Here is a 55,861-nt window from a genome sequence, read left to right as displayed (position 1 = left end):
CGAAGGAGATGGCCATGCCGCTCTTGCCGGCGCGGCCGGTACGGCCGATGCGGTGCACATAGTCTTCCGCGAGGAAGGGCAAGTCATAGTTGACCACGTACTCCAGGTCCGGGATGTCCAGACCACGGGCGGCCACCTCGGTGGCCACCAGCACCCTCAGCTTGCCTTCCGTGAACTCGCGCAGGGCGCGGCGACGGCTGCCCTGGGCCTTGTCCCCGTGCACCACGGCGGACTTGATGCCATCCAGGTTCAGCTCGGTCACCAGCTCGTCGCAGCTCTCGCGGGTACTGGCGAACACCAGCACCTGGGGCCAGTTCTGCTTGCCGATGAGCTCGGAGAGCAGCTCGCGCTTGCGCTTCTGCTCCACCGGATAGACGGTGTGGCTGACGGTGTCGGCGGTGGAGTTCTGCTTGTTGACGCTGACGATCTGCGGTCTGTCCAGCATCAGGTTGGCGAGCTTTCGCACCGCATCGGAGAAGGTGGCGGAGAACAGCAGGTTCTGGCGCGCCTTGTTGGTGGCCTGCAGGATCTGCTGCACATCGGCGCTGAAGCCCATGTCGAGGATGCGATCCGCCTCGTCCAGCACCAGACACTCCACCCCGGAGAGGCTGAGGTTGCAGGCGGTGAGGTGCTCCAGCAGACGGCCAGGGGTCGCCACTATGATGTGAGCCCCCGCCTTGAGTTTCTTGGCCTGCACGTCCTGCTTGCCGCCGCCATAGATGGTCAGCACGCTGATATCCAGGTACTTGGCGAAGTCGTTGATGTTGCTCGCCACCTGAGCCGCCAGTTCGCGGGTCGGGGTCAGGATCAGCACCCGGGTGTTGGAGGGCTGCACCGGTGCCGGATTGTCCAGCAGGCGTTGCAGTATGGGCAGCGCGAAGGCAGCGGTCTTGCCGGTGCCGGTCTGGGCGCTGGCCAGCACGTCGCGGCCACGGCGTATGGTCGGGATCGCCTGCTGCTGCACAGGGGTCATCTCCTGATAACCGCAATCTGAGATGGCGCGCAAAATCTCGGGGGCAAAATCGAACGATTCAAATCTCATATTGGGTTCCTGTGTTCCAGCTGGGCTGTGATTGGCTTGAGTGGATGGATGGCTCGGCATCGCGAGGCAAGTGGCCACGGACGGCTGGGCCTGACATCAAGTCAGAGTGTGAGCCGGAAATCGCGGGCGCGAAGTGTAACAGATAGGCGAGGCAAATGCCGCCTCAAATGGTCTCTATTTTTACGCCGCCCCATCCCCGTGGGAGGAACGGACTGTCATCAATGCAGAGGGGGCACCCCGGCCCCCTCTGCTTGCATGCTCTGTCAGCGCACGCGGTTGGTCGGCCGCTTGAGCAGGCGTATGCCGATGGCCGCGACGGCAATGACGAAGAGGGCGAGCGAGGTCACCAGCAGACACTTGGTCATCAGCTCGTGGTGGTTGGCCAATACCGGGGTCGCCATCACGAACTTGCCGATGAGGCTCAGCACCAGGGCCCAGAGGAAGGCGCTGGCGAAGCTCGCCACCATCACCCTCGGCAGGTGCAGGCGGGAGACCCCCATCAGCATGGGCGTCAGCACCCTGACGAAGGGGATGAAGCGGGAGACGAACATGGCCCAGAAGCCGTATCTGTCCAGCAGCCGGGAGGCCCTGGGCAGGCTCCCCTCCGGGATCATCCGCTCTACATGCCCCATGAAGGAGGTGCCGTGCAGGGCATGCCCCTGCACATAGGCCACCAGGCTGCCGAGGCCGGCGGCGAGCGGCATGTAGAGGAAAGTCACCTCGGGGCCGAGCACCCCCATCCCCACCAGGCCACCGGCCAGCAGCACCAAGCTGTCTCCCGGCAGGGGCAGGAACACGAAACTCGATTCGAGAAAGAGGATCACCACCAGACAGGTGACGAGCAAACCGATGGCTTGCATTTGAATAAGCTGATCAAAATCCTGATGCCATATGGCAAGCAGCATGTCCTGCATCCGGTGTGACTCCCATCAACGTACTGCACATCCGTCATGGAGACCCGAGGGCCCCAGCTGGCCATTCTTCCCTGATAGCGACCCCATCTATCCCTGTGGGAGGCCCGTTATACACCCGCAGAACTGAACAATAAATTAATGTCTGCGATTTATGTGGGCTTCCCGGCGCTTTCGCGGACAGGGGCCGACCCCAGCAGGCGCGATGGCGCACAGGCAGGCAAGGGGCTGATCCAGCTGGAGATTTGGCAAAGAATATAGTCAGTTGGCGCCATGACCCGCTGCCAAGGCGGCCAAAAACCATTACAGTGTAAGGACTCCTCATCGGACGAGGATGCCCACGGAGCTAGGTATGGCGTTGACCCCTCTCTTTGACAGCAAGACCCTCTCCCTGGCCGGTCTGGGACTGCTCAGCCTCGCGGCCCATGCCGACGACGAATCCCTGGTACAGCGCCGTGCCAATGCCGTGGTCTCCCTGATGAGCTACACGGTGGTGCCCGACATCACCGCCAGCAACCTGGACATAGGCGGCGGCACCGGCGAACAGTCCGCCCTGACCATCACCCAGCTCGGGGGCGGCGCCACCATGAGCGCGGACTTCCCCATCTATCTGGAAGGCACCCTGGGCTACAGCCGCTACGATCCCCAGTTCGTGTTCAGCGACGGCACCGACACCCGCACCATCCCCACCAAGTGGAACAGCCTGACCGCCACCGGCGGCATAGGCTGGGACTTCACCCTGCACAAGGACAAATGGGGGGGCAATCTGGTGCTGCGCCCCATCGGCAACTTTACCCTCGGCACCCTGGCGAGCGATCTGCGCCTCGGAGCCCTCTTCATCCAGCACAAGACCGGCAAGAACCTCGACTTCCTCGATGGGGGCCGACTCAACGTCTACGGCCTGGGGGGCGCCCTGATGCTGGACTACGAGCTGTTCTCCAAACCCCAGGACATCGACGTGGAGCTGCGCTACTCCTATCAGCACCTGCAGAGCTTCGCCGGCACCAGCCCCAGCGTCACGGGCCAAGCCGAGGCGGAGAACCTGGGGCTCTACCTGCGCCGCCGCGCCCCCATGTGGGACTGGACCCTGCTGGATCGCCCCCTGCGCTACGTGCTGGAGGCGGCCCGCACCGAGTACCTGGGGGAGCAGCGCGGCCTGCTCGGCTTCAACAGCCTCAACTCCCTCGGCCTTGGGCTCGAACTCGACAGCAGCAAATACGACATCTTCGTCACCCGCACCCGCCTCGTTGCCCGTTATATGTTCAGTAACAACACCAGTGGCTACTCGGTCGGGCTGGCGATGAGTTTTTAACGGCGCAGACGCAGGCACAGGAGACCCCATGACGAACTTGACCAAGGCACAGACTGACGACTTGCTCGCCACCTTGCAGGCCCGCTTTGAGCGCTACCCAAATCGTCACGAAGGGATCACCTGGTCACAGGTGCGCGCCAGGCTGGATGCCAGCCCGCAGCCACTGCGCTCGCTTTATGAGATGGAGCGCACTGGCGGTGAGCCCGATGTCATCGGCCAGGATCCCCAGAGCGGGCAATTTATCTTCTGTGACTGCAGTGCCGAGAGCCCAAGCGGGCGCCGGAGCCTCTGTTATGACCGGAAAGGGCTGGAATCACGGAAGGAGAACCGACCGGCGGGTTGTGCCACCGAGATGGCCGCACAGTTGGGCATAGCCCTGCTCACGGAAAGCGAGTATCGGGCGCTGCAGACCATCGGCACATTCGATATCAAGACATCGAGCTGGATAGAGACACCGGCGAAAATCAGAGCGCTCGGCGGGGCCCTGTTCTGCGATTGCCGCTACGACAGCGTCTTTCTGTATCACAACGGCGCCCAATCCTACTATGCCGCCAGAGGCTTTCGCGGCAGCGTGCGGGTCTAGGTACCAAGTGGATGTCCGACCGCAAGAGGCTGGCTGTTTACCCGCTATATTCTACCGGTCACCGCTTCTTGTAGCCGGTCAACACATAACACTTCCAAGGATCGAGAGCTTGTTATGGCCAAATTTCTGAATACCAACGCAACTAACTATTTTCTTGAAGAGCTGATCAAGGATGCCAAGGAACGGTTAATCCTGATCAGCCCCTTCCTTAAACTCAACGACAGGATCAAAGAGTTGCTCACCGACAAGAATCGGCTCAAGATCGATGTCCGCATCGTCTATGGCAAAAGCGAGCTACAGCCGGAAGAGATCAGCTGGCTTAAAGAGCTCACCTATATCCGCACCAGTTTTTGCAAAAACCTCCATGCCAAGTGCTACCTCAATGAGGAGATGTGCATCATCACCAGCCTGAACCTCTATGAATTCAGTCAAGTGAACAACAACGAGATGGGCGTATTGATCCAGCGTTCAGAGGATGGCGAACTCTATCGCGATGCCTATGACGAGGCACAACGGATCATCAGGGTCAGTGAAGAGGTGCGCATCTCGCTGGAAAGAGTCGCCAGCGACAGCGATAAGAACGAAGCTGCGGTTGTCAATGCTGGGCCAGCACCAGCTTGTCCAAAATGCGGTTCCACCATGGTATTGCGAACCAGTAAACGAGGAGATACCAAGGGCAATACCTTTTGGGGGGTGCACAAGCTATCCCAAGTGTCGCAGCATCATTCCCATCGAGACGCATCCCTGACCAGGGTCTGTAAAGGCATATCACTATGCTTATAGACCCGCTGCTAGCTCAGCGTTGATTTCTACTGCCACTATTGTTGCTCACAATCCTGTTCAAAACGCCGTAGTAGTAACCTGATTAAGTTAAGAATGCATGGGGCAACAAGCAGCTCTCACAGCCCCCAACACTCAAGTCGAACACATGTAATTGTCAAATGGGGAAAATTATTTTATGCGTATTACACACCCTAATTTCGTTGTATCAAAAAAAATCAACCCTGATACCAAATAATTTTTAAATACTATAGAGCACAGGTGGATAATTGTATGAGCCAGAACCTAAAAACATATCAGCAAATAACAAGCGAGCTGAAAGCCAAGCAACGGCAAATCCACTTACTTCTGGGTAATGGATTTAGTATGGCCTACAACCCTGAGATTTTTTCATATAATGCACTACATAATTTTATAAGTTCTCAAGATAACTTAAAGATCAAGTCTCTGTTTGACATAGTCAAAACCAAGAACTTCGAACTTGTCATGCAACAACTAGATAATTTCATTGATCTAGCCCGTGTTTTTGGTTGTGACAAAACTTAGAAAGTGACATATTACAGACCAGTCAACAGCTAAAAGAGAGCCTAATTGATGCTGTTGAAGCATTACATCCTGAGCATGTATTTAAGCTTTCTAACGATGAAATCAATAATTGTGCTAGATTTCTATCTCCATTCATATCTAGCAATGGCAATATATTCAGCACGAACTATGACATATTGTTATATTGGGTATTATTGCGAAAAGGTACGATTCACCATATAGATGGTTTCGGTAGAGATATCGAAGATAGCTCAGCTGATGAGCCTGAGTTTTCTGAACTGCGATGGGGATTGCATAGAGATAAACAAAATATCCATTACCTTCATGGTTCTCTTCTAATATTTGATCAGGGGATTCACATAACCAAAGAACAATATACACCTAAAAAATACATTCTTGAAAATATAAAAGAACGAATTCACAGTTCACAATACCCCATCTTTGTTGCATCAGGAAATGGCAACGAAAAGTTAAGTCACATCCTTCACAATCGATACCTAACTTATTGCTATGATGCATTGTGTGCTATTGAAGGCTCATTGATAACCTTTGGATTTAACTTTGGTGAATATGATGAACATATCATAAATGCAATAAATATCGCAGCGAAGCCAGGTAGAAAAATGCCTGACAGATTATTAAGTATTTACATCGGCGTCTACTCTGAGGACGATAGAAAACATATTGAGCGTATAAAAGGGAAGTTTAAGTGTAAAGTGAACTTGTTTGATGCAAAGACTGTCCCTGTTTGGCGTTAATATCCTTAGTTTTTTAGATAAATGATAAAATATATGGCGGCCCATTGGCCGCCCTTGTTGTCTCTGGCTATCAGCGAATGGTCGCCATCTTTCTGACGCAGGCCTGCTCCCTGTCATCCACCCGCTTGGCGAACCAGGCGGTGGTGAGGTTGCGGGTGATCTTGGGGCTCTTCAGCTGGATGCCGGGCAGGATGGCGCGAGGCAGACGGCTACCCGCCTTCTGCTCCGCCAGGGTGAAGACCCGGCCATAGAGATCCGTCTTGGCGAACTCGTCGCTGTCCCCCAGTCGCAGACTCTGGCGAATGGCGGTCTGGCTCATGCTGAGCCGGCTCGCGATGCTGTAGACGGCGAGCTCCGTATTGCCCGGCTTGTCGGAGCCATAGCGGATGAGATCCCCATCCAGCGCCAGCGTCTTGCCGCTCACCCGGCTGACGGCGGCCTGGAAGGCGGCGTTGCGACTCGCGTACCAGCCGGCGTTGAAGTCGGCGAAGCGATAGAGGGTATCCGGGTAGTCGGCGGGATAGCCGAAGATGTGCCTGGTGCCAAACCAGATGCCCCCACGGCGGCTGAACACCTCGTGGCGAATGGACTCCTTCACGGGATAGGGATAGCCGCGGGCATTGGCCTCGGCGAAGGCGATGCTCACCTGCATGGGGCCGCCGGTGTGCACAGGGTTGAGGTTGCCAAACAGCGTCTTGCCCATGGGCACTGTGCCTATCATGTCTTCGAAGATCTCGCTCATCTCCCGCTCGGTGCGCAACTTGTCGATGCGTTCGGCATAGGACTTGCCGGTGGGGGACTTGATACTGAGGGCCGAACGCACCACGAATTCGGGGATGAGCAGCTTGCCGGCCCGCCGGTTGATCTCCTTCCAGGCGATCTTGCCAAGGCCGGGCACCACGGGATCGGCCTGATAGGTCGCCTCCTGCTCCGCCACCGCCAGCACGCTGCAGACGTTGTGATCGCTCACCGTGAGGTTCTGGGTCGAGAGGGCCGTTACCACGTCGTTGGCCCACCCCTGTTTGTCCGGCACCTGGCGCGGCAGGAAGCGCACTATGCGGCTCTTCATGTCGGCGGGTTGGCGCGGCTGCATGGCCTTGGGTTGTTTGGCGATGGCGGCCGCTTCGTCGGCGGGGATGCCGGGTTCGCTGGCACAACCGGCCAGCAGGGCGGCAAACAAGAGGGGCAAGGCAACCAGCGGATGGGCCGAGCCCAAGTATCGGGGAGAAAGAGTCATGAAGGCTTCCGATAAGCAGGAGGGGCCGGGGTCCCCATCCCAGATGACGGGCCCCGAACGCAAACAGGGAGCCATTGTAGTGGATTGGGAGGGTGATCTGAAGGCGCTCATTCAAGGGGGCAAGATGGGGCGACAGCCTATGACCGCAGCCTTCTCAGGCCGGTTCAATCAGGCTTCTGCCGAGGTTCCTGGTCCCATAGAGAGCGTGATCGGTGAAATGTCTGAAGGCCCATTACAAGGAACCTGATGGGGCTACAACTTCTGTTCACCCCCGACTCAGGCCAGTTCAACCCGGTTTCTACCCAGGTGCTTGGCCCGGTAGAGGGCGAGATCGGTGCGCTTGACCAGGGCCTCCGCCTCCTCCCCCTCCTGGCAGATCCCGACCGCCACGCTCACCGTCACCTGGACCCCATCCGTCGTGACGAGGGACTCGGTGGCGGATCGGACCTGCTCGGCGAGGGAGCACGCCCTGACCATGGGAATGCCCGGCAGCCAGATGGCGAACTCCTCCCCCCCGAGTCTCGCGACCACACCATCCGGTGGGCAGTGTTGGCGCAGCAAGGCACCGAATTCCCGCAGCACATTGTCACCGGTGCCGTGACCATGGCGATCATTGACCTGCTTGAAATGGTCCAGATCCAGCAACAGCAGCGGGGTGCCCGCCTCCATGTGGGACTCGAGCACGGCGCCAAAGGAGCGGCGGTTGGACAGGCCCGTCAGCTCATCCGACATGGCGAGGGAGGCCAGCCGGATCTGGGTACCGTACATCTGCTTGACCATCAGCAAGACCCCCCATGCCGTCGCCAGCATCCCCAGAGAGCGCAGACTGTCCTCCACCCGGGAGAGCCACCATGGCTGGGCATAGGCCTCATCCATCACGTCGATGACCCCCGAGACGAGCCACAGGTAGAGACCGACGGAGAGATAGAGATAGGAGCGCCTGGAGAGGGGGGCGCATTGCACCACCCAGAACATGAACAACAGGGTCAGTACATTGATCATCTCGGCCAGGGCACCGATGGTGTAGAGGTGATGCTGGGCCAGGGGTTCGAAGGAGAGTCCATCCCATCCGGCCGTCAGCAGCAGCAGGCAGGGAAGCAAGATGAGAGCGATGCGGCGACCACGGGGGAGAGACGGAAAGCGGCTCGGGTGTATGGATAATGTGAGGGGAGTCTTTAACATCTATCTGGCTCCAAGGTATCGCCATCTCGCAACGACCGGGGATTGTCAGCACGGGGAAACCCCGTCGCCGTGGCAGAGTCCAGGCCGTTGAACTTTCGTATTGTGAACCAGATTTTCCATAAAAAACAATCCCCTCACCATCAGGGTCAGGGGATTGCCGAGGAAAAAACAGGGGCCGTAATGGCCTCTGGCAAGGGTCAGGCGCTCTGGCGCAGGGCCTGATGCTGGGCCGCCCCGTTGATCACCGCCTGCAGGGAGGCATTGACCACATCGCGCCCCACGGCGACGCCACAGAGGCGCACCCCGTCGATGCTGAGCAGCACATAGGCGGCGGCGCGAGACTCGGTGCCGGCAGTGAGGGCATGTTCCGAGTAATCCAGCACGTCGATATGCATCCCGGTGTGGCGCTCCCAGCCGTTGACCAGCGCCGTGATGGCTCCCTCCCCCTCCCCGCACAGCTGTACACTGCCCGCCGGAGTCTGCAGCTCGAGGCGCAGGCTCTCCTGGTTGTCGTGGCCGAGCTGGAAACGGCCGATGCGATAGCCGTGGACGGGTTCGAGGTAGTGCCGCTCGAACAGGGCACGGATCTGCTCCGGGCTGATCTCGCTGCTGCTTGCCTCGGCCTGCGCCTGAACCCGGCGGCTGAAGTCGATCTGCAGCCAGCGCGGCAGTTGCAGGCCGAGGTCGCGCTCCAGCAGATAGGTCACCCCCCCCTTGCCGGACTGGCTGTTGATGCGGATCACCGCCTCGTAGCTACGACCGAGATCGGCGGGGTCGATGGGCAGATAGGCCACATCCCAATAGGCGTCGGGTTTGGGCGCAGCCAGGGACTTGCGGATCGCGTCCTGGTGGCTGCCGGAAAACGCGGTGTAGACCAGCTCCCCCGCGTAAGGGTGGCGCGGGTGCAGCGCTATCTGGGTGCAGGCCCCCACGGTGGCGACGATGGCATCCATGTCACTGAGGTTGAGCTCGGGGTCTATGCCCTGGCTATAGAGGTTCATGGCCATGGTGACTATGTCCATGTTGCCGGTGCGCTCGCCGTTGCCGAGCAGGGTGCCCTCGATGCGATCCGCCCCCGCCAATACCGCCAGCTCGGCAGCGGCCACCCCGCAGCCTCTATCGTTGTGGGTGTGGATGGAGATGCTCACCTCGGGGCGCGCCTTGAGGTTTCGACAGAACCACTCCACCTGATCCGCGAACACATTGGGCGTGCTCACCTCCACCGTCGCCGGCAGGTTCAGGATCATCGGGCGGGCCGCCGTGCGCCACTGGTCGATCACGGCGTCGCACACCTCGACGGCAAACTCCACCTCTGTGCTGCTGAAGCTCTCGGGGGAGTACTGGAAGCTCCACTCCGTGCCCGGGTTCCTGGCCGCATGCTCCCGCACCCAGCGGGCCCCCTGCACGGCAATGGCCTTGACCCCTTCGCGGCCCGAGTTGAACACATAGTTGCGCTGGGTCGGGTTGACCGAGTTGTAGACGTGGACGATGGCCCGCTTGGCCCCCTTGAGGGACTCGAAGGTGCGGACGATGAGATCTTCCCGGGCTTGCACCAGCACCTGGATGGTCACATCCTCGGGAATGAGGTTGCGCTCGATAAGCTCGCGCACGAAGTCAAAGTCGGGCTGGGAGGCGGCCGGGAAGCCCACCTCGATATGCTTGAAGCCGATGTGCACCATCAGCGCCCACATCTGCAGCTTCTGGGCCACCGTCATGGGCTCGACCAGCGCCTGGTTGCCGTCACGCAGGTCCACGGCGCACCAGAGGGGCGCTTGTGTCATGACCCGGTTCGGCCATTGGCGATCCGCCAGATTGATCACGGGGGAGCGGCGGTATTTGCGGTGATCGAAGCTCATATTCGTCTTTCCTTGGCTGGGGCCATAAAACGGTCTCGAAGGCGTCGGCAGGTGAGCAGAGCAGGGAGGGGGAACGGGTTGGCGCGGTAACGCTGGCCCTGTCGGGTGGTGCGGCGATGACCCCACACCCGCTTTCCAGTGACCCTCCCTGATAAGGGGGAGCCGGCCGGGGAGGCTGATAAGCCGTCGGCCCTGATCCTCTCGCACTGCCCCGATGCGCTGCCCTGTGACAGCCAGCACCTGCAGGCGCAGATGACCTTGGTGATGAGAGACCAGTATAGGGAAGGCGGTGCGGTGAGAGATTGCGAAGATGGCGATGAGAGGCTGAATATGCGCAATCATTGGTATGCAAACATCTAGATCATGAGTCAATATCACCCTTGTATGACGCAATGACTCATATATCCATTGGTTCATATAAACGAAAACCCCGCCATCGCTGGCGGGGTTTTGAGGGGCACGGCCCGGAGCCGGAGTTCCCGGCCCTTGGCAGGACTAGCGGTTGTTCACCTTGTGGTGCAGCTCCTGCACCGAGTTCACGTTGGCGGTGGCATCCACGCTGATAGCCATGCAGGTGGCGAAGGCCGCGTGCAGCGTGGTGGTGTAGGCCACCTTGTGCTGCAGGGCGCCGCGGCGCAGCTGCTTGGAGTCCTCGATGGCCTGACGACCCTCGGCGGTGTTGACGATGTAGGTGTACTCGCCATTCTTGATGCGATCCAGAATGTGCGGGCGACCCTCGTGCACCTTATTCACCAGACGCGGGTTGATGCTCGCCTCCCCCAGAGTCACGGCGGTGCCGTGGGTGGCGTCGAGCTCATAACCCAGCTCCAGCAGCTTGGCGGCCAGGTTCACCACCCGCTCCTTGTCGCCGTGGCGAACGGAAAGCAGGGCGCGGCCTTCGCTCGGCACCTGGTGACCGGCACCCAGCTGGGCCTTGGCATAGGCCTCGGCGAAGCTGCTGCCCACCCCCATCACCTCGCCGGTGGAGCGCATCTCCGGCCCCAGCAGCGGATCCACACCCGGGAACTTGGCAAACGGCAGTACCACTTCCTTCACCGAGTAGTAGGGCGGGATGATTTCGCTGGTGAAGCCCTGTTCTTTCAGGCTCTGGCCGGCCATCACGCGGGCGGCAATCTTCGCCAGCGGCGCGCCGGTCGCCTTGGAGACGAAGGGCACGGTACGGGCGGCACGGGGGTTCACCTCGATGAGGTAGATCTCGTTGTCCTTGACCGCGAACTGCACGTTCATCAAGCCGACCACGCCGAGCTCCAGCGCCAACTTGCGCACCTGCTCGCGCATCTCGTCCTGGATGGACTTGGACAGGGTGTAGGGCGGCAGGGAGCAGGCGGAGTCGCCGGAGTGAATGCCGGCCTGCTCGATGTGCTCCATGATGCCGCCGATGACCACGTCGGTGCCGTCGCAGATGGCATCCACGTCCACCTCGGTGGCGTCGTCCAGGAAGCGGTCCAGCAGTACCGGCGACTCGTTGGAGACGCTCACCGCCTCCGCGAAGTAACGGCGCAGATCCTGCTCGTCATAGACGATCTCCATGGCGCGGCCACCCAGCACGTAGGAGGGGCGCACCACCAGGGGGTAGGTGATGCGGGCGGCAACCTGCACCGCCTGCTCCAGCGCGGTGACTGTGCCGTTCTCCGGCTGCTTGAGCGCGAGACGCTCAACCGCAGACTGGAAGCGCTCGCGGTCTTCGGCGCGGTCGATGGCGTCCGGGCTGGTGCCGATGACAGGCACGCCGTTCGCTTCCAATGCTCGCGCAAGCTTGAGCGGGGTCTGGCCGCCGTACTGGACGATGACGCCCTTGGGCTGCTCGACCCGCACGATTTCCAGCACGTCTTCCAGGGTCACCGGTTCGAAGTAGAGGCGGTCCGAGGTGTCGTAGTCGGTGGAGACGGTTTCCGGGTTGCAGTTGACCATGATGGTCTCGTAACCGTCCTCGCGCAGGGCCAGGGCCGCGTGCACACAGCAGTAGTCGAACTCGATGCCCTGACCGATGCGGTTCGGGCCGCCACCGATGATCATGATCTTGTCACGGTTGCTCGGGGCCGCCTCGCACTCCTCGTCGTAGCTGGAGTACATGTAGGCGGTGTTGGTGGCGAACTCGGCGGCGCAGGTATCGACCCGCTTGTAGACCGGGAAGATGGCGTGGCGGGCGCGCAGCTTGCGTACCTCGCCCTCGGCCACGCCGAGGATCTTGGCCAGGCGCGCGTCGGCGAAGCCCTTGCGCTTCAGGGTGCGCAGGAAGTCGGCGTCGAGGCCGGCCATGCCGCGCTCCTTCACCTGCTCTTCCAGCTTGATGAGCTCTTCGATCTGCACCAGGAACCAGGGGTCGATCTTGGTCAGCTTGAAGACCCCTTCCATGGAGAGACCGGCGCGGAACGCATCGGCGATGTACCAGATCCGGTCACAGCCCGCGTCCTGCAGCTCGTGGCGGATGCGGGTCAGGGAGTCGGGGGCGTTCAGGTCCACCATGGGGTCGAAGCCGGTCTTGCCGGTCTCGAGGCTGCGCAGGGCCTTGTGCAGGGACTCCTGGAAGTTGCGGCCAATCGCCATCACTTCACCCACGGACTTCATCTGGGTGGTGAGACGGTCGTTGGCACCGGCAAACTTCTCGAAGTTGAAGCGCGGCACCTTGGTGACCACGTAGTCGATGGCCGGCTCGAAGGAGGCCGGGGTGCGGCCGCCGGTGATGTCGTTCATCAGCTCGTCCAGGGTGTAACCGATGGCGAGCTTGGCGGCGATCTTGGCAATGGGGAAGCCGGTGGCCTTGGAGGCGAGCGCGGAGGAGCGGGATACCCGCGGGTTCATCTCGATGATGACCATGCGGCCATCTTTCGGGTTGATGCCGAACTGGACGTTGGAGCCGCCGGTCTCGACGCCGATCTCGCGCAGCACCGCCATGGAGGCGTTGCGCATGATCTGGTACTCCTTGTCGGTCAGCGTCTGGGCGGGCGCGACCGTGATGGAGTCACCGGTATGGATGCCCATGGGGTCGAAGTTTTCGATGGCGCAGACGATGATGCAGTTGTCGTTGCGATCCCGCACCACCTCCATCTCGTACTCTTTCCAGCCGATCAGCGACTCATCGATGAGCAGCTCCTTGGTGGGCGACAGGTCCAGGCCGCGCTCGCAGATCTCGACGAACTCTTCGGTGTTGTAGGCGATGCCGCCACCGGAGCCACCCATGGTGAAGGAGGGACGGATGATGCAGGGGAAGCCCACCATCTGCTGCACGCCCCAGGCCTCTTCCATGTTGTGGGCGATGCCGGCGCGCGGGCACTCCAGGCCTATGCTGCGCATGGCCTTGTCGAAGCGGGAACGATCCTCGGCCTTGTCGATGGCGTCCGCCGTGGCACCGATCATCTCGACGCCGAACTCCGCCAGCACGCCGTGCTTCTCCAGCGCCAGGGCGCAGTTGAGCGCGGTCTGGCCGCCCATGGTGGGCAGGATGGCGTCCGGACGCTCTTTCTTGATGATCTCGCGCACCACTTCCCAGGTGATGGGCTCGATGTAGGTCGCATCGGCCATCTCGGGGTCGGTCATGATGGTGGCCGGGTTGGAGTTCACCAGGATGACGCGGTAGCCCTCCTCGCGCAGGGCCTTGCAGGCCTGGGCGCCGGAGTAGTCGAATTCGCAGGCCTGACCGATGACGATGGGGCCGGCGCCGAGGATCAGGATGCTCTGTAGGTCGTTACGTTTTGGCATGGCTTCTCTCTTCCTTTTCCTTAGGCGCGATACTGCTTAATCAATTCAATAAAGTGGTCAAAGAGACCGGCACAGTCGTGGGGGCCGGGGCTCGCTTCCGGGTGTCCCTGGAAGCTGAAGGCCGGGCGGTCGGTGCGATGAATGCCCTGCAGGGAGCCATCGAACAGGGAGACGTGGGTCGCGCGCAGGCAATCCGGCAGGCTCTCCTCGTCCACCGCGAAACCGTGGTTCTGGGCGGTGATCATGACGGTGTTGTCGTCCAGGCTCTTCACCGGGTGGTTGGCACCGTGGTGACCGAACTTCATCTTCAGGGTCTTGGCGCCGGAGGCCAGCCCCAGCAGCTGGTGACCGAGGCAGATACCGAACACCGGGGTGTTGGTATTGAGGAAGGCCTTGATGGCGTCGATGGCGTAGTCGCACGGCTCGGGGTCACCGGGGCCGTTGGAGAGGAAGATGCCATCGGGATTGAGCGCCAGTACCTCGGCGGCCGGGGTCTTGGCCGGCACCACGGTCAGGCGGCAGCCACGGTCCACCAGCATGCGCAGGATGTTGCGCTTGACGCCGAAGTCGTAGGCCACCACGTGGTACTTGAGCTCATCGGCGGCCGGGGTGATGTGACCCTTGCCGAGCTGCCAGCTCCCTTCGGTCCAGTCGTAAGATTCGGAAACGGTCACTTCCTTGGCCAGATCCATCCCCTTGAGACCGGGGAAGGCGCGAGCCTGTTCGAGGGCATATGCCTCATCGACCTGCTTGCCCGCCAGGATGCAGCCGGCCTGGGCGCCTTTCTCACGCAGGATGCGGGTCAGTTTGCGGGTGTCGATGTCGGCGATGCCAACGATGTTTTGAGACTTGAGGTAATCGGAGAGGGATTGCTGATTGCGGAAATTGGAGGCAAGTATCGGAAGGTCCCGGATGATCAATCCCTGAGCGTGGATTTGACTGGACTCTTCATCTTCGCTGTTGGTGCCGGTGTTGCCTATATGGGGGTAAGTGAGGGTGACTATCTGACGGGAGTAAGAGGGATCGGTGAGGATTTCCTGATAGCCCGTCATCGACGTATTGAAAACCACTTCACCAACGGAACATCCCTCGGCGCCTATCGACACGCCTTTGAACACAGTTCCATCTTCCAGCACTAGCAATGCAGTGTGATTCAAGACAACCTCCAGTTATTTAGCTTTAAATTCAGCAATTTACCTGGGTGTTGCGGGTCCGGACACTGTTTGAAACAGGGCTCAAACCCGGCAGATTTCTGGCAAATTGGGCGCATTCTACTTAAAAACGATCGCATTTCAACGTCTTTTCTCACCTGAAATGCATCTAAATTCAATAAAAAAGCAATATTACCCATTATCTATGCACTAACCCGCTTTGCAACCCCCTCCCCTAAAAGAAAATCAAAATGCAGGCATGAAAGCCGGAAAGAAAGCCTTCAGAAACACACAAATCAAACTTTATCACTTAAATTACAACGCGTTATGATTCAACAAAAAAACAAACCACAATCAACAATGGATATTTTTAGACAGATAAGTTTTATAACAGAAAGGAAAACGTTTTTACGTGTTTGAATTTTTAGTCTGTTTTACCACATGTAAAAAAACGGGGTAATAGGGATCATTGAGGCCCGTCACCGTTACGCTTTGATGACATTTTCGCAATGCAGACCGGGGGAGATTCGGAGCTTTAAGGATTTTATGATAGTTCGACTAAAAAGAGGCATCTAAGCCTCGTTTATACCACTAATGTGAAAATCCCCGGCGAACCGGGGCTTGGCAGGGGGGTGACAACCGGGGTCATCAACGGGGCGGCTGGCTGGGTAGGAAACGCCCGCGATCCCCTTACTTCAGGTTGAGGACATCCTGCATGTCGTAGAGACCGGCAGCCTGGCCCTTGAGCCACTTGCCCGCCCGCACCGCACCATTGGCGAAGGTCAGACGGCTGGAGGCCTTGTGGCTGATCTCCACCCGCTCGCCGATGTCGGCGAACATGACGGTGTGCTCCCCCACCAGATCGCCGGCCCGTATGGTGGCAAAGCCGATGGTGTTGCGATCCCGCTCGCCGGTGATCCCCTCGCGGCCGTAGACGGCGCACTCTTTCAGGTCACGTCCGAGCGTCTTGGCCACCACTTCCCCCATGGAGAGCGCGGTGCCGGAGGGGGCATCCACCTTGTGTCTGTGGTGCCCCTCGATGATCTCGATGTCGGTGTAATCCCCCATCACCCTGGCGGCCTGCTCCAGCAGCTTGAACACCAGGTTGACCCCCACCGAGTAGTTGGAGGCGAAGACGATGCCTATCTGGCTGGCGGCCTGATGCAGGGCGGCCTTGCCCGCGTCGTCAAAGCCGGTGGTGCCGATCACCATCTGCTTGCCGTGCGCCTGGGCAAACGCCAGGTTCGCCAGGGTCACCTCGGGGCGGGTGAAATCGATGATGAGATCGAACTCGTCACGCACCTTGTCCAGGCTGTCGCTGATCAGCACCCCAAGCCGGCCGAGACCGTTCAACTCACCGGCATCCAGACCTATCACGGCAGAGCCCGGTCGCTCCAGCGCCGCCCCGACCACCACGCCCTCGGCGTTGGTGATGGCCTCCAGCAGCACCTTGCCCATACGACCATTACAGCCCATCACGGCCACACGGATCGGATTGTCCATCTCCACCCTCTCATCTGTTTTTATGGAAAGATGACCGTTTTACCAGCCTGCGTCTGCTTTGAAAAGCCTGCCGTGGACGCCGTTTTGCAACCGACAAATAAACGAGCATTAACCAATAAAACCGAATATTCGACAAATTTAATCGGTGTGGCGAAATCACCAGAGAAAAAGAATTGTCCATCTGGACGTCTATCTTGACCAAATGCCCCTGACTCACTACCTTGAGCCCCCCATAGCGGCAGGATGCCCACCCTGTGCCCGACCCGAGTCGGATCCACGCAGGCCGCGACAGGAGGTCATTGTTCAAGTTTCGAGGAACACATGATCCAGACCCAACCCAGTGCCAGGGCCCTGCTGCCCCTGCTGGTCTTTCTCGCTCTCTTCATCGGTACCGGCACCTGGCTGACCCTGCAGGGGGTCGAATTCGCCTTCTATCAGCTGCCTGCCCCCGTCGCCGCCCTGCCCGCCGTCATGCTGGCGCTCATGCTGGGCAAAGAGGGGTTCAACAAGAACCTCGAGACCTTCTTCAAGGGGGTGGGTGACAGCAACATCATGGCCATGTGCCTCATCTACCTGCTGGCGGGGGCCTTCGCCACCGTGGCCAAGGCCACCGGTGGGGTGGATGCCACCGTGGCCCTGGGCCTTTCACTCATCCCGGGCTGGTGCCTGCTGCCGGGCCTCTTCCTCATCTCTGCCTTTATTGCCACCGCCATGGGCACCTCCATGGGGACAATCGGTGCCGTGGCGCCGGTAGCCCTCGGCGTGGCCCAGGCCACCGGCATCAGCCCGGTGCTGATGGCGGGCACCATACTCTCCGGCGCCATGTTCGGGGACAACCTCTCCATCATCTCCGACACCACGATCGCCGCCACCCGCAGCCAGGGCTGCGAGATGAAGGACAAGTTCCGCGAGAACGTCAAGATCGCCGCACCCGCCGCCGTGCTGGTGATCCTGCTCTATCTGCTGCTCGGCTCCACCGGGGATGTGCCCGCCTCCGCCGCCAGCGCCGATCTGCTCAAGGTGATGCCATACGTGCTGATCCTGGTGCTGGCACTGATCGGGGTGAATGTGTTCGTGGTGCTGGGGCTTGGCATCATAGCCGCCGGGGGCGTGGGCCTGCTGGGGGACTATCCCCTGGGTCAATTCAGCAAGGACATCTATCAGGGTTTCACCAGCATGCAGGAGATCTTCCTGCTCTCCATGCTCATCGGTGGCCTCGGCGCCCTGATGGAGCGTCAGGGGGGGTTGGCCTGGATCAGCGCCCGCATCGCGGCCCTCATCGCCCGCTTCACCCGTGCCCACGACGGCGAGCAGAACGAGAAGGCGGCGGAGCTCGGTATCGCCGGTGTGGTGAGCCTCACCAACCTCTGCACCGCCAACAACACGGTCGCCATCATAGTGGCGAGCAAGGTGGCACGGGATCTGGCCGAGCAACACGGAGTCACCCCGCGCCGCGCCGCCTCCATGCTGGATATCTTCTCCTGCGTGGTGCAGGGGCTCATCCCCTGGGGGGCCCAGGCCCTGCTGCTGGGCTCCATATTCGCACTGTCGCCGCTGGCGGTAGTGAGCATGAGCTTCTACCCCATGGCCTTGGCCCTGGCTGCCATCGTTGCGGTGTTTATCAAGCATCAAACGAGAAGCGCCGCCGAGCAGCGCCAAGCTGCCTGAGCATCAGCTTCTACCGCTGATGAGCACTGGTGCTGTCGGCCCTCGTCGCCGTCTTTATCAAGCACCAGACCCGCAGCGCGGCGGAGAACCGCCAGGTCGCCTGAGTATCCACCCCACGAGTGAAGGGCATGGCCAGTCATGCCCTTCACCGCTCTCAACCCCGATGAGCCGCCCCGGCTCCCGCTGTTCATCCCGCCACACCCTTGTTAAGGTAACCCCAGCCTTTCGTCCCCCTTTTCATCATCCTTAGGAGCCCCCATGCCGGATACGCAAGCCGCCGCCCCCGACGCGCGCCAGACCCTACGCCAGCTCATCCGCCAGCGCAGGCAGAGCCTGAGTCAGGACGAGCAGCAGGCCGCGGCCCAGCAGCTCGTCGCCCGCTTCAAGGAGCACCCCGAGATCCTGGCGGCCAAGCGCATCGCCCTGTATCTCGCCAACGACGGCGAGCTCAACCCCCTGCCCGCCATTCACTGGCTCTGGGCCCGGCAGAAGGAGGTCTACTTGCCGGTGCTGCACCCCTTCACCCCGGGGCATCTCTTGTTCCAGCGCTACACCGCCACCAGCCCCATGCTCCGCAATCGCTTCGGCATCCCGGAGCCCGAGCTCGACATGTCACAGGTGGTCCCCCACAGCATGCTGGACATCATCTGCACCCCGCTGGTGGCCTTCGATGCTGCGGGCAACCGGCTCGGCATGGGGGGGGGCTATTACGATCGCACCCTTGCCAGCTGGCACGAACACAGGCTGGGCCCCCTGCCGCTCGGCCTCGCCCACGATTGCCAGCAGGTGGATGCGGTGCCCAAGGAGCAGTGGGACGTGCCCCTGCCGCAGATCCTCACCCCGACCCGCTGCTGGGACTTCTCCCGCCTGGATGAGGCGTGATGAGTCACTGCCCGGCCCTTTTCTGACGAGTTGTTCGACTGCCATTGGCCCCCATGACCAATAAACAGGCAAACGATTTACATCTTGAGGGTTTTTGCCCCGGAACGTGAGCGAGGTGGTCGCCCTCGGGGGCAGGCTTGGATATAATGCGCCCGCTTTTTCCATAAGGATCCATCATGACTCAAGATGAAATGAAGAAGGCGGCCGGTTGGGCTGCGCTCGAATACGTGGTCCCCGGCACCATAGTCGGGGTCGGCACCGGCTCCACCGTCAATCACTTCATCGACGCACTGGCGACCATGAAAGATGAGATCAAGGGCGCCGTCTCGAGCTCAGTCGCCTCCACCGAGCGTCTCAAGGGCTTCGGCATCCCCGTGTTCGATCTCAACGAGATCGATGCCCTCTCCGTCTACGTCGATGGCGCCGACGAGATCAACGCCAGCCGCGACATGATCAAGGGCGGTGGCGCGGCCCTGACCCGCGAGAAGATAGTCGCCGCCGTGGCCGACAAATTCATCTGCATCATCGACAACACCAAGACGGTCCCCGTGCTCGGCACCTTCCCGCTGCCGGTGGAGGTGATCCCCATGGCCCGCGAATACGTGGCCCGCGAGATCAAGAAACTCGGCGGCAACCCCGTCTGGCGTGAAGGGGTGGTGACCGACAACGGCAACCACATCCTGGACATCAAGGGCATGGCCATTCACGACGCCAAGGGGCTGGAAGTGCAGCTCAACGCCATCGTGGGCGTGGTCACCAACGGCTTGTTCGCCCACCGCGGTGCTGATGTCGTGCTGATCGGTACCCCAGAAGGCGTGATCACTAACTAAGCCACGACGGGCTGGATGTGGTCACCAACGACCTCCATCTCACCCACCGCGGCACAGACGTGGTGCTGATCTGTACCCCGGAAGGCGTGATCACCAACTAAGCATCCCCTGTTGCGGAGCCGCTTGCAGCAGCGAGCCCGGAAGACTCCCCCTCACAGAGACCAACAGAAACGGTGCCTCCTGGCGCCGTTTCTGTTTATGGCTCAACGAGTTGCAAAGTCTCAGCTACAACTATCGTTGAAAACTTCAAAGAATTTGACTTTCGTCACAAATATTCCCTCTCCCGCACGTTTTTGCTACTTTACGGTTTTCTTCACATCGCATACCTGCACCGCTTTTCGCACTCATATATAAAACAGAGGGATCGTCATGACAGCCAAGTTTTCGCTGGACAAGGATAAAATCAAGGTGTTGCTGCTGGAGGGAGTCCATCCCAACACGGTGGAGACCTTCCGGGCTGCCGGTTATAGCAACGTGGAGTATCTCAAGACCTCGCTGTCGGAAGAGGATCTGATCGAGCGCATTCGCGACGTGCATTTCGTGGGCCTGCGCTCGCGCACCCAGCTCACCGAGAAGGTACTGGACGCCGCCGGCAAACTGGTAGCCATCGGCTGCTTCTGCATCGGCACCAACCAGGTCGCCCTCGACGCCGCCCACGTGCGCGGCATCCCGGTGTTCAACGCCCCCTTCTCCAACACCCGCTCCGTGGCCGAGCTGGTGCTGGGGGAGATACTGCTGCTGCTGCGCGGCATCCCCGAGAAGAACGCCAAGTGCCATCGCGGCGTCTGGGAGAAGCTCGCCAACCGCTCCGTCGAGGCCCGCGGCAAGAAGCTCGGCATCATAGGCTACGGCCACATCGGCACCCAGCTTGGCATCATCGCCGAGATGATCGGCATGAAGGTCTACTACTACGACATCGAGAACAAACTCTCCCTCGGCAACGCCATCCAGGTGCCGAACCTGGTGGAACTGCTCAACATGTCTGACGTCATCAGCCTGCACGTGCCGGAGACCGCCTCCACCAAGGATCTCATCGGTGCCGAGCAGCTGCGCATGATGAAACCGGGCGCCGTCTTCATCAACGCTTCCCGCGGTACAGTGGTGGACATCGAAGCCCTGGCGGAAGCCATCAAGAGCGGCCACCTGTCCGGTGCCGCCATCGACGTCTTCCCCGTCGAGCCCAAGTCCAACGACGAGGAGTTCCTGACTCCGCTGCGGGGCCTGGACAACGTCATCCTGACCCCCCACATCGGCGGCTCCACCCAGGAGGCCCAGGAGAACATCGGCCTGGAAGTGGCGAACAAGCTGGTGAAATACTCCGACAACGGCTCCACCCTCTCCGCCGTCAACTTCCCGGAGGTCTCCCTGCCCAGTCACAAGGGCTCCAGCCGCCTGCTGCACATCCACCGCAACCAGCCTGGGGTGATGAACCAGATCAACCAGATCTTCGCCGACGAGGGGATCAACATCGCCGGCCAATACCTGCAGACCAGCAGCCAGATCGGTTACGTGGTGATCGACGTGGAGACGGAGCACAGCGAGAAGGCCCTGACCAAGCTCAAAGAGGTCAGCGGCACCATACGCGCGCGTATTCTGCACTGATGCCCTGAGCCTTGCGCTCGGACAACAAAAAGCCCGTCACCATGACGGGCTTTTTTATGCCGCAGAACCTAACCCTGTTAGCTCCCTTCTCCCCTCGCGGGAGAAGGGTTGGGGATGAGGGGGAGAAGAGACCTCCCTCACCCAGGTCTCTCCCAAAGGGAGAGGGAAAATACGATATAAAAAATGAGGCCTGACCTACCACCAGCCCAGCAGATTGCGGCCCACCAGGGCGCCCCACACCAGGGCGTTGAGGGCCAGCGCGATAAAGACGGCGGCGGAGCCGAGATCCTTGGCGCGCCCCGAGAGCTCGTGATGCTCGGAGCCGACGCGGTCCACCACCGCCTCGATGGCGGAGTTCAGCACCTCGACAATCACCACCAGCCAGCTGATGCAGATGAGCAGCAGGATCTGGTTGAGGGAGTCACCGAGCCAGCAGGCCAGGGGCATCAACAGCAGGATCAGCACCAGTTCCTGACGGAAGGCCGCCTCGTTAACCCAGGCCGATTTGAGCCCCTTCATGCTGTAACCTGTGGCGTTGATGATGCGGGTGATCCCGGTTGCGCCTGGCTTTGCCACGATAACTACCTCATTTGAAATGGCTTTTGGGTTCACATCCTAGCAGAGCCCGCAATGGTTTCCATCAGGGGGTTTTTGCTTTATTTTATCCCTCTGCCTTTTCGGCACTTCATTTGTCAGGGTTCGTCAGACGACGTCCCACACCACCCACTCGAGAATTGAGTCGTATGTCCATTCACACCGATGAATTGCGCACCCGCCGCCTGGAGTCACTGATCACTCCGAGCGAACTCGCGCACGCCTTCCCCATCAACGACCAGATCGCCCAGAACCTGCTGGACGCCCGCCGGGAGGTGGAAGCCATTCTCGCCGGTGAGGATCAGCGCCTGCTGGTCATCGTCGGCCCCTGCTCCATCCACGATCCCGTCGCCGCCCACGAGTATGCCCAGTGCCTCAACGCCTTGCGCGAGCAGTACAAGGGCAGCCTCTGCATCGTCATGCGCACCTACTTCGAGAAGCCGCGCACCATAGTCGGCTGGAAGGGACTCATCAACGATCCGCGCCTGGATGGCAGCTTCGACGTCAACGAGGGGCTCAAGCTCGCCCGCAAGCTGCTGGTGGACATCAACGCCATCGGCATGCCCACCGCCACCGAGTTCCTCGACATGGTGACCGGCCAGTACATCAGCGACCTCATCACCTGGGGCGCCATCGGCGCGCGCACCACGGAATCCCAGGTGCACCGCGAGATGGCCTCCGCCCTCTCCTGCCCGGTCGGCTTCAAGAACGGCACCGACGGCAACACCCGCATCGCCATCGATGCGGTGCGCGCCGCCCGCCACAGCCACATCTTCTACTCCCCGGACAAGGACGGCAAGATGACCATCTACCGCACCGCCGGCAACCCCTTCGGCCACGTGATCCTGCGCGGCGGCCACAGGCCGAACTACGACACCGCCAGCGTGGACGAGGCGTGCGAGGCGCTGGCCGACGTGGGCCTGCCCGAGCGGCTGGTGGTGGATTTCAGCCACGGCAACAGCATGAAGGATCACCGCCGCCAGCTGCTGGTCGCCCAGGATATCTGCGATCAGCTGCGCCGCGGCCGCACCGGCATCGCCGGCATCATGGCCGAGAGCTTCCTGGTGGAGGGGCGTCAGGACGTGGAGAACGGCTGCGCCGCCACCTTCGGCCAGAGCATCACCGACGCCTGTCTCTCCTGGTCCGACACCGAAACCCTGCTGGCCATGCTGGCGGACGCGGCTCAAGTCCGTTTGACCAAGCAACAGGGCTAAACCACTCAGAGACCCTGTGCAAAGGGCCAGGCATCTCGGATGCCTGGCCCTTTCTTTTTTGTAGCGCGCTCAATGCAAGGTATCCCTCGCCAAGGCGACCCCTTCTCCCTCGCGGTAGAAAGGTCGGGGATGGGGCCAGGCACCTACAGGCTCGGCCTGAACCAGACTCGCCCGTCCGCCTCGATGCGATCCGTCCTTATCTGGAACACCCGTGCCAGCAGATCCTGATCGATGATCTCCACCCCGCCCTCGGCCACCAGCGCCCCCTGTTGCAGGCAGAGGATGCGATCCGCCCAGTCGATGGCGAGGTTGATGTCGTGGATGGCGAGCACCACCAGCAGCCCCTGCCTGGAGAGTCGCTTGAGCAACCGCAGCAGGGCCAGCTGGTGATGCAGATCCAGCCCGGCCAGCGGTTCGTCCAGCAGCAGCACCCGCCCCGCCGGGTTGAGTCCTGGCCAGATCTGCAGCAGGGTGCGGGCGATCAGCACCCGCTGCTGCTCGCCGCCGGAGAGGCGGCTGAAGTCCCGAGCCAGAAGCGCATCGAGCTCGAGCTCCCGGCACAGGGCCAATACCGCCTGGTTACGAGCGTCGGGATCGTCCGCCTCGTCCAGCCCCAGGCTCAGCACCTGGAATACCGGGATATGAAACAGCTGGGGTTGACGCTGGGGCAGCATGGCCCGCCGCCTGGCGAGCTCCGGCCAGCTCATGTCCGAGATGGATTGCCCCTCGAGCAGCACCTCCCCCTGCCCAGGCAGGAGGCCGGCCAGGGCGCCGAGCAGGGTCGACTTGCCGCTGCCGTTGGGGCCGAGCAGGGCCACCAGCTGGCCGTCGGCCCAGCCCAGATCCAGGGGGACAAGCCGTGCCGGGATGGCCAGGGCCCGGGCCGCCAGCACCGGTGAGGGAGCATTAACGGGAGACATCGGCATCTTGCCTCAACAGCAGGTAGATAAAGAGCGGCGCCCCCACCGAGGCGGTGATGACGCCTATGGGGAGCTCGCCGGCGCTCAGGGCCGAGCGGGCGATGAGATCGGCGCCGAGCAGCAGGGCGCCCCCCCCGAGGGCCGAGGCGGGCAAGAGGAAGCGCTGATCGCTGCCCCCACACAGGCGCAGCAGATGGGGCACCACCAGGCCGACGAAGCCGATGACGCCACACAGGGCCACCGCGAGGCCGGTGAGCAGGCAGACCGCCAGCACCAGTTGCACCCGCACCCTGTCCACGTCCAGTCCCATCAGGCGAGCCTGGGTCTCCCCCAGCAGCAGCTGTTGCAGGGCCCGCCCCTGCAGGCAGAGCCAGCCCAGGGTCAGCGGCAGCACCAGCCACCACCAGGCGAGTTGCTGACTGCCATAGGAAAGGCTGCCCATCATCCAGAACATGAATTCCCGCAGGGAGGCGTCGTCCGCGAAATACATCAGCCAGGTCATGGCGGCATTGGTGAGGATACCGATGGCGACCCCGAACAGCAGCAAGCGGGTGTGGCCGAGACGGGCCCGGTGCGCCAGCCGGATCAGCATCATGGTCACCACCAGGGCACCGCCGAAGGCGGCGAGGGAGAGCCCCCAGCCCGGCAGATAGACCCCGAGGGATCTGGCCACCGCCATGGCCACCATGGCCGCGAGCCCTGCGCCGCTCGAGACACCGAGCAGGCCGGGCTCCGCCACCGGGTTGTGCAGCATCACCTGCAACACGGCGCCGCCACAGGCGAGCGCCGCCCCCGCCAGCAGGGCCAGCAGGGCGCGGGGCAGACGCAAGTCCAGCAGGATGCGTTGCTCCAGCTCGCTCAGGGGGGGCCAGGGCAACAGCAGGAACTCCCCCCAGGCCAGGGAGAGCAGGAACAGGGAGAGGGTGAGCAGCAGCAGGGCGAGCAGCCAATAACGCTGCCAGCGCTGCTGGCGATGGATGAGAGCGAGATACAAGCAGGATCCCCGATGAGAGAGGTGCGACCCAAAACGGGCCGCCAACAGGGTGCATGATAACAGCGCCAGGCCACCCGAGGTCAAGGCTGGTAGGGCTTGGCCAGCGTCCCTATCTCGCCGCTGATGACCATCTCGTGCAGGGCCTTCGCCAGCACGGGCCCGAGGCCGTGATGGGGTGAGCGCTTGCTGATGCCGAGGTAGAGCACCACGGGGGATGGCGGCAGGTAATCCGCCTTGACCAGGGCACCGGCATTGCGCCGACTCAGGGCGTAATCCACCTGGCAGTCGGTGCCTATCATCAGCGGCAGGTGGCCGCGCTCCACCATGCGCTGCAACTGGGCCTCGGTCGGCACGCCGTGCTTGTCTATCCCGAGGTCCTCATCGAAGGGGGCGAAATAGGCCGAATTGAGCACATAACCCACCTCGCGCCCGCGCAGATCCTCGTAATCCTTGATGCCGGCCACGGCCCTGGCCTTGCCGTAGAACGCCGGGTTGCACTGGTAATAGGCCGGTTGCAGGTAATCGATGAAAACGGCGCGCTCCGGGGTCTTGGCGAGCCCTATCATGAGATCGGCCTGACCGGTCTGCATCTGTTTGAGGGCTCGCCCCCAGGGCACCCGCTTGAGTTCGAGGCTGACGCCGCTGCGGGCCTGCAAGCGGCGCAAGATGTCGATATCCAGGCCGTAAAACTTCCCATCCTGCGCCAGCATGCGAAAGGGGGGCCACACATCCGTCGCCACCGTCAGGGTCGGCGCGCCGTTTGCCATCGAGGCAAGGGGCGCGATGCAGGCAAACAGCAGACCAAGCACTCCCCAGCTTGTCTTGCCCATCCATTCCAGCCTTATGTTGCTTCATCCTTGTGGGGTAAAAATACCCTCAAGCCCCACTTATGGAAACCCACCCTCTCGAGATAAAATGCGATTGATTTTAAAGGAGAACCTAATGAACCCTATCGTCACCAGCATTGGCCTGTTGATCTGCAGCAACGTCTTCATGACCTTCGCCTGGTATGCCCATCTCAAGAGCATGAACCACAAGCCCTGGATCATCGCCGCCCTCATCAGCTGGGGTATAGCCCTGTTTGAATATCTGTTGCAGGTACCCGCCAACCGCATCGGCCATACCGTGCTGTCGGTGGGTCAGCTCAAGATCCTGCAGGAGGTGATCACCCTCACCGTCTTCGTCCCCTTCTCCATCTTCTATCTGAAAGAGGATCTGAAATGGGACTACCTCTGGGCCGGCCTCTGCATCCTGGGGGCAGTATTTTTTGTGTTTCGCGAGAAACTCACCGGCATCTGACCGGATACACTCAACCACATCTTCCCCATCGCATCTTTTTGAGTGAGAGGCCCCATGGAATTGCGAGACATGCTACAGACGCTGGCCAAACAGGATGGCTCAGACCTCTATCTCTCCACCGGCGCCCCCCCCTGCGCCAAGTTCAACGGCGCCCTGCGCCCCTTGAGCGAGACCCCACTCGGACCGGGTGAGGTGGCGAAGATTGCCGACGACATCATGGATGGGGAACAGAAGCAGCAGTTCGAGAAGGAGCTGGAGATGAACCTCGCCATCTCCCTGCCCCAGATTGGCCGCTTTCGCATCAACATCTTCAAGCAGCGCAACGAAGTCTCCCTGGTGGCGCGCAACATCAAGACGGAGATCCCCCGTTTCGAGGATCTGAAACTCCCCCCCGTGCTGCTCGACACCATCATGGAGAAGCGCGGACTGGTGCTGTTCGTCGGCGGCACGGGCTCGGGTAAATCGACGTCGCTGGCGGCCCTCATCGACCATCGCAACCGCAACCACAGCGGCCACATCATCACCATCGAGGATCCGGTGGAGTTCGTCCATCGCCATCGCAAGAGCATCATCAACCAGCGGGAGGTGGGGGTGGACACCCGCAGCTTCCACGCCGCCCTGAAGAACACCCTGCGCCAGGCCCCGGATGTGATCCTCATCGGCGAGATCCGCGATCGCGAGACCATGGAGCACGCCCTCGCCTTCTCCGAGACCGGGCACCTGGCCATCTCCACCCTGCACGCCAACAACGCGAACCAGGCGCTGGATCGCATCATCAACTTCTTCCCCGAGGAGCGCAGGCCCCAGCTGCTCAACGATCTGGGCAACAACCTGCAGGCCTTCGTCTCCCAGCGGCTGGTGAAGACCCTGGATGGCGGGAGACGGGCGGCGGTGGAGATCATGCTCGGCACCCACACCATCCGGGATCTCATCAAGCGCGGGGAGTTTGGCAGCCTCAAGGAGGTGATGGAGAAGTCCCAGGCCCTCGGCATGGTCACCTTCGACAATGCCCTGTTCGATCTGGTGGTGGAGGGGGTCATCGACGACGAGGAGGCGGTGAAGAATGCCGACTCCCAGAACAACCTGCGCCTGAAGATCAAGCTGTGGCGGGAGAAGGGGCAGATAGTCCAGAGCCCGGCCGCCAGCAGTTGGAGCCTGGAGCCCACCAAGGACGGCCAGCAGGATCCCTTCTAGTCGGGCCCATTGGCAGATAAAGATGTCACCGAGATATTGAAAGGGAGCCGAGATGGCTCCCTTTTCATCGATAGCAGTGGGAACACGGGCAAGATCCCTCTCGTTTCCCACCGATCGGCTCTCCCAGGTTGAGGCTTGCCGCACCGCCAGCCCCAGGCGGGACCTGGCCCTCATCTCCCGCCTCTCCTCGTTTATCCCCTGTTCTGGCCACGCTGGCCGCTCAAAACAAACTCATTTGCACCCCGGCAAAGCGAAATCGTGATTAGCGGCACTAACTCGCCAGTGGAAAACAGGCATTATCACTAATGATGGATCTAACAGGAGTGTTAAATGTTGTTATCACCCAACAATACAGCAAAATCACGACAGTTATTGAATGAAACCATGGCTCTCGTCCTCGCCGGAGGACGGGGCTGCGGCCTGCATCAGTTGACGGACAGCCGGGCGCTGCCTGCGGTACACTTCGGCGGCAAGTTCCGCATCATCGACTTCGTCCTCTCCAACTGCGTCAACTCGGGCATTCGCCGGATCGGGGTCATCACCCAGTACAAATCCCACAGCCTGCTGCGCCACCTGCAATCGGGCTGGTCCTTCCTGCGCTATCAGATGCATGAGTTCATCGAGCTGATGCCTGCCCAGCAACGGGTGGACGAGGTGCACTGGTATCGCGGCACCGCAGACGCCGTCTATCAGAATCTGGACATCATCCGCGAGCACGCCCCCAAGTATGTGGTAGTGCTCGCGGGGGATCACATCTACAAGATGGACTACACCGCCATGCTGCTGGATCACGTCAAGCTGGGGGCCAGGGTGACGGTGGCCAGCATAGAAGTCCCCCGTCAGGAGGCGAGCGCCTTCGGCGTGATGACCCAGGGGGAGGATCGCAGGATAGAGAGCTTCATCGAGAAACCCGCCCAGCCCGCCCCCATGCCGGGCAGGCCCGACAGCGCCCTGGCCTCCATGGGGCTCTACATCTTCAATGCCGACTACCTCTACCAGTTGCTGGAGGCGGATCTCGCCGATCCTCACTCTCACCACGACTTTGGCCGGGACGTGATCCCGAAGGCGGTCAGGGAGGGGGTCGCCTACGCCCACCCGTTCGCCGACTCCTGCGTCGGCGCCAGCGCGCAGCAGCGCCCCTACTGGCGCGATGTCGGCACCCTGGATGCCCTGTGGGAGGCCAACATGGATCTGACCTCCGTCACCCCTGAGCTGGATGTCTACGATCAGGACTGGCCTATCTGGACCAGCCAGAAGATGCTGCCCCCCGCCAAGTTCGTGCAGGATCGCCACGGCCAGCACGGCATGGTGATCAACTCCCAGCTGGCCGGCGGCACCATAGTCAACGGCTCCTTCATCCTGGACTCCGTGCTCTTCCCCAACGTGCGGGTCGACTCCTGCTGCACTCTGGAGCAGGCGGTGATCTTCCCCCAGGTCGAGATAGGGGCCGGCTGCCGGCTGCGCCGCGTCATCATCGACAAGGGCTGTACCCTGCCGGAGGGGCTGGTGGTCGGGGAGAACGCCGACGAGGACAGCCGCCGCTTCCATCGCACCGGGCAGGGGGTCGTGCTGGTGACCCGGGAGATGCTGGCCAGGCTGGGATAAGCCCCACCTCGGGCACACAGCGTCACAGAAAACGAAGAACCCGCCAGCGGCGGGTTCTTTTTGATGGGGTGAGCGGCAGGCTCAGCGCTTTTGTATCAACCCAATCTGGCCGGGTTCACACCACTCGAACATCACCTCCTGACTCTTGCCGCAGCAGGAGCCGCCGCACACCTGAGTCTCCCGCTTGGCGACGCGCCCCTTGCGCATCCAGACCCCGAGCATGGCCTCCACTGCATCTTCCGAGGTGTGGAAGTGGCGGGCCAGCTCCCGCCGGCTCACCCTCTGCTGGGTGGCGAGGTAATCCCCCAGTTCTCGCAGTATCATGCTTCTACCTCCTCTCGACTCACAGGGCCATCACCTTGCGGCCCGCGATGTCGCCATGACGGCGACCGAGCCACCAGAGCAGCGCCAGGGAGAGGCCATAGAAGGCCAGCCACAGCAGGCTCTGCTCCGGGTGGGCGGCAAAGGTGGCCAGCTGATAGAAGACGGTAGCGCACATGAAGGCCAAGTAGTTGCACCAGGCGGCGGTGAACAGGGCCCACTGACGGCCGGTTTCCCGCACCAAGGCGCCCATGGCGGCGGCGCAGGGCATGTAGAGCAGCACGAACAGCAGGTAGGCGAAGGCGCCGGCCACACCGTCGAAGTGGGTCTGCATGTTGCCATAGGTGGAGGTGTCCACCTCCTGCTCCTCGGCCGCGACCTGCTGGTTCTCCAGATCCCCGACCTTGATCCCCATGGGATCGGTCGGATCGATACCGGCGAGGTTCGCAGGTATGGTCGCCAGCGCCTCCTGCAGGCTGCCGAGCAGGGAGTACTCGCTCTCCTCCTCATCCCCGGCGCCACCGGCGTAGAGGCTGTTGAGGGTGGCCACCACGGCCTCCTTGGCGAAGATGCCGGTGAGGATGCCGACCGTCGCCTGCCAGTTCTCTTCCCGCACGCCTATGGGGTGCAGCACTGGGGTCACCGTCTGGCTGAGCTTGCTCAGCACGGAGTTCTCCTTGTCCTGGTTGCCGAAGCTACCGTCTGTGCCCAGCGAATTGAGCACGCTCAGCACGGCCACCATCAGCACTATGGTCTTGCCCGCGCCGAAGATGAAGGCCTTGAGCTTTTGCCAGGTGCGCAGTCCCACGTCCACCGGACGGGGCCACTCGTAGTCCGGCATCTCCATCACCATGGAGTCGCTCTTGCCCGGCAGCAGGGTGCTGCGCAGGAAGAGGCCGGTGAGTACCGCCGCCAGTATGCCGATGAGGTAGAGGCCGAACACCAGGTTCTGGCCCGACGCCGGGAAGAAGGCCACCGCGAACAGGGCGTAGACCGGCAGGCGCGCGCCGCAGGACATGAAGGGGGCCATGGCCGAGGTCATCAGCCGCTCCCGCTCCGAGTTGAGGGTACGGGTCGCCATCACCGCCGGCACCGTGCAGCCGAAGCCCATCAGCATGGGCACGAAGGCCTTGCCGGGCAGACCGAGACGGCGCATCAGGGCATCCACCACGAAGGCGGCGCGGGCGAGGTAGCCCGAGCTCTCCAACACGGCGAGGAAGAGGAACAGACAGCCCACCACGGGGATGAAGGTCGCCACCGTCTGCAGACCGGCGCCTATGCCATCCCCCAGCACCGCATCCAGCCAGGCAGGGGCACCCACCAGGCCGAGCAGATGGTGCACCCCGTCCACGAACAGGGCCGCCCCCATGATGTCGAAGAAATCGATGAAGGCGCTGCCCACATTGATGGCGAACATGAACATCAGGTACATCACCAACAGGAAGAAGGGGATGCCAATCCAGCGGTTGAGCAGCACCTTGTCCAGCCACTCGCTCTGGGCGATGGTGAGCTTGCCCTTCTGCTTGCACGCCTGCTGGCACCAGTGATGGATGTGACCGTAGCGCAGATCGGCCAGTTGCAGGTCGATGTCCTGGGCGCCATGGGCCCGGTTGACCAAGTTGCCGACGGCGGCCTGCTGGCCGGCCAGCACAGTCTCCTGCATGGCGTCATCTTCTTCCAGCAGGCGCAGGGCGCGGCCACGGGGGCTCAGATGATGGGGGGCGAGCAGGGTCTCGAGTTCTGCTATGTCGGCTTCCAGCGGCTGACCATAGTCGAGCACCAGGGCCGGCGCCGCCTTGCCGATGAAGGTCTGGATCTGCCCCTTGAAGGCCGCCACCTGCTGGCGGTTGTGGGCAGAGAGCGACACCACGGGGCAACCCAGGGCCTCGCTCAGCAGGGATTCATCTATGGTGACGCGGCGCTTTTGCAGCAGATCCATCTTGTTGAGCACCACCACCATGGGCAGGCCCAGCTCACGCAGTTGCAGGGTGAGGTAGAGGGAGCGCTCCAGGTTGGCGGCATCGATGACGTTGAGCAGCAAGTCGGGCTGCTGCCCCTCGACGAAGCGGCTGGCGATCTGCTCGTCCAGGCTCGCCTCCTGATTGGCGAGGGCATAGATGCCGGGCAGGTCCATCAATTGGTAGTCGTGATCCCCTGCGGAGAACTCGCCCATCTTCTTGTCGACGGTGACCCCGCTCCAGTTGCCTACCTGTTGGCGGGCACCGGTGAGGGCGTTGAACAGGGATGTCTTGCCGCTGTTGGGATTGCCGACGGTGACCAGGTTGTAGCTCATACCGGTTCCACCTCGATTCGATGATTCAGGCTCTTTTGCTGTGAGTGGCTCATGGTGCTTCCGCCTCGATAAGTTGAACCGGACTCTTCTGCTGCAAGTAGGTTCATACCGGCTCCACCTCGATTTGCTGTGCCAGGCTCTTTTGCATGGAGAGACAGATGCCCTGGCACTGGATCTGAAGCGGATCCCCGAGGGGCGCCGCCCGCAGGAAGATGACCTCGGTCTGGGGCAAGAGTCCCATCACCATCAACTTGCGTCGCAGCGGGCGCGTCAACTGATTCATGTTCTTGATGCGGGCGCTCTGCCCCGGCGACAACTGCGTGAGTACCATGACGGACCCCTGATGAGAAACAAGAATAATTCGCTTTTAGTCGGGGAATTATAAGCTGTGCCCCCAACATTTATTTGCGTAAAATCAAACTCCCCTCAGCTAATCCACAAAGAACAGCCATGACCCCAGACAACAACAGCCGCCTGGTTTACAGCACGGATGGCGGCATGATCAAAGAGCAGACCGGCCCCCAAAGCGCCTCCCCCTTCCCCGCCGACGGCATCGTTCGCATTCGCCGCGAGACCAAGGGGCGCAAGGGCGCCGGCGTCATCAGCATCCATGGCGTGCCGGTCGATCAGCAGAAAACCATCGCCACCCTGCTCAAGAAAAAATGCGGCACCGGCGGGGGCTTGAAGGAGGGGATCATCGAGATCCAGGGTGACAAACGGGACCTTATCAAGGCCGAACTGGAGAAGGCGGGCTTCAGCGTCAAGCTGGTCGGCGGCTGATGCCCCGCTTTTCGCCCTTGTTTCGCCCCCCCTTTTTCCCTAGAATGCCCGCTCCCATCGAGGGGGAGTAGTCTCGCCACCGGTTTAGCTGTTAGCCAAAGCCGACGCGCGATCCTGATCAACACACTTGGTGCCAACTCACCATGGTCAGGATGATCCGGGCAATGCCGGATTTGACAAGACCTTTGACGGGCCAGTGCCAATACCGGGGACGGATGGCGCAGGCTTGTCTCAGGTATAACAATTCCGTCCCCCGGTTATTTTTTATGGAAGCCTTGTTAACCTCAACCCTGAGCGTGGCTATCGCCGAAATTGGCGACAAGACCCAGCTGCTGGCGTTGCTCCTCATCTGTCGTTTCAAGAAACCCTGGCCCATCATAGCCGGCATGCTGGCGGCGACCCTGCTCAACCACGCCGGCGCCGCCTGGCTCGGCGGATTCATCAGCAACTGGCTCGATCCCAAGCTCATGACCTACCTGGTGGCCGCGGCCTTCATCGCCATGGCGCTCTGGATCCTGGTGCCGGACAAGATGGACGACGAGGAGAGCTCTCTCGACAAATACGGCCCCTTTATGGCCACTTTCGTGCTCTTCTTCATCGCCGAGATTGGCGACAAGACCCAGATAGCCACAGTGCTGCTGGCGGCCAAGTACGACTCCCTCTCTCAGGTCATTGCCGGCACCACCCTCGGCATGATGCTGGCGAACGTGCCCGTGGTGCTGCTCGGCAAGCTTGGCGCCGACAAGCTGCCCCTCAAGGGGATCCGCATCGCCTGCGCCATCCTGTTCGTGGGGCTCGGGGTCAGCACCCTTATCTTCGTCTGATTGGCCCCATAAGGCGGGGAGGTCAGCGTGAGCACTGACTTACCCCACCAGAGCGCCAGCCTCAGCAAGCCCCGATCCGAGATCGGGGCTTTTTCATGCCCAAAAGGCGCCCCGCCCTTCTGGCGTGCGTCAGCCTTGTCGCACCCACTCAGGCGGGGCCTGCCCCGGCGCAGCGCGCCGTGCCATAATGCGACAAACACAAGGACAGACAGGCACTTGGGAGCCTTGCCATGCACCACACCTCAAGACAGACACTGCTCGACTGGGTCAGACGCGGCCGCCTCGCGCCGGAGCGGCTGCCAGCCGCCCTCGCGCTGCTGGAACTGCCCCCCAGCGCGCAGCGCTGGCAGTGGCTGTTCGACCGGCTGCTGCTCTGGCTCGGCAGCCTCTGCCTCGGCGCCGGACTGGTGTTCTTCGTCGCCTTCAACTGGCAGGAGCTCGGTCGCCTGTCCCGCCTCGCCCTGCTGGAGCTGCCCCTGCTCGCCATGCTGGTGCTGCTGTGGAAGCGGCCCATGACGGGGGGGGCGCGCCAGGCCCTGCTGCTGGCCATCGCCCTCAATATCGGTGCCCTGCTGGCCCTGGTGGGTCAGACCTACCAGACCGGCGCCGATCCCTGGCAGCTGTTCGCCACCTGGGCCCTGTTGCTCGTCCCCCTGGCGGCGCTCGGCACCAGCCCACTGCTCTGGACCCTCTGCTGGCTGCTCGGCCAGCTCGCCCTGGTGCTCTACTGGCGCCTCGGCCTGTTCGACTTTTTCTTCGCCTTCGACGAGGAGGCCCTCGGCTGGAGCCTCTCCCTGTTCAACCTCGCCCTCTGGGGTGCCCTCATCCCGGTGCCCGCCCGTTGGGGGCTGATGCCCTCCTGGCTGGCGGGGCTGGCCGCCGGCCTTGGCATCACGCTGCTGGCCCTGCTGGCCCTGTTCGATGCCGCCTCCCCCTGGGTCTGGCCCCTCTGGCTCGGCTGGCTCGCTGCCGCCTACCTGCGCTGGCATGGGCGCTTCATCGCCGGCCTCGCCATGGGGTGCCTGAGCCTCATCGCCGTCATCCTGGCGGCGCTCGGCAAGTGGATGGAGCCAGACATCAACGGCTTCCTGCTGCTGAGCCTCATCGCCATCGGGCTCTCGGTCGCGGCCAGCCGCTGGTTGCAACAACAAAGGAGGCTCCATGGCTGAGTTCACTTGGCACCCCTTTCGCCCCACCCATGAGGCGTCGGGCACGCCAGATGCCATCACCCCGGAGGAGACATCATGGCCGAACTGACCCCCTGGCAGCGGCTGCAGGCCGTCCAGCTCGTCGAGGGGGACGCCCCCAGAGATGAACAACCCCACTGGTCGAGCCGTTTCCTGCTCGGCGTGGTGGGCTGGCTTGCCGCCCTCTTCCTGCTGTTCTTCCTCTTCATGGCGCTGGAGTCCTGGATCCAGGAGGCCAATCACGCCCTCGCCACCGGCGCCGTGCTCATGATGGCCGCCCTTGGCCTCAACCGCAGCACCCGGCACGGCCCCCAGGCCAGCGATCTGCGGGATCAGTTCGTGCTAGCACTGGCGCTGGCGGCGGATGCCTGGCTGCTCTATGGCCTGCTGGACAGGCTGGATCTGGACTCGACCCCCCTCTGGTTCGGCCTCACCCTGCTCGCGCTGGTGATCGCCGCCCTGTTCGAGCACTGGCTGGTGCGGCTGTTCCACAGCTTCGCCGCCGCCATCCTGCTCGCCCTGGGGCTCTCCTGCCTCGGCCTGCAACTGCTGGCCCTGCCGCTGGTGATGGCCGCCCTCGCCGCCTGCTGGCTGCAGGCCGAGCACGACCCCAGGCGCCATCAGCTCTACGAGTCCCTGACCCTGGGGCTGGCCCTCTCCCTGCTGGTGTTGGGCCGCCTGCATCACCCGCTCTGGGACGGCGGCGCCAGCGTGCTCGACGAGCTCGGCGGCTCCCGCCTGCCCCTCTGGCTCAATCCCCTGCTCTGCGCCGCCCTGCTGCTCGGGGTCATGGTGCGGCTCAAGCTGCCCCTGCTCTATGCCCTGCCGCTGGTGCTCATCAGCGCCATCATCCCCGGCATGGGGGCCGGCGCCCTGGTGCTGGTGCTCGGCTTCTATGGCGGGAGCCTCGGGCTCATGACCCTGGCGGGCCTGCTGCTGCTGGGCTTTGGCTCCCTTTATTACTACGATCTGGGGCTCACCCTGATGACCAAGTCCTGGCTGCTGCTGGGATCGGGGGTTTTGTTGCTCGGCGCCCGCCAGCTGTTGAAACGGCTCGGTGCGAGGAAAACATCGTGAAAAAGTTAAACATCGAGATGAGACATCACACACCCACCCGCAGGAGCCCGGCATGAAGCGTCTCGCACTGCTACTGACCGGCCTCGCCATCCTGGCGGGCATCAACCTCAGCGTCTGGCGCTTCGAGCGCGCCATGGCGAGCGGAGAGGTGGTCTTGCTGGCCCTGGCGCCAGTCGATCCCCGCTCCCTGATGCAGGGGGACTATATGCGCCTGAACTATGCGCTGGCCCGCGAACTGGTGGGGCTGGAACGGGACAAAGCGGCGGCCGTCGATACCCTGGTCATCCGCCTCGACGAACATCAGGTAGCCCACTGGGTGGAGGGGGGCAAGCCGGACGCGCTGGGGGCCGATGAACGCCTGCTGCGGGTGCGCAAGCAGGAGAGCCAGTGGCGCATCGGGCCGGACGCCTACTTCTTCGAGGAGGGGGCGGGGGAGCCGTTCGAGGCGGCCCGCTACGGGGAGTTCAGGCTGCAGGCCGACGGCTCCACCCTGCTGGTGGGACTGCGGGACGAGGCCTTCAAGCCCATAGGCCCCAACCGGGCGGCCTGGTAGGCCGTCCGAACTTGCGCCCCCTGCCCACCGACAGGGGGCGCCGCCCCTTCGCTCCCGCCATTTCTCTCTGCATCCCCCTTCATCGGCCTCCCTCCGTCGCCACCAGCCGTTGCCGTCACCCCACCTCCCCCTCCATAACGGGTGGCGAAAGCCCGGGACTTGGCAACACTTGATGGGGATACCCCGCATCAGGATGGTCTGGATGAGAACAGCAACCTCAGTGGTCATGGGCGCAGCACAGCTCCTGCTCCCCCTATCGCTCCTGCTCGGCCAGGCCCAGGCCAGCCCGGCCCTCGGCCAGCTGCACTACCTCACCGAGGAGTACAAACCCTATAACTTCAGCGATGAGAAGGGGGCCCCCACCGGCCTCGCCGTCGAGCTGCTGCAACTGGTGTGGCAGAAGACCAATACCCCGCCCCAGCCCATCACCATGCTGCCCTGGGCCAGGGGCTACTACCTGCTGACCCAGAAACCCAACGCCGTGCTCTTCTCCACCGCCCGCACCGAGGCCCGCAGCCCCTTGTTCAAGTGGGCCTGCCCCATCGGCTACGCCGAGATCGTGCTGATGGGGCTCGCCGGGCGGGACATCAAGATCCGCAAGCTGGAGGATGCCCAGGGCTACACCATAGGCGCGGTGCGCACCGACGTGGGGGAGCAGCTTTTGCTCAACAATGGCTTCGACGAGCAGAAGATCATGAGTGCCAACCGCCTCTCCCAGGCCCTGCGCATGCTCACCTCGGGTCGGGTCGATCTCGTCTCCACCAACAGAACCACCATGCAGGATCTGATCGCCGCCCAGCAGCTGGATCCCGCCCAGTTCACCGTGAGCTGGGTGCTGAGTTCGGAGCAGTTCTGCTACGCCTTCAGCCACCCGGTGGACGATGCCCTGGTCAAGGAGTTCCAGCACGGTCTGACCCAGGTGCTGGCGAGCAGCGACTTCCGGCAGTTGCAGGCCAAATACTTCCCCCTCCCCTAGCCCCCGACGCCGGGCTGCCATGTCGCACCCAATTAGCCCGAAAGTGGCACCCACGGGAGCGGGTTCGGCCGTTCGTCTGCCCACGCACGCAACAGCCCCCAACGAGAAGCCATCAGCCAAGGGAAAGGGGCAGCTGTCCCGCCCGGCGCCTGTCGGCCATCACGGGGTGCAATCGGCAAAAGAAGGAAGCATGGACGGCGTATGGGCAGCGGAAGCTGGACGCATAGCGTTGCAGCCCCGGGCGGCAGGCGGCGCCGAGAGAGTGCGGGCAGGGCGGGAATGCCGGCAAGGGCTCGGGTTGAAGGAATGGTGAAGAGAGTGAGGGAGCGTGCAAGGCGGGCGGCCAAGTGATAGGCCCGGGCCCGCAGCCACCGAGGATCATGGCACCCGACGGCCATGCCGCCCCCATGCTTAATCCCCCATCATTTGACCCGCATCAACCGGTGGCTGATGGCCCCCACGGGGAGCTCGATGGCCTGGGAGGGCTGCATCTCGTCCACCAGGCGCAGCATGGCCCCGTCGTAGCCCTTGCCCACCATCCACTGCATGGGCTCCTCGAAGCTTCCCTCGTTGACGATGAAGGTGTCGGTGTGGGTGTCGTGCAAGATGCTGACCACCCAGATCCGCTGCTGGAACTCCATCAGATCGGCGGCTTTCGCCACCAGGGCGCGCACCGCGCCCATCACGCCATTTGCCATGTTCGAGATTGCCTGTGATGAAAAGATGAGCATCCTAGCACCCGGTTCGACCGGGCAACCATGCGCAGGGTCAAGCCGGGGCGATCGCCCTGGCCCGCCCACCGGAGTTATTGGGCTCATATTGAGCCCATTTATATGCCTCAGCCCTTAGCGCCTCAGCCCTGTGCGCGGCGCATCCGCTTGACCGCATACATGCTCGCGTCCGCCAGGCGCAGGGCCTCCTCGATGCCGGTGTCGGCGGGATTGACCGCCACCACCCCCACGCTGGCCCCCGGGTAGTGCAGGGTCTGGGCAGGGAGCGGCAACTGCAGCACGCTCTGCTCGAACAGGCGGCGCTGGAAGCGCAGCACCGCCAGCTCCTGCGCCTCCTCCTGCGGCAGCGGGCCCATGCCCACCACCACGAACTCGTCCCCGCCGACCCGCGCCAGCAGATCGCCGCTGCGAAGGGCCGACCCCAGCCGCTCTGCCACCATGGTGAGCAGCTGATCCCCCGCCTCGTGGCCATGGGTATCGTTGATCTGCTTGAAGCCGTCGAGATCGATAAAGGCAACCAGCACCGGATGGCCGGCCCGCGCCGACAGGGAGAACAGCAGCGGCAGTTCCAGCATGAGGGCGCGGCGGTTGAGCTGCCCGGTCAGGGGATCGCTCAGGGCCTGGCGCGACAGCTCCTGGTTCGCCTGCTGCAGCTGCACCAGCAACTGCTCCCGCTCCACGTGCTCGGCGATGAGGCGCGCGAAGAAGGAGATGAGCTGCTCGGAACCCGGCACGCAGGGTTTCTGGTTGCCGCTAGCGGCGCAAAGTGTGCCATAAAGGGAGCCGGACGGCGTGCGCACCGGGCTGCTCAGGTAGGTGCGAATACCGAGGGCTCTGGCGGCATCGGAATCCCCCCAGCAGTCGGCGACATCATCGGTATACATGCGTCCCTCGTCCATGGCGCGCCGGCACAGGGTATCACTCCAGTCCACGCTGATCCCCTCCGGGATCTGCAGCTCGGCCGCGTTGCGGGCGAAGCGGATACTCTGTTTGCCCTCCCCCAGAGCGATCTCGGTGAGGTAGGTCGACTCCAGCCCGGTCACCGCTTCCAGCATCTCCAGCAGCGGCCGGGTCAGGCTCTCCAGATCCCGCGCTGCCGTGACCTGTACAGACAGGGCCTGCAATATCTTGTCCATGCATATCTCCAGCTTGCATGCTCTCCGTGCACACCTTACCCAAGCCGGGCATGGGCCGACAAGCGGGAGCAGGCGCCAACCCGGCAAAATTCAGCCCTTTTCACACTTTGGCGAGCCGCCTGCCTGGCACGCCCCCGGCTTCTGACCCAGACGCAGCCATAACTTTGAACCAGCGCAAATATTCATTCATTTCTGATGGTTAACTCATCAAAGCCATGGATAAGACCGAGATGGCTCCGTAAGATGGGGGCGAACTCCTGTCCCAATACGACGGGCGACGGTTCACGACGCACTCTGGCAGTCAGCGCCTGGCGGCAGCGTCCCTGACGGATGCCAGCCCGGCATCCCGCGCCCCGGCGAGGGACGAGGACTTCGTCCTCGATGGGTGTTCACTGCCAGTAATCCGGGCCTTGCCTCAAGTCTCCGGTGTGATCCCCTCTCCCCTGCGGGAGAGGGTGAGGGGTCGCTAACCTCTTTTGGCATGGCTACGCCTGTAGGGTCGATTAGCGCAGCGTAATCGTCCGCGATAACGATCCCTCTCCCCTTGCGGGAGAGGGTCAGGGTGAGGGGTCACTAGCCTCTTTTGGCACGGTTTCATCGCGTGGGATACGAGGACGCCGTCCTCGACGGGGTTTCGCCACCGTTTGTTCGCCCTCCTGCGTCGGGTTCCCTCGGCTCACCTCGGCGAACAACAGGGGGGCAACACCCAACCCGCAGCCTCGAGGTTAGTTAACTGCATCGGGCTATGCCTATTCGACGACGTGATCGGGAAAATAGTTGTCTCTCACCCGATATACTACCCCTATCGGGAAATACCATTATATTAATGGCTCGATAGCTATCATCATGCATCTATAAAAATTTATCTATACAGAGCAATCATCGATGAGCAATTCTGAAGTTAAACTAGAGTCAAAATTCGGTCTATTTATCAAGAAAACCACGCCTGTTTTTTTACTCGGTCACATATATTTATTTTACTTAATCTTCACATATAACATGTCTACATATGCGGTTCAGATACATATCATTAACTATCTTTTTATTATATCCTGGCCATTAATAAACATTATTGCCGCATTGGCTTTATTAGTTACCATGCGCTGGAAGTATTTTTTCATCAATACAATCCTTTGTGTCATAGCTATCTTGTCACCTATGTATTTGTCTCTCTATTTTAGGTGGTGAGCTATAGAGATGATTGGCGAATTGTTACTACAAAACTAAATGGTACTGCGCCGCTGCACGGCTGGGTGAGTGGCCTTGTAAAGACCTTGCCTTTGGCAAATAACACCAAAGGTCATATCCCCGTGTGTTCACCTTCCTACATCGAGGGTATTCGGCTTACCCGTTTGACCAACGTATATCTAAACCTAACAACGAGGCTTTATGAAGTATTTATTAATTTTTATTTTTCCATTATTTATAAATACAGTACTTGCTGAGGAACCGAGTCAAGAAAATATCAATTCAAAGGTGATTGGTGAGGCTATTGGTGATTTGGACAAAGATGGTTTAGATGAGAAAGCTATTGTCCTGGATACTGGGTTGGACGGTGAAATAGGAACACAAAGAACACTCCTTATATATAAAAAGAAGCAAAATAAATGGGACTTATGGCACTCTTCGCAAGGTCCCGTACTAGACAGTGCTCATGGTGGCATGATGGGGGATCCATTCGTGGGTATTGAAATAAAACGAGGAACCATTGTAATTGACCATTTTGGAGGCAGTAATAGAAAATGGAATTACACACATAGATACCGTTTTAACGGTAAAGAATGGAACCTTATTGGTGCCACGATAAATTATGGAGCACCATGCGAAGGTTTTTTTGAGTTCGACTTTAATGTAGTGACGGGAAAGGCCATTTATAAAACATATGAAGAGGGGTGCACTGATGAAGAGGTTTCATCAAACTTTAAAAATGACCAAAAAGAGATCTCTATCCCCGTTACTAAACCTATCAAAATGGATGGATTCCATCCAGGTTCAAACAAGCAGGATATAAAAGGAATCAGCGGAGAAGTTTATTACTAAATATGAAAACCTACGTCACATGCTTTGCCGTACTATTCATAGGTATCCGAAGCACTACCATGCTGCTCAAGCAGATCTGATGACTTATTTTTTGTAAATGTGGTGGCAATCAAATAAATTCTCATTTGAATTCGCTTGGCTACTTGTATTAGACTGCGAGCCTCTCAGCTGAGGCGACTCGAATGGAACATTACGTCAGTTTAATCGTGACTTGATGAACAGTCACAGCTCTGCTGTAAAACGGTGTTTCACAGATAATAGCAGGAGTAGTTATGCGTTTGTTGGCTTGGTTAGTTGTATGCATCTCCCTCACGGGATGCGCAACGATAACCTCGAGAATGGGAGAAGATTCAACCTGGGGTCACCCTTACTCCAGTGTTCAAACCGCGACTGATAATGGCGCAGAATGCATGGTCGCATCCATGTTGACGGCCCCCCCCTTACTGTTATTCACTATCCCTCTGACATTAGTGGACATGGGAAGCGCGCTGGTTGTCGATACTGTTATGCTACCCGTAGATCTGACAGTTACCCCTAGCGATCCTCAGCTTAAGACCCCTCGCCCGCAGGTTTGCAGCTACGAATACAAAATTTAAACGTAAGTCAGGACAAGTAGAGCTCACGTGATATCGACTTGTGTGGCAGCACTACACCACAAGCAACACCCAATAAAAAACCGCAGCCCGAGGGCTGCGGTTTTTTATTGGATTAACCTGTTGGCTCTCACAGAGCAACCGGCCTTAGGCACGGCGCCAGCTGGTTTTGCCGGCGCTATCTTCCAGCACGATGCCCATCTCGGTGAGACGGTTACGGGCGGCATCGGCGGCGGCCCAGTTCTTGTCGGCGCGGGCCTGGTTGCGCTGGGCGATCAGTTGCTCGATCTCGGCCACTTCGTCGTCCGCTTCATCGCCCTTGAGGAAGGCGTCCGGATCCTGCTGCAGGATGCCGAGCACGGCGCCGAGCTCCCGCAGGCGGGCACCCAGGCCAGCGGCCACGTTCAGATCTTCGGCCTTCTGGCGGTTGATCTCGCGCACCAGGTCGAACAGAGCGGAGTAGGCTTCCGGGGTGTTGAAGTCGTCGTCCATCGCCTCCTTGAAGCGGGCCACCTGCTCCTCACCACCGGCGGCGGGGGCCGCCGGCAGGTCGCGCAATGCGGTATACATGCGCTCAAGCGCGGCGCGGGCCTGCTTCAGGTTGTCTTCCGAGTAGTTGAGCTGGCTGCGGTAGTGGCCAGACATCAGGAAGTAACGGACGGTCTCGGCGTCGTAGTGGGCCAGCACGTCGCGGATGGTGAAGAAGTTGCCGAGGGATTTGGACATCTTCTCCTTGTCCACCATCACCATGCCGCTGTGCATCCAGGTGTTGACGTAGTCGCCACCGTGGGCGCAGCAGGACTGGGCGATCTCGTTCTCGTGGTGCGGGAACTGCAGATCCGAGCCGCCGCCGTGGATGTCGAAGTGGTTGCCAAGGTGCTTGGAGTTCATGGCGGAGCACTCGATGTGCCAGCCGGGACGACCCGGGCCCCAGGGGCTGTCCCAGGTCGGCTCGCCGGGCTTGGACATCTTCCACAGCACGAAGTCGAGCGGGTTGCGCTTGGCATCCACCACGTCGACCCGGGCGCCGGCCTGCAGCTGCTCCAGATCCTGCCCCGAGAGCTTGCCGTAGTCGGCGAAGGACTCGACGATGAACATGACGTCACCGTTGTCCGCCACGTAGGCGTGCTCTTTGGCGAGCAGGGTCTCCACCAGATCGATGATCTCATGGATGTGCTGGGTGGCGCGCGGCTCGATGTCAGGGCGCACCATGCCGAGGGCGTCGAAATCCTGATGCATGTCGCCGATCAGACGCTCGGTCAGATCGTCGCAGGTAACGTGCGTCTCGGCGGCACGCTTGATGATCTTGTCGTCCACGTCGGTGACGTTGCGCACATAGTTCAGCTCATAGCCGCTGTAGCGCAGGTAACGGGCCACCACGTCGAAGGCGACGAAGGTGCGACCGTGGCCGATATGGCAGTGATCGTAGATGGTGACCCCACACACATACATGCCCACCTTGCCCGGGTGGATAGGTTTGAATTCTTCTTTTTGACGAGTGAGTGTGTTGTAGATCTTCAGCATCTTATGACCACTGCCTGTGAGTAAAATGGTCTGACATTCTAACTGCATCCGGGGGAGAAAACGAGGCGCAAAACGGGTTGGATCCGGCCTGAATGGCCTCTGTGCGCCACATTGGCATCACGCCAGCGCTATGCCGGGCGCCCTTGTTGGGCTAGAATTGCCACCACTTTATGCCATAACCCATGCAACAGCTGCGAGCCGACTCGCGCTCGCATATCAATGAAAGGACATATCATGGTTACTCTGCACACCAACCACGGCGACATCACCCTGACCCTGAACGCCGAGAAAGCCCCGGAAACCGTGGCCAACTTCCTGCAATACTGCCGTGACGGTCACTACGACAACACCATCTTCCACCGCGTCATCGACGGCTTCATGATCCAGGGCGGCGGCTATGCCCCTGGCTTCGAAGAGAAAGAGACCCGCGCCTCCATCAAGAACGAAGCGGCCAACGGCCTGTCCAACAAGGTAGGCACCATCGCCATGGCCCGCACCATGGAGCCGCACTCCGCCAGCGCCCAGTTCTTCATCAACGTGAACAACAACGACTTCCTCGACTTCAAGTCCGCCACCACCCAGGGCTTCGGCTACTGCGTATTCGGTGAAGTGACCGCCGGCATGGACGTGGTCAACAAGATCAAGGGCGTGAAGACCGGCAACTACGGCCGCATGCACCAGGACGTGCCGACCGAAGACGTCGTCATCACCAAGGTGACCCTTGCTGACTGATTGCTGCCACCTCGGCACTGACACAACTGCGGCCCCGGCCGCAGTTTTTCCATCTGCACTGGCATCCCGTGCAGACGGGGGCCCGAACTGGCGCCGCTTCGACTATCTGGCCCAGGGCAACCCGCGCCAACGCTCGGCCCATGCTCTGCTCACGTCGGGGCTCTGGGGCGAGCTGGCAGCTCAGTGCCAGGATCTCGCGCTGGTGAGCACTGTGGCCATCGGGCTCGACCAGCCCGGCAGCGATCTCGATATCCTCTGCCAGCACAGGAATCCCGCCGCCTTCGCCGAGCGCCTGGGCAGGCGAGGCTGGCGACTGAGAGACAAAGGCCGGCAGATCTGGCTCGCCGAGCAGACCCTGGCAGGCCCGGACGGGCACAGCTGGCCGGTGGAGCTCTATATCACCACGGACCCCGTCCAGACGCGCCATGGCTGGCGCCACCTCAGCCTGATGGCGGCCCTGCTCGAGCGCTTCGGCCACGACTTCTATCTCGCCGTGCTTCACCTTCGCCAGGGCGCCGGTCTCAAGGGCGAGGCCGCCATCTGCCGGTTGCTGGACCTGCCCGGCGACCCCTACCAGGCGCTGCTGACCCTGGAAGACAGAGATCTGGGCCGGCTCTTCTGGCCACCGGCCCCCTTCGCCCACCCCTCTCGCGCCGAGGACCACTCCTTACCATGACGCTCAGGACCCCATGAACACCCTCTTCATCAGTGACATTCATTTAAGCCAGGGCAGACCCGATATGACCGCCGCCCTGGTGCGCTTTCTCGAGCAGGACGCTCCCGGCGCCGATGCCCTCTACGTACTCGGGGATCTGTTCGAATTCTGGGTGGGAGACGATGATCCCAACCCCCTCCACAACCAGGTCGCGGATGCCTTTTTCGCCCTGAGCCAGCAGGGGGTGCCCCTCTACTTCATCCACGGCAACCGTGACTTCCTGCTGGGCAAACAGTTTGCCAAGCGCGCCGGCATGACGCTGCTCGGGGACCCTTGCGTCATCGACCTCTACGGGGAGCGGGTGCTGCTGAGCCACGGGGATCTGCTCTGCACCCTGGATCTGGACTATCAGAAGTTTCGCCGCATCACCCAGCTCAGGTGGTTGCGCTGGCTCTTCCTGCGCCTGCCCCTCGGTCGTCGTCAGCGCATCGCCTGCAAGCTGAGAGGTCAGAGCCAGATGGAGAATGCCGGCAAGCAGCAGACCATCATGGACGTCACCCCGGCGGCGGTGGACGACATGCTGCGCGCCCATGATTGCGCCCTGATGATCCACGGTCACACCCACAGGCCCGCCATCCACGACTTCAAGCTGGATGGCAAACGGGCGCGGCGCATCGTGCTGGGGGACTGGTTCGAGCAGGGCTCCATCCTGGTGTGCTCCCCCGCCAGGCAGCGACTCGAGACCCGTTTACTGGGCTGAGTGGTACGGATCCGCCGGGGATGGTTCTCATATGACCATTTCTGACCAACCCGAGTCCCTGGCGGGATACATTCCAATCCACTGCGTATACTCTAGGTCTCTCACATAGCGAGGATAGAGTGATGGGATTTATTACCTGGATTGTATTGGGACTGATCGTCGGCATTCTGGCCAAATGGATCATGCCGGGCAAGGATGGTGGTGGTTTCTTCATGACGGTGATCCTGGGCGTGATCGGTGCCATGGTGGGGGGCTACGTCAGTACCCTGCTCGGCATGGGTGACGTCACCGGTTTCAACCTGCCGAGCATCATCATCGCCACCGTCGGCGCCCTGATCGTGCTGTTTATCTACAACAAGGTACGCAGCTGACAGGCCCCTCTCCCCTGGCATCCCCAGTGCGCGCCCTCGCGGGCAAAGATCCGAAACCCAGCGTTTCGGATTTTTTATGGGCGCACGGCGCCAGCATGATGCCGTGACCCATCCGGCTTATGCAAACAGATCCATCAGCAGATAGGTACCGGGCTGTCGTTGATGCCGATCGATGAGCGGCACCAACCGCCGGAAATGCTCGGTGGCACAATGAGCATCCAGCGCATCCCTGTCGGGCCACACCTCCACGAACACGAAGTGCCCGGGATCTTTCTGATCGACGCAGAGCTCATAAGAGATGCACAGCGGCTCCGCCCTGGTCTTCTCCACCAGCTCCCGATAAAGGGGCTCGACCTCCTCGATGCGATTCAGCTTGATAAAATCCTGCGCGATGACTCTCAGCATGAATAACCCGTCCCTTGTTCAGCCTGGCGATAGATCCAGGAGGCCGACTCTAGCCCACTCCGCCACCCGACGCTAACACTTTGAACCTCATGGGGATCTGGCTTGCTCGGCGGCTTCTCTGGATAGACCGAGGCAACCCCCACTGGGATGTATGGCCGAGTCAGCCACCGACATGAGGGGGATCTGGGCTAAACTCAGCGTTATCTTGTCCGGTTCGCCCCCGTGTTCAACAGGCCGCCGGGCAAGCGAGCTGTAGAGGACAAGGTCATGAAAAACTGGAAGATTTGCCTGATAGGGATACAACTCATGCTGGCTGGTTGCGCCTCCTCCGGTGGCAGCGCTCCCCCGACCGGAGATGGCGGCAGCAACGGTGGCGGTGGCATGGGAAATGGCGGCGGCAGTTACCTGATCACCCCCTCTGAAGCCCCCTAGTGCTCTTTGCTATGCCACTGACATAAGAACGACGAGCGCCGGCAGTTGGCCGGCGCAGACTGCCCTACCACGCCTGATTCTGCCTATTAAGAGGGCATCAAGGTCGGAAGACTTAACAAGTGCCAACGAAGTCATCTCCAAACTTTCTCGCTGCCATCGCCTTATGGGGTCTCATTGTTTCCATACAGGCGAAACCCGAAACAGCCAACCATTATCAGAGGTTCAACGAGACCCGCTGGTTGCCCACTCAGGTGGAACACAACCTCATAGCGCGGTCACAACCCCCAACTGCTCGATATGAAGCTGGAATATCTACCGGAATAAATCTGTGTGGATCAAATGTGGACACTGAAGGGAAACAAAAAAGGCCACTATTGCTAGTGGCCTTCATAAGTCTTTGATTTTAATGGTGCCCGAGGCCGGAATCGAACCGGCACGCCGCGAACGGCGAGGGATTTTAAATCCCTTGTGTCTACCGATTTCACCACTCGGGCACCGTAATCGGTATCAAGTCCGCGCGGCGGGCTTGTCAATATGGAGGCACGTTCCGGAGTCGAACCGGACTAAACGGATTTGCAATCCGCTGCATAACCGCTTTGCTAACGCGCCATGCAAAAGAGAGTGAACTCTCTATTGTCTGAATTTGGAGCGGGAAACGAGACTCGAACTCGCGACCCCGACCTTGGCAAGGTCGTGCTCTACCAACTGAGCTATTCCCGCATCGGTCTGGCTGATTGCCTGACTACGAGGACGCATTCTAGCGATGTTCCTCGCCCAGTCAACCAAAAACATTTAATACGCTGATCGTTCGGGCATTTTTTGCCCTTTCCCCGTACTTTTGCCCCTCATCACCGTTTCCTGGAACCAAGAGCCGGGAAACGGTGGTTTGTGAGGGGGCAGACTAGAAGCGGGAGTGGTAGCTCAGATCGCCCCAGGCGGCTTTCATGTACTGGAACATGGACCAGAAGGTGAGCACGGTCGCCACATAGAGCAGCAGGTAGGCGAGCCACACCATCCAGATGTCGTATTGCCAGATGAGGCCAGTAAGCGACACCATCTGGATCATGGTCTTCCACTTGCCGATCCAGCTGACCGCCACCGAGGAGCGCTTGCCGAGCTCCGCCATCCACTCACGCAGGGCGGAGATGATGATCTCGCGGCCGATCATGGTCATGGCGGGGATGGTGACCCAGATAGTGTTGTAGTGCTCGACGATGACCACCAGGGCCGCGGCCACCATGATCTTGTCGGCGACCGGATCCAGGAAGGCGCCAAAAGCGGTGGATTGATTCAGCTTGCGGGCGAGATAGCCGTCAAACCAGTCGGTCGCCGCCGCCAGGATGAAGACGATGGCCGCCGCCACATAGGCCCACTGATAGGGAAGGTAGAACAGGATGACGAAGACGGGGATGAGCAAAATCCGAAAAAACGTCAGCAGGTTAGGAATATTTGTCATTATTTTCAGCCACTTCTTGTATGCCGCTACATGGTAGCCCCAAGCCGATTGCCGATGCAACCGGGCGGTGCCCGTCTTGGTCTATGGATCCGTCAATAACCTCAGGATGCCGGTTATTATGGCATTGGCGAGCCCCCTGCGTCACGGCCCTTGTATGCCGATGATGGGGCTTTACCACATTCCATCCTCCCCAGCCCCCGTGCCGCACATCCCGGTCGGCCGGGCTGATGCGGCCCTGACCACTCAGAGGGAGTGCAGGGCATCGTGGATGGACTGGGCCAGCTCCTGGCTGATGCCGGGTACCTTGGCGAGTTCGTCCACCCCGGCCTTCTTCACCTCCTGCAGGCCCCCCAGGTACTTGAGCAGTGCCTGCCGGCGCTTGGGCCCAACCCCAGGAATATCTTCCAAAGTACTGGTAGTGCGGGCCTTGGCGCGCCGCGCCCGGTGGCCCGTGATGGCAAAACGGTGGGATTCATCACGAATGTGCTGAATGAGGTGCAAAGCGGGCATATCCGCCGGCAGGTGCAGCTCTTCGTGGCTATCCCCCAGGATCAGGGTCTCCAGCCCCGCCTTGCGGGTCACCCCCTTGGCGATACCCACCAGCAGCGGGTATTTACCGCCGAGAAACTCCAGCTGGCGGGCCAGGATCTCCTCCGCCCGGCGCAACTGGCCGAGGCCGCCGTCAATAAACAGCACATCCGGCACCTTCTCCGGCTCCTGCTGTTTGCCGAAGCGGCGCTCCAGCGCCTGCTCCATGGCGGCGTAGTCATCCCCGCCGGTGATGCCGTCGATATTGAAGCGGCGGTATTCGGAGGAGAGCGGCCCCTCCCGGTTGAACACCACGCAGGAGGCGACGGTGCGCTCCCCCATGGTGTGGGAGATGTCGAAACACTCCATGCGGGCGATGGGGGACTCGAGCTCCAGCAGCTCCTCCAACTGAGTGAAACGGGCCGTGGTGGTGCTCTTGTGAGCGAGACGGGAGCGCAGGGCTGTCTCGGCGTTGATGGCGGCGAGCTTGATAAAGCGCGCCCGTTCACTGCGAGTGCGACTCTGCACCCGCACCTTGTAGCCGGCGGTCTGACTCAAGGTCTCGGCGATGACGCTCTCATCCTCCAGCGCCACGTCCAGCAGCACCTCGCTCGGGATCTGCCTACCCCCCTGCCCCGACAGGTAGAACTGCAGCAGGAAGGATTGCACCACCTCGTCCAACGGCGTATCCGCCGGCACCTTGGGGAAGTAGCTGCGCGAACCCAGCACCTTGCCTTGGCGAATGAAGAGCACGTGGATGCAAGCGGTGCCCTGTTCGAAGGCCACCCCCACCACGTCCAGCTCGTCCAGCACGTTGCCGCTCACCGACTGCTGCTCGGTGACCCGGCGCAGGGCCTGGATCTGATCCCGGTAACGGGCAGCCTCCTCGAAGCGCAGATCGCCGCTGGCGGACTCCATCTTGCCCACCAGCTCGCCTATCACCTGCTGGTTCTTGCCCGCGAGGAACAACTTGGCCAGCTCCACCTGCTGGGCATACTCCGCCTCACTCACCAGACCCGCCACGCAGGGACCGGCGCAGCGCTTGAGCTGATAGAGCAGGCAGGGACGGGTGCGGTTGGCGTAGACGGCATCCTCGCACTGGCGCACCGGGAAGATCTTCTGCATCAGATGCAAACTCTCACGCACCGCGCCGCCGGAGGGATAGGGACCGAAGTAATCGCCCTTGATCTTGCGGGCGCCGCGGTGCACACCGATACGGGGATGATGATGGCCGGTGATGATGATCCAAGGGTAGGACTTGTCATCCCGCAGCAGCACGTTGTAGCGCGGCTGGTACTGCTTGATGAGGTTGTGCTCGAGGATCAGCGCCTCGGTCTCGGTGTGGGTCACCGTCACCTGGATGTCGGCTATCTGGCGCACCAGGGTACGGGTCTTGATGCTGTCGACATTGATGCGAAAGTAGGAGGCGAGCCGCTTCTTGAGATCCTTGGCCTTGCCCACATAGATGACGGTGCCGCCACTGTCGTACATGCGATAGACGCCGCTCTGGTTCGTCACGGCGCCGAGGAAGGCTTTGCTGTCGAAAAGGGGCTCAGGAGAAAGGGTCATCGGCGACTCGGCTCAGGACTAGGATTCTCGGGGGATCATACTGCGCCCCGCCACTGGAACGCAAAGGCCTCGGTCCCGGCAGCAAAGGCACCAGGCTAGGCACATCAAGCAAAAAGGCGGCTAAGGCCGCCTTCGTCAACACACCACACCCGGTTAGAGGGTGTCGGCATCCAGCATGCCGTAGCGAATGGCCAGATGGGTCAGCTCCACGTCGCCATTGATGTTGAGCTTGCTGAACAACCGGTAGCGGTAGCTGTTGACCGTCTTCGGGCTCAGGTTGAGCTGCTCGGAGATGTCGGTCACCTTCTGCCCCTTGGTGATCATCATCATGATCTGCAGCTCGCGCTCGGAGAGGGACTTGAAGGGGTTCTCGTCCGCCGAGGCAAACTGGCTCAGGGCCATCTGCTGGGCGATCTCCGGGGAGATGTAACGCTGACCGGAATGCACCAGGCGGATGGCGTGGATCATCTCGTCCGGGGCGGCCCCCTTGGTGAGATAACCGGCGGCGCCCGCCTGCATCACCTTGGTCGGGAAGGGGTTTTCTGAATGAATGGTCAGCACTATGATGCGCACATCGGGCCGGATCCGCAGGATCTTGCGGGTCGCCTCCAGGCCGCCGATGCCCGGCATGTTCATGTCCATCAGGATCACGTCTGGGTGATGCTGTCGGCAGAAGGTCACGGCGGTCTCGCCGCTCTGTGCCTCGCCCACCACCTTGATCCCGCGGACATCTTCCAAAATGCGTCTTATCCCTGTACGCACCAACTCATGATCATCGACCAGGAATACATTAATCACCCATACACCCCGTTTCTTATGTCGTTATATGCCAGTTAGGGTTAACACGGCGTCTTGCATCATAACCAAACTCGGTGATTTGGCAAACCATGGCCGGTAAAAGTTTGAAACTCTCCACCAATGCCGTTTTAAATCAACTAATTATATAAAGTTTCAACCAAAAAACGGCGCCCTGGGGCGCCGTCTCGAGTCAAACTGCTGTTACGCGTATCAAGGGGCCAGCAGGGCACGCACCTTGTCCAGATCCCGCTGGGTATCCACCCCCACCGGCGGGGCTTCCAGCGCCTCTGCAACATGGATCTTCTCCCCGTACCAGAGCACCCTCAGCTGCTCCAGCGCCTCGATTTGCTCGAGCTGGCTCGGCGCCCAATCCACGTAGCGCTGAATGAAACCGGCGCGGTAGGCGTAGATGCCGATGTGGCGCTGATAATGGGCACCGATCTGCGCCTGACTCTGGGCGAAGCGGTCCCTGTCCCAAGGAATGGAAGCACGGCTGAAGTAGAGGGCATAGCCCTGATGGTCGGTCACCACTTTGACGGCGTTCGGATTGAACGCCTCTTCCGCATCCACAATAGGCACGGACAGGGTCGCCATGGGGGCGCTGGCGCTGGCCAGGTTGTCCGCCACCTGACGGATGATGACGGGGGGAATAAGGGGCTCATCCCCCTGCACGTTGACCACTATGGTATCGGCGGCGAAACCGTAGTGGCGGCACACCTCCGCCAGTCGCTCGGTGCCGGACTGGTGATCCGGGGAGGTCATGCACACCTCGGCCCCCGTCTCCTGCGCCACAACTGCCAGTGCGTTTTGTACCCGCACATCGTCGGTGGCGACGATCACCCGATCCGCGCCGGACTGCAGGGCTTTTTCCACCACGTGCTGCACCATGGGCTTGCCATGGATGTCCGCCAGCGGCTTGCCCGGCAACCGGGTCGAGGCATAACGGGCCGGAATGACGACGACGAAGCTCATGGGTTCAGCTCTTCCAGCGCCAGGGCGCGGGCGCGGTTCTCCAGCAGCACAGGTATCCCCTCCTCCAACGGATAGGCCAGCTTGTCGAAGCGGCAGACCAGCTCATGGGCGGCCTTGTTGTAGTGCAGCTTCCCCTTGCAAACCGGGCAGGCAATGATGTCGAGCAGTTTAATATCCAGTGCCACAACGAAACTCCTTTAACGATTTCGGACAGGCGATACCGGCACGGATGCCGGGTAATCCAATGGACATGTCCGGCGCAAATGAGGAAGCGCTTTTGAAGGCGTCGGCCTCATATTCACGCCGGACATCTCGGTATATTTAGCTTGATGGGCCGATAGGGCAGTCATTACACAAGGTAAATCCTGCCCCTACAGCACAAACGCATTGTTTATTTATCCACGCCAGCACGAGACTCTGCCAACGAGGCCAGCAGGGTGTCCAGCAAGGAGGTCGGCAGCTCGGCGCTGACCGGCAGATACCACCAGTTGTCCGGCGCAAAGCCACGGCACTTGACCGCGTCCTTCTCTGTCATCAGCAAGGGGCGATCAGAAAAGCGAGCCAGCAGCTCGGCGCTGTCGAACGCCTGATGATCCGCGTAGCCGACGCTTTGCTCGAGTTCATAGCCCAGGCTGGTCAGGGTCGCGAAGAAACGAGGGGGATGGCCGATCCCCGCCATCGCATCGATTTCGCGCGGCAAGGGCTCAGAGGCCAGCACGTCATCCCGCACCCGGCGCGGCGCATCCGCCACCAGCGTCATGGGATACTCGCCCCTGGCCGGGGTGCCGCCATTGCAGATGATGGCATCCACCCGCTTCAGGCGGGTCAGCGGCTCGCGCAGGGGTCCCATGGGCAGCAGGCAGCCATTGCCGAAACGGCGCACGCCGTCCACCACCACCAGTTCCAGATCCCGGGCCAGGGCATAGTGCTGCAGACCGTCATCTGTGATGATGATGTCCACATCAGGCTCCAATAGCTGCACCGCATCGGCCCGCTTGGGGGCCACCACCAGGGGGCAGCCGCAGCGCCGGGCGATGAGCACAGGCTCGTCCCCCGCCTCGGCGGTGGTGCTCTGCGCATCGAGCCGATAGGGATAATGGGGCGCCTTGCCGCCGTAACCGCGGCTCACCACCCCGGGCTTGAAGCCGCGGGCCTGCAACTGCTCCACCAGCCAGACCACCACAGGGGTCTTGCCGTTGCCACCGACCGAGATGTTGCCGACCACGATGACAGGCACGCTGGCGTGATAGGCTTTGAACCAGCCGCGACGATAACCATAGCGACGCCCACCGCTGATAAGGGCAAACAAGAGGGCGAAGGGGGCCAGCAACCAGCGCCAGCCACTCTTCTCGTACCAGAGCCGCTCCAGCATCAGGCCTGCTGGCTCGCGGCTGGTTGACTGGCACCGAACTGGATGGCACGCAACTGGGCATAGGTGCCCTGCTGGCTCATCAGTTCGCTGTGGTTGCCGCGCTCGACGATGTGACCCTCGTCGATCACCAGGATCTCGTCCGCCTTCTCGATGGTGGAGAGGCGGTGGGCGATGACCAGGGAGGTGCGCGCCTTGCAGAGCTCGTCTATGGCGGCCTGGATGTGGCGCTCGGACTCGGTATCCAGGGCCGAGGTGGCTTCATCCAGCAGCAGCACGGGGGCGTCCCGCAGCAGGGCACGGGCGATGGCGATGCGCTGGCGCTGGCCACCGGACAGGGAGGCGCCGTTCTCACCTATGACGGTGTCATAGCCTTCCGGCATCTTGCGCACGAACTCGTCCGCATGGGCGATGCGGGCCGCATGCTGGATCTCCTCACGGCTGTAGCGATCCGCCGCCGCGTAGGCGATGTTGTTGGCCACGGTATCGTTGAACAGGTGCACGTGCTGGGAGACCAGGGCGTACTGCTTGCGCAGCTCGCTCAACTTGTATTCGCGGATGTTGACGCCATCGAGCAGTATTTCCCCCTGCTCGATGTCGTAGAAACGGGTCAGCAGGCTGGCGATGGTACTCTTGCCGGAGCCCGAACGCCCCACCAGGGCCACGGACTTGCCCGCCTCGACCTTGAAGCTGACGTTGTGCAGCGCCGGGGTCTCCTTGGTCGGGTAGGTGAAGGTGACGTTGCGGAATTCGATCTCGCCGCGAGCCCGCTCCAGGGTGCGGGTGCCGGTGTCCTCTTCCGGGGTGGAGTCCAGCAGACCGAACAGGCTCTGGCAGGCGGTGATGCCGCGCTGGAACTGGTTGTTCACGTCGGTCAGACTCTTGAGCGGCTTGAGCAGCATCATCATGGAGGTGACCATGACGGTGAAGGTACCCGCGGTCAGGGTCGCCTTGACGCTGTCGATGGTCGCCACGTAGAGGAAGACTGCCAGGGCCACCGAGGCCACCATCTGGACGATGGGGCTGCCGATGGCATCCGCCGCCACCATCTTCATGGTCTGCTGGCGCATGCGGTTGCTGACGGAGAAGAAGCGCTTGTCCTCCACCTGCTGGCCGCCAAACATCAGCACCTCTTTATGGCCCTTGAGCATCTGCTCGGTGGAGGTGGTGATATCCCCCACCGCCTGCTGGATGTGGCGGCTGATCTTGCGAAAACGTCGGCTGATGAGGCCGATGAGGATACCCACCACGGGGCCCACCACCAGGAAGATCACCGACAGCTGCCAGGAGTGATAGAACATCAGGCCGAGCAGACCGATGACGGTGGCCCCTTCCCGCACCAGGGAGACCAGGGTCGAGCTCGCGGCAGAGGAGACCTGACCGGCGTCATAGGTCACCTTGGAGAGCAGGTTGCCGGTGTTCTGGCGGTCGAAGAAGCTCATGGGCATGGCCATCAGGTGGCTGAACACCTGCTGCTGCAGCCGCATCACCACATGGTTGCCGACCCAGGCCATGCAGTAGTTGGAGAGGAAGGCGGCGCAGCCGCGCAGGGCAACGATGCCGAGCACGAAGAAGGGCATCCACTTGAGGACGCTGCTGTCGTCGCCGTTGAGCCCCTGATCGATGAGCGGCTTGATGGAATAGACGAAGGTGGTATCCACGGCTGCGTAGCCCAGCATGCCGATGATGCCGCCAACCAGTCCCAGTTTGCGATCCCGGACATAACCGAGCAGGCGCTTGAAGACGGGCCAGCTCTCTTGTGAGGTTTCTTGTTGCATGAATAGCCGTAATTGAAGGAAATGACGGAGTATTCTAGCCAAAGCGCAGCCTTACACCAAGCGTCGCCATCACGCACCGGGATGACAACAGGGGAAATGACGGATTCATGCCCAAGCCAAAGCGCAGCCTCACACCAAACACCGCCATCACGTACAGCGATGACAACAAGGGAAATGACGGCTTGGGGGCCTCACCAGTCCCAGAGCTTGGGTTGCCACCAGTCACCGTTTCGCCGATACCAGGGTCCCCCTTCCCGCTCGGCCCGAATGCGCAGCCCAGTCCCCTCTGCCTCCACCAGGATGGCGCCGTCCAGCCCTGTCACCCACTGACGCGCGTCTTCGTATCTCGCCACCACCTCGGGTCTGGGAAACTGCCACTGGTTCATGAAGCCCGCGCTATGAACGACAAGGGTCGGGCTGACCGCCGCCACGAACGCCGGAGTCGAGGAGGTGCGGCTGCCGTGATGGGGACTGACCAGCAGGGTGCTGGCAAGCCCCCTTCCTTCCTCATCTTCTTCCTCCAGGGCCACCAGCCGGCGCTCGGCTGCCTTCTCGATATCGGCGGCGAGCAGGATGCGGCTGCGGCCATCGCTTATCTGCAGCACGCAGCCATCGTTG

The 55,861-nt window shown here is 61.3% G+C and carries 53 protein-coding genes and 3 tRNA genes (2 of these 56 running past the window's edge); 26 read left to right on the top strand and 30 right to left on the bottom strand.

Annotated elements, in window-relative coordinates; genetic code table 11:
• Together ACRCYW_RS04755 and ACRCYW_RS04750 are read right to left on the bottom strand one after the other, a co-directional pair.
• Window positions 1–1,042 carry the 5' portion of a DEAD/DEAH box helicase gene (locus tag ACRCYW_RS04755; RefSeq protein ID WP_438548999.1) on the bottom strand. 254 nt of this gene lie to the left of the window's left edge, so 1,042 of the gene's 1,296 nt are visible here — the first part of the coding sequence; the start codon lies at window positions 1,040–1,042; its stop codon lies beyond the left edge, outside the window.
• 263 nt (window positions 1,043–1,305) lie between these two features.
• Window positions 1,306–1,956, bottom strand: a complete 651-nt coding sequence (locus tag ACRCYW_RS04750; RefSeq protein WP_438548998.1) for a DedA family protein — start codon at window positions 1,954–1,956, stop codon at window positions 1,306–1,308.
• A gap of 349 nt (window positions 1,957–2,305) precedes the next feature.
• Between ACRCYW_RS04750 and ACRCYW_RS04745 the strand changes: the two genes are divergently transcribed.
• The 5 genes from ACRCYW_RS04745 (at window position 2,306) to ACRCYW_RS04725 (ending at window position 5,932) form a co-directional block, all read left to right on the top strand.
• On the top strand, window positions 2,306–3,265 hold the full coding sequence (locus ACRCYW_RS04745) for a hypothetical protein (RefSeq protein ID WP_438548997.1): 960 nt from the start codon (window positions 2,306–2,308) through the stop codon (window positions 3,263–3,265).
• 28 nt (window positions 3,266–3,293) lie between these two features.
• Window positions 3,294–3,848 (top strand): DUF4256 domain-containing protein, encoded by a 555-nt coding sequence (locus tag ACRCYW_RS04740; protein WP_438548996.1) that lies wholly within the window; start codon window positions 3,294–3,296, stop codon window positions 3,846–3,848.
• Window positions 3,849–3,962: 114 nt separating this feature from the next.
• Window positions 3,963–4,631 carry a phospholipase D family protein gene (locus ACRCYW_RS04735; protein WP_438548995.1) on the top strand — a complete coding sequence of 223 codons (669 nt, stop codon included), beginning with the start codon at window positions 3,963–3,965 and terminating at the stop codon, window positions 4,629–4,631.
• Window positions 4,632–4,901: 270 nt separating this feature from the next.
• Complete coding sequence (locus tag ACRCYW_RS04730; RefSeq protein WP_438548994.1) at window positions 4,902–5,174, top strand: DUF4917 family protein; 273 nt, start codon at window positions 4,902–4,904, stop codon at window positions 5,172–5,174.
• 8 nt (window positions 5,175–5,182) lie between these two features.
• A complete protein-coding gene (locus ACRCYW_RS04725; RefSeq protein ID WP_438549031.1) occupies window positions 5,183–5,932 on the top strand; it encodes a DUF4917 family protein in 750 nt (249 codons plus the stop codon).
• A gap of 70 nt (window positions 5,933–6,002) precedes the next feature.
• On the opposite strand, the gene ACRCYW_RS04720 is transcribed toward ACRCYW_RS04725, so the two are convergent.
• The 6 genes from ACRCYW_RS04720 to dapB all read right to left on the bottom strand — a co-directional run bounded on the left by ACRCYW_RS04720 (window position 6,003) and on the right by dapB (window position 16,581).
• The gene (locus ACRCYW_RS04720; protein ID WP_438548993.1) at window positions 6,003–7,169 is read right to left on the bottom strand and encodes a DUF1615 domain-containing protein; all 1,167 of its coding nucleotides are present in this window, start codon (window positions 7,167–7,169) and stop codon (window positions 6,003–6,005) included.
• A 276-nt stretch (window positions 7,170–7,445) separates the two neighbouring features.
• Window positions 7,446–8,351, bottom strand: a complete 906-nt coding sequence (locus ACRCYW_RS04715; RefSeq protein WP_438548992.1) for a GGDEF domain-containing protein — start codon at window positions 8,349–8,351, stop codon at window positions 7,446–7,448.
• Window positions 8,352–8,548: 197 nt separating this feature from the next.
• Window positions 8,549–10,207, bottom strand: coding sequence for a 2-isopropylmalate synthase (gene leuA, locus ACRCYW_RS04710; protein ID WP_438548991.1), 1,659 nt, complete (start codon window positions 10,205–10,207; stop codon window positions 8,549–8,551).
• A gap of 495 nt (window positions 10,208–10,702) precedes the next feature.
• Entirely contained in the window at window positions 10,703–13,927 is a 3,225-nt protein-coding gene (gene carB, locus ACRCYW_RS04705) for a carbamoyl-phosphate synthase large subunit (protein ID WP_438548990.1), read from the bottom strand.
• A 20-nt stretch (window positions 13,928–13,947) separates the two neighbouring features.
• Window positions 13,948–15,084 (bottom strand): glutamine-hydrolyzing carbamoyl-phosphate synthase small subunit, encoded by a 1,137-nt coding sequence (gene carA, locus ACRCYW_RS04700; protein ID WP_438548989.1) that lies wholly within the window; start codon window positions 15,082–15,084, stop codon window positions 13,948–13,950.
• A gap of 684 nt (window positions 15,085–15,768) precedes the next feature.
• Window positions 15,769–16,581 (bottom strand): 4-hydroxy-tetrahydrodipicolinate reductase, encoded by an 813-nt coding sequence (dapB, locus tag ACRCYW_RS04695; RefSeq protein ID WP_438548988.1) that lies wholly within the window; start codon window positions 16,579–16,581, stop codon window positions 15,769–15,771.
• A gap of 321 nt (window positions 16,582–16,902) precedes the next feature.
• Here dapB and ACRCYW_RS04690 point away from each other — a divergent pair, with 321 nt between their 5' ends.
• From ACRCYW_RS04690 to serA, 4 genes are all read left to right on the top strand, one after another.
• The gene (locus tag ACRCYW_RS04690) at window positions 16,903–18,249 is read left to right on the top strand and encodes a Na+/H+ antiporter NhaC family protein (RefSeq protein ID WP_438548987.1); all 1,347 of its coding nucleotides are present in this window, start codon (window positions 16,903–16,905) and stop codon (window positions 18,247–18,249) included.
• Between the two features lie 258 nt (window positions 18,250–18,507).
• Entirely contained in the window at window positions 18,508–19,131 is a 624-nt protein-coding gene (locus ACRCYW_RS04685) for a 5-formyltetrahydrofolate cyclo-ligase (protein WP_438548986.1), read from the top strand.
• Between the two features lie 176 nt (window positions 19,132–19,307).
• Window positions 19,308–19,961, top strand: coding sequence for a ribose-5-phosphate isomerase RpiA (rpiA, locus tag ACRCYW_RS04680; protein WP_438548985.1), 654 nt, complete (start codon window positions 19,308–19,310; stop codon window positions 19,959–19,961).
• A gap of 369 nt (window positions 19,962–20,330) precedes the next feature.
• Entirely contained in the window at window positions 20,331–21,563 is a 1,233-nt protein-coding gene (serA, locus tag ACRCYW_RS04675) for a phosphoglycerate dehydrogenase (RefSeq protein ID WP_438548984.1), read from the top strand.
• Window positions 21,564–21,758: 195 nt separating this feature from the next.
• Here serA and ACRCYW_RS04670 read toward each other — a convergent pair whose 3' ends face one another.
• Window positions 21,759–22,139 carry a diacylglycerol kinase gene (locus ACRCYW_RS04670; protein WP_438548983.1) on the bottom strand — a complete coding sequence of 127 codons (381 nt, stop codon included), beginning with the start codon at window positions 22,137–22,139 and terminating at the stop codon, window positions 21,759–21,761.
• A gap of 167 nt (window positions 22,140–22,306) precedes the next feature.
• Here ACRCYW_RS04670 and ACRCYW_RS04665 point away from each other — a divergent pair, with 167 nt between their 5' ends.
• Window positions 22,307–23,371, top strand: a complete 1,065-nt coding sequence (locus ACRCYW_RS04665; RefSeq protein WP_438548982.1) for a 3-deoxy-7-phosphoheptulonate synthase — start codon at window positions 22,307–22,309, stop codon at window positions 23,369–23,371.
• A 143-nt stretch (window positions 23,372–23,514) separates the two neighbouring features.
• Here ACRCYW_RS04665 and ACRCYW_RS04660 read toward each other — a convergent pair whose 3' ends face one another.
• From ACRCYW_RS04660 to ACRCYW_RS04650, 3 genes are all read right to left on the bottom strand, one after another.
• Entirely contained in the window at window positions 23,515–24,291 is a 777-nt protein-coding gene (locus ACRCYW_RS04660; protein ID WP_438548981.1) for an ATP-binding cassette domain-containing protein, read from the bottom strand.
• Complete coding sequence (gene btuC, locus ACRCYW_RS04655; protein WP_438548980.1) at window positions 24,278–25,285, bottom strand: vitamin B12 ABC transporter permease BtuC; 1,008 nt, start codon at window positions 25,283–25,285, stop codon at window positions 24,278–24,280. Before btuC ends, ACRCYW_RS04660 begins: the two co-directional genes overlap by 14 nt.
• A gap of 80 nt (window positions 25,286–25,365) precedes the next feature.
• Window positions 25,366–26,115 carry a substrate-binding periplasmic protein gene (locus ACRCYW_RS04650; RefSeq protein WP_438548979.1) on the bottom strand — a complete coding sequence of 250 codons (750 nt, stop codon included), beginning with the start codon at window positions 26,113–26,115 and terminating at the stop codon, window positions 25,366–25,368.
• A gap of 112 nt (window positions 26,116–26,227) precedes the next feature.
• On the opposite strand from ACRCYW_RS04650, the gene ACRCYW_RS04645 reads away from it, so the two are divergent.
• The 3 genes from ACRCYW_RS04645 to glgC all read left to right on the top strand — a co-directional run bounded on the left by ACRCYW_RS04645 (window position 26,228) and on the right by glgC (window position 29,383).
• Window positions 26,228–26,584: a DMT family protein gene (locus ACRCYW_RS04645; protein ID WP_100861114.1), complete on the top strand. Its 357-nt coding sequence runs from the start codon at window positions 26,228–26,230 to the stop codon at window positions 26,582–26,584.
• A gap of 54 nt (window positions 26,585–26,638) precedes the next feature.
• Window positions 26,639–27,778: a type IVa pilus ATPase TapW gene (gene tapW / locus ACRCYW_RS04640; RefSeq protein ID WP_438548978.1), complete on the top strand. Its 1,140-nt coding sequence runs from the start codon at window positions 26,639–26,641 to the stop codon at window positions 27,776–27,778.
• Window positions 27,779–28,108: 330 nt separating this feature from the next.
• Complete coding sequence (gene glgC, locus ACRCYW_RS04635) at window positions 28,109–29,383, top strand: glucose-1-phosphate adenylyltransferase (protein WP_438548977.1); 1,275 nt, start codon at window positions 28,109–28,111, stop codon at window positions 29,381–29,383.
• Between the two features lie 81 nt (window positions 29,384–29,464).
• Here glgC and ACRCYW_RS04630 read toward each other — a convergent pair whose 3' ends face one another.
• The 3 genes from ACRCYW_RS04630 to ACRCYW_RS04620 form a co-directional block, all read right to left on the bottom strand.
• Entirely contained in the window at window positions 29,465–29,707 is a 243-nt protein-coding gene (locus ACRCYW_RS04630; protein WP_438548976.1) for a FeoC-like transcriptional regulator, read from the bottom strand.
• Between the two features lie 19 nt (window positions 29,708–29,726).
• The gene (gene feoB / locus ACRCYW_RS04625; RefSeq protein WP_438548975.1) at window positions 29,727–31,997 is read right to left on the bottom strand and encodes a Fe(2+) transporter permease subunit FeoB; all 2,271 of its coding nucleotides are present in this window, start codon (window positions 31,995–31,997) and stop codon (window positions 29,727–29,729) included.
• Between the two features lie 103 nt (window positions 31,998–32,100).
• Window positions 32,101–32,328: a FeoA family protein gene (locus ACRCYW_RS04620; RefSeq protein WP_100861119.1), complete on the bottom strand. Its 228-nt coding sequence runs from the start codon at window positions 32,326–32,328 to the stop codon at window positions 32,101–32,103.
• A 119-nt stretch (window positions 32,329–32,447) separates the two neighbouring features.
• Between ACRCYW_RS04620 and ACRCYW_RS04615 the strand changes: the two genes are divergently transcribed.
• From ACRCYW_RS04615 to ACRCYW_RS04590, 6 genes are all read left to right on the top strand, one after another.
• The gene (locus ACRCYW_RS04615; protein WP_438548974.1) at window positions 32,448–32,777 is read left to right on the top strand and encodes a translation initiation factor; all 330 of its coding nucleotides are present in this window, start codon (window positions 32,448–32,450) and stop codon (window positions 32,775–32,777) included.
• Between the two features lie 266 nt (window positions 32,778–33,043).
• Window positions 33,044–33,601 (top strand): TMEM165/GDT1 family protein, encoded by a 558-nt coding sequence (locus ACRCYW_RS04610; protein ID WP_438548973.1) that lies wholly within the window; start codon window positions 33,044–33,046, stop codon window positions 33,599–33,601.
• Window positions 33,602–33,831: 230 nt separating this feature from the next.
• Window positions 33,832–34,770, top strand: a complete 939-nt coding sequence (locus ACRCYW_RS04605) for a DUF2157 domain-containing protein (protein ID WP_438548972.1) — start codon at window positions 33,832–33,834, stop codon at window positions 34,768–34,770.
• Window positions 34,771–34,845: 75 nt separating this feature from the next.
• Complete coding sequence (locus ACRCYW_RS04600; RefSeq protein WP_438548971.1) at window positions 34,846–35,865, top strand: DUF4401 domain-containing protein; 1,020 nt, start codon at window positions 34,846–34,848, stop codon at window positions 35,863–35,865.
• Window positions 35,866–35,917: 52 nt separating this feature from the next.
• Entirely contained in the window at window positions 35,918–36,418 is a 501-nt protein-coding gene (locus ACRCYW_RS04595) for a GDYXXLXY domain-containing protein (protein WP_438548970.1), read from the top strand.
• Window positions 36,419–36,644: 226 nt separating this feature from the next.
• Window positions 36,645–37,394: a substrate-binding periplasmic protein gene (locus tag ACRCYW_RS04590; RefSeq protein WP_438549030.1), complete on the top strand. Its 750-nt coding sequence runs from the start codon at window positions 36,645–36,647 to the stop codon at window positions 37,392–37,394.
• Window positions 37,395–37,816: 422 nt separating this feature from the next.
• On the opposite strand, the gene ACRCYW_RS04585 is transcribed toward ACRCYW_RS04590, so the two are convergent.
• A complete protein-coding gene (locus tag ACRCYW_RS04585) occupies window positions 37,817–38,092 on the bottom strand; it encodes a hypothetical protein (RefSeq protein ID WP_438548969.1) in 276 nt (91 codons plus the stop codon).
• Window positions 38,093–38,247: 155 nt separating this feature from the next.
• The gene (locus tag ACRCYW_RS04580) at window positions 38,248–39,261 is read right to left on the bottom strand and encodes a GGDEF domain-containing protein (protein WP_438548968.1); all 1,014 of its coding nucleotides are present in this window, start codon (window positions 39,259–39,261) and stop codon (window positions 38,248–38,250) included.
• A 1,389-nt stretch (window positions 39,262–40,650) separates the two neighbouring features.
• On the opposite strand from ACRCYW_RS04580, the gene ACRCYW_RS04575 reads away from it, so the two are divergent.
• Window positions 40,651–41,301 (top strand): hypothetical protein, encoded by a 651-nt coding sequence (locus ACRCYW_RS04575; protein ID WP_438548967.1) that lies wholly within the window; start codon window positions 40,651–40,653, stop codon window positions 41,299–41,301.
• 272 nt (window positions 41,302–41,573) lie between these two features.
• A complete protein-coding gene (locus ACRCYW_RS04570) occupies window positions 41,574–41,897 on the top strand; it encodes a YceK/YidQ family lipoprotein (RefSeq protein ID WP_438548966.1) in 324 nt (107 codons plus the stop codon).
• Between the two features lie 144 nt (window positions 41,898–42,041).
• Here ACRCYW_RS04570 and cysS read toward each other — a convergent pair whose 3' ends face one another.
• The gene (cysS, locus tag ACRCYW_RS04565) at window positions 42,042–43,418 is read right to left on the bottom strand and encodes a cysteine--tRNA ligase (protein ID WP_438548965.1); all 1,377 of its coding nucleotides are present in this window, start codon (window positions 43,416–43,418) and stop codon (window positions 42,042–42,044) included.
• A 234-nt stretch (window positions 43,419–43,652) separates the two neighbouring features.
• On the opposite strand from cysS, the gene ACRCYW_RS04560 reads away from it, so the two are divergent.
• From ACRCYW_RS04560 to ACRCYW_RS04545, 4 genes are all read left to right on the top strand, one after another.
• A complete protein-coding gene (locus ACRCYW_RS04560; RefSeq protein WP_438548964.1) occupies window positions 43,653–44,150 on the top strand; it encodes a peptidylprolyl isomerase in 498 nt (165 codons plus the stop codon).
• On the top strand, window positions 44,140–44,826 hold the full coding sequence (locus tag ACRCYW_RS04555) for a DUF4269 domain-containing protein (protein ID WP_438548963.1): 687 nt from the start codon (window positions 44,140–44,142) through the stop codon (window positions 44,824–44,826). The genes ACRCYW_RS04560 and ACRCYW_RS04555 overlap by 11 nt, the downstream gene beginning before the upstream one ends.
• A gap of 13 nt (window positions 44,827–44,839) precedes the next feature.
• On the top strand, window positions 44,840–45,565 hold the full coding sequence (lpxH, locus tag ACRCYW_RS04550) for a UDP-2,3-diacylglucosamine diphosphatase (RefSeq protein WP_438548962.1): 726 nt from the start codon (window positions 44,840–44,842) through the stop codon (window positions 45,563–45,565).
• Between the two features lie 122 nt (window positions 45,566–45,687).
• Entirely contained in the window at window positions 45,688–45,936 is a 249-nt protein-coding gene (locus ACRCYW_RS04545) for a GlsB/YeaQ/YmgE family stress response membrane protein (RefSeq protein ID WP_349918414.1), read from the top strand.
• A 117-nt stretch (window positions 45,937–46,053) separates the two neighbouring features.
• Here the strand turns inward: ACRCYW_RS04545 and ACRCYW_RS04540 are convergent, their stop codons facing one another.
• The gene (locus tag ACRCYW_RS04540; protein WP_438548961.1) at window positions 46,054–46,341 is read right to left on the bottom strand and encodes a putative quinol monooxygenase; all 288 of its coding nucleotides are present in this window, start codon (window positions 46,339–46,341) and stop codon (window positions 46,054–46,056) included.
• Window positions 46,342–46,647: 306 nt separating this feature from the next.
• Between ACRCYW_RS04540 and ACRCYW_RS04535 the strand changes: the two genes are divergently transcribed.
• A complete protein-coding gene (locus ACRCYW_RS04535; protein ID WP_438548960.1) occupies window positions 46,648–46,773 on the top strand; it encodes a hypothetical protein in 126 nt (41 codons plus the stop codon).
• A 407-nt stretch (window positions 46,774–47,180) separates the two neighbouring features.
• Here the strand turns inward: ACRCYW_RS04535 and ACRCYW_RS04530 are convergent.
• The 11 genes from ACRCYW_RS04530 to ACRCYW_RS04480 all read right to left on the bottom strand — a co-directional run.
• Window positions 47,181–47,267: transfer RNA gene (locus ACRCYW_RS04530), tRNA-Leu, on the bottom strand.
• A gap of 41 nt (window positions 47,268–47,308) precedes the next feature.
• Window positions 47,309–47,382: transfer RNA gene (locus tag ACRCYW_RS04525), tRNA-Cys, on the bottom strand.
• Window positions 47,383–47,417: 35 nt separating this feature from the next.
• Window positions 47,418–47,493, bottom strand: a tRNA-Gly gene (locus ACRCYW_RS04520).
• Window positions 47,494–47,674: 181 nt separating this feature from the next.
• Complete coding sequence (gene pgsA, locus ACRCYW_RS04515) at window positions 47,675–48,229, bottom strand: CDP-diacylglycerol--glycerol-3-phosphate 3-phosphatidyltransferase (RefSeq protein WP_438548959.1); 555 nt, start codon at window positions 48,227–48,229, stop codon at window positions 47,675–47,677.
• A gap of 243 nt (window positions 48,230–48,472) precedes the next feature.
• Window positions 48,473–50,326: an excinuclease ABC subunit UvrC gene (gene uvrC / locus ACRCYW_RS04510; RefSeq protein ID WP_438548958.1), complete on the bottom strand. Its 1,854-nt coding sequence runs from the start codon at window positions 50,324–50,326 to the stop codon at window positions 48,473–48,475.
• A 153-nt stretch (window positions 50,327–50,479) separates the two neighbouring features.
• Window positions 50,480–51,124, bottom strand: a complete 645-nt coding sequence (uvrY, locus tag ACRCYW_RS04505; RefSeq protein ID WP_011706579.1) for a UvrY/SirA/GacA family response regulator transcription factor — start codon at window positions 51,122–51,124, stop codon at window positions 50,480–50,482.
• A 210-nt stretch (window positions 51,125–51,334) separates the two neighbouring features.
• A complete protein-coding gene (gene kdsB, locus ACRCYW_RS04500; RefSeq protein ID WP_438548957.1) occupies window positions 51,335–52,096 on the bottom strand; it encodes a 3-deoxy-manno-octulosonate cytidylyltransferase in 762 nt (253 codons plus the stop codon).
• On the bottom strand, window positions 52,093–52,281 hold the full coding sequence (locus ACRCYW_RS04495) for a Trm112 family protein (RefSeq protein WP_100861139.1): 189 nt from the start codon (window positions 52,279–52,281) through the stop codon (window positions 52,093–52,095). Before ACRCYW_RS04495 ends, kdsB begins: the two co-directional genes overlap by 4 nt.
• A gap of 206 nt (window positions 52,282–52,487) precedes the next feature.
• Window positions 52,488–53,468: a tetraacyldisaccharide 4'-kinase gene (gene lpxK / locus ACRCYW_RS04490; RefSeq protein WP_438548956.1), complete on the bottom strand. Its 981-nt coding sequence runs from the start codon at window positions 53,466–53,468 to the stop codon at window positions 52,488–52,490.
• The gene (gene msbA, locus ACRCYW_RS04485) at window positions 53,468–55,243 is read right to left on the bottom strand and encodes a lipid A ABC transporter ATP-binding protein/permease MsbA (RefSeq protein WP_438548955.1); all 1,776 of its coding nucleotides are present in this window, start codon (window positions 55,241–55,243) and stop codon (window positions 53,468–53,470) included. The genes lpxK and msbA overlap by 1 nt, the downstream gene beginning before the upstream one ends.
• A 191-nt stretch (window positions 55,244–55,434) precedes the next feature.
• Window positions 55,435–55,861, bottom strand: partial view of a DNA internalization-related competence protein ComEC/Rec2 gene (locus tag ACRCYW_RS04480; protein WP_438548954.1) — the 3' end only. The gene runs 1,787 nt beyond the window's last position; only the last 427 of its 2,214 coding nucleotides appear in the window; the start codon falls outside the window, past its right edge; it ends in the stop codon at window positions 55,435–55,437.

The organism is Aeromonas sp. (assembly GCF_051657805.1).
Lineage (GTDB): Bacteria > Pseudomonadota > Gammaproteobacteria > Enterobacterales > Aeromonadaceae > Aeromonas.
Note: the sequence above shows the minus strand (reverse complement) of the source record. Positions and strands in the feature narration are given on the sequence as shown.

Excerpts from the sequence above, each read along its gene's own strand:
- feoB (WP_438548975.1), bottom strand. The coding sequence starts at position 31,997 with ATGAGCTACAACCTGGTCACCGTCGGCAATCCCAACAGCGGCAAGACA.
- ACRCYW_RS04715 (WP_438548992.1), bottom strand. The coding sequence starts at position 8,351 with ATGTTAAAGACTCCCCTCACATTATCCATACACCCGAGCCGCTTTCCG.
- ACRCYW_RS04745 (WP_438548997.1), top strand. The coding sequence starts at position 2,306 with ATGGCGTTGACCCCTCTCTTTGACAGCAAGACCCTCTCCCTGGCCGGT.
- ACRCYW_RS04730 (WP_438548994.1), top strand. The coding sequence starts at position 4,902 with ATGAGCCAGAACCTAAAAACATATCAGCAAATAACAAGCGAGCTGAAA.
- ACRCYW_RS04645 (WP_100861114.1), top strand. The coding sequence starts at position 26,228 with ATGAACCCTATCGTCACCAGCATTGGCCTGTTGATCTGCAGCAACGTC.
- tapW (WP_438548978.1), top strand. The coding sequence starts at position 26,639 with ATGGAATTGCGAGACATGCTACAGACGCTGGCCAAACAGGATGGCTCA.
- rpiA (WP_438548985.1), top strand. The coding sequence starts at position 19,308 with ATGACTCAAGATGAAATGAAGAAGGCGGCCGGTTGGGCTGCGCTCGAA.
- ACRCYW_RS04740 (WP_438548996.1), top strand. The coding sequence starts at position 3,294 with ATGACGAACTTGACCAAGGCACAGACTGACGACTTGCTCGCCACCTTG.
- ACRCYW_RS04615 (WP_438548974.1), top strand. The coding sequence starts at position 32,448 with ATGACCCCAGACAACAACAGCCGCCTGGTTTACAGCACGGATGGCGGC.
- ACRCYW_RS04560 (WP_438548964.1), top strand. The coding sequence starts at position 43,653 with ATGGTTACTCTGCACACCAACCACGGCGACATCACCCTGACCCTGAAC.
- lpxH (WP_438548962.1), top strand. The coding sequence starts at position 44,840 with ATGAACACCCTCTTCATCAGTGACATTCATTTAAGCCAGGGCAGACCC.
- uvrC (WP_438548958.1), bottom strand. The coding sequence starts at position 50,326 with ATGACCCTTTCTCCTGAGCCCCTTTTCGACAGCAAAGCCTTCCTCGGC.
- dapB (WP_438548988.1), bottom strand. The coding sequence starts at position 16,581 with ATGGACAATCCGATCCGTGTGGCCGTGATGGGCTGTAATGGTCGTATG.
- ACRCYW_RS04690 (WP_438548987.1), top strand. The coding sequence starts at position 16,903 with ATGATCCAGACCCAACCCAGTGCCAGGGCCCTGCTGCCCCTGCTGGTC.
- leuA (WP_438548991.1), bottom strand. The coding sequence starts at position 10,207 with ATGAGCTTCGATCACCGCAAATACCGCCGCTCCCCCGTGATCAATCTG.
- ACRCYW_RS04665 (WP_438548982.1), top strand. The coding sequence starts at position 22,307 with ATGTCCATTCACACCGATGAATTGCGCACCCGCCGCCTGGAGTCACTG.
- ACRCYW_RS04580 (WP_438548968.1), bottom strand. The coding sequence starts at position 39,261 with ATGGACAAGATATTGCAGGCCCTGTCTGTACAGGTCACGGCAGCGCGG.
- ACRCYW_RS04650 (WP_438548979.1), bottom strand. The coding sequence starts at position 26,115 with ATGGGCAAGACAAGCTGGGGAGTGCTTGGTCTGCTGTTTGCCTGCATC.
- ACRCYW_RS04630 (WP_438548976.1), bottom strand. The coding sequence starts at position 29,707 with ATGATACTGCGAGAACTGGGGGATTACCTCGCCACCCAGCAGAGGGTG.
- ACRCYW_RS04590 (WP_438549030.1), top strand. The coding sequence starts at position 36,645 with ATGGGCGCAGCACAGCTCCTGCTCCCCCTATCGCTCCTGCTCGGCCAG.
- ACRCYW_RS04585 (WP_438548969.1), bottom strand. The coding sequence starts at position 38,092 with ATGGCAAATGGCGTGATGGGCGCGGTGCGCGCCCTGGTGGCGAAAGCC.
- ACRCYW_RS04720 (WP_438548993.1), bottom strand. The coding sequence starts at position 7,169 with ATGACTCTTTCTCCCCGATACTTGGGCTCGGCCCATCCGCTGGTTGCC.
- cysS (WP_438548965.1), bottom strand. The coding sequence starts at position 43,418 with ATGCTGAAGATCTACAACACACTCACTCGTCAAAAAGAAGAATTCAAA.
- ACRCYW_RS04545 (WP_349918414.1), top strand. The coding sequence starts at position 45,688 with ATGGGATTTATTACCTGGATTGTATTGGGACTGATCGTCGGCATTCTG.
- ACRCYW_RS04540 (WP_438548961.1), bottom strand. The coding sequence starts at position 46,341 with ATGCTGAGAGTCATCGCGCAGGATTTTATCAAGCTGAATCGCATCGAG.
- ACRCYW_RS04660 (WP_438548981.1), bottom strand. The coding sequence starts at position 24,291 with ATGTCTCCCGTTAATGCTCCCTCACCGGTGCTGGCGGCCCGGGCCCTG.
- kdsB (WP_438548957.1), bottom strand. The coding sequence starts at position 52,096 with ATGAGCTTCGTCGTCGTCATTCCGGCCCGTTATGCCTCGACCCGGTTG.
- ACRCYW_RS04595 (WP_438548970.1), top strand. The coding sequence starts at position 35,918 with ATGAAGCGTCTCGCACTGCTACTGACCGGCCTCGCCATCCTGGCGGGC.
- ACRCYW_RS04620 (WP_100861119.1), bottom strand. The coding sequence starts at position 32,328 with ATGGTACTCACGCAGTTGTCGCCGGGGCAGAGCGCCCGCATCAAGAAC.
- pgsA (WP_438548959.1), bottom strand. The coding sequence starts at position 48,229 with ATGACAAATATTCCTAACCTGCTGACGTTTTTTCGGATTTTGCTCATC.
- lpxK (WP_438548956.1), bottom strand. The coding sequence starts at position 53,468 with ATGCTGGAGCGGCTCTGGTACGAGAAGAGTGGCTGGCGCTGGTTGCTG.
- ACRCYW_RS04600 (WP_438548971.1), top strand. The coding sequence starts at position 34,846 with ATGGCCGAACTGACCCCCTGGCAGCGGCTGCAGGCCGTCCAGCTCGTC.
- ACRCYW_RS04570 (WP_438548966.1), top strand. The coding sequence starts at position 41,574 with ATGCGTTTGTTGGCTTGGTTAGTTGTATGCATCTCCCTCACGGGATGC.
- ACRCYW_RS04535 (WP_438548960.1), top strand. The coding sequence starts at position 46,648 with ATGCTGGCTGGTTGCGCCTCCTCCGGTGGCAGCGCTCCCCCGACCGGA.
- ACRCYW_RS04685 (WP_438548986.1), top strand. The coding sequence starts at position 18,508 with ATGCCGGATACGCAAGCCGCCGCCCCCGACGCGCGCCAGACCCTACGC.
- ACRCYW_RS04575 (WP_438548967.1), top strand. The coding sequence starts at position 40,651 with ATGAAGTATTTATTAATTTTTATTTTTCCATTATTTATAAATACAGTA.
- ACRCYW_RS04750 (WP_438548998.1), bottom strand. The coding sequence starts at position 1,956 with ATGCAGGACATGCTGCTTGCCATATGGCATCAGGATTTTGATCAGCTT.
- serA (WP_438548984.1), top strand. The coding sequence starts at position 20,331 with ATGACAGCCAAGTTTTCGCTGGACAAGGATAAAATCAAGGTGTTGCTG.
- carB (WP_438548990.1), bottom strand. The coding sequence starts at position 13,927 with ATGCCAAAACGTAACGACCTACAGAGCATCCTGATCCTCGGCGCCGGC.
- ACRCYW_RS04605 (WP_438548972.1), top strand. The coding sequence starts at position 33,832 with ATGCACCACACCTCAAGACAGACACTGCTCGACTGGGTCAGACGCGGC.
- glgC (WP_438548977.1), top strand. The coding sequence starts at position 28,109 with ATGTTGTTATCACCCAACAATACAGCAAAATCACGACAGTTATTGAAT.
- ACRCYW_RS04735 (WP_438548995.1), top strand. The coding sequence starts at position 3,963 with ATGGCCAAATTTCTGAATACCAACGCAACTAACTATTTTCTTGAAGAG.
- msbA (WP_438548955.1), bottom strand. The coding sequence starts at position 55,243 with ATGCAACAAGAAACCTCACAAGAGAGCTGGCCCGTCTTCAAGCGCCTG.
- ACRCYW_RS04610 (WP_438548973.1), top strand. The coding sequence starts at position 33,044 with ATGGAAGCCTTGTTAACCTCAACCCTGAGCGTGGCTATCGCCGAAATT.